This window comes from Tidjanibacter massiliensis, from assembly GCF_900104605.1.
GTDB lineage: Bacteria > Bacteroidota > Bacteroidia > Bacteroidales > Rikenellaceae > Tidjanibacter > Tidjanibacter inops.
Genome location: NZ_LT629960.1, coordinates 1,727,726 through 1,785,396, shown reverse-complemented (window position 1 = coordinate 1,785,396; position 57,671 = coordinate 1,727,726). Strand labels below are relative to the sequence as shown.

Sequence of the window (57,671 nt, the reverse complement as noted above, 5' to 3'; positions counted from 1 at the left end):
TGGGTTTGGCGAACGCATCTGTCAGCAGCGAACGCCGACCGGTCATCGAGAGATTAGTTCTTTAGACGATAAAAACGGGAGTTGCCGTCCCGTCGGTGAATCTGTCGGCGTTCGGTTGCGTATGCTACGGTCCGGATAAGAAAATTGCAGACTTCCTATGGTGGTATCGCCGTTCCCGCCGGTTTCGGCGAAGGTCGCAGGGAATACATGCAGAAGTAGTTTTTTCATTTTCATGTTTTTCGGGCAATGCCCGAAGAGTTAATGGGTTAGTTGAAGGGAAGGGGATGGTCGTGATGACCGTCCCCTTTTGGTATGACGTTGCCTCTTTATCTGTCGAATGCACGGCGGTCGTATGTCGTTTCGTATGTATTGTTTGCATAATTATTGGCAAAATACCCCTTTTCGGGGGAAGATTTGGTCGGGAAAATGGAAAATTACTCCATAAAAGAGTCAGGAATGTTTGCAATATATGGTTTTATATATTACATTTGTTGTTGCAGGCGTAGGTAGGGAGAGCTGTTTGTTTTTTTATATACTTATAGACGTGTTTTTATTGCTAATCTAAAACCTATGGAAATGAAAAAAAATTTATTCTTTTCGACACTCTTGCTGGTGACGGCGGTCCTCATGGGAGGATGCCGGCAAGAGGAGCCAAAGACGGCTCCTCCGACCCTCTCCATCGAGCCTGCCGAAGCGCTCGTCTTCGAGGCGACCGGAGGGACGCGGGTGATTGCCGTCACGACGAATCAGGATACGTGGCGTGTGCTTTCCGACCAGACGTGGTGTGTCGCGCAGGCAGCGGATGATGCGAGCTTCACGGTGACTGCGGGTATCAACGAGAGTCCGGACGATATGCCGCGGGCGAAAGTGACGGTTACTGCGGGGACGGGAAATAATGCCAGGACCGTCGTTCTGGAGGTGTACCAGCGGGGTGCGGAAGAGGTGGTGCCTGAGGAGCCGCCTTTCGGGATAACCCTCTCCAACATTACGGCTACCGGGGTTGATATGCGGGTCGTTCCGCTCGATGCGGCGGGCAGCTATTACTTCGACGTAATCGCCAAGGCCACCCTCGACGAACACCACGGCGGAGATATAGGCCGGATGATGGAGCGTATGATGGCGGAGGCCGAGCAGATGTACGGGAGCATGGAGGAGGCGCTCGCCAACCTTGCTTCACGGGGGGAGCAGGAGCATTCCTTCACGAGGCTCTCGCCGGCCAGCGAACATGTGGCTTTCGCCGTGGGGCTCGGAGCCGACGGTGCGGTGAATACGGAGGTGGTCAGCGAACCGTTCCGGACGGAGGAGCTCTCCGATGCGGTGACTTTCGAGGTGGAGTTCACGAACCGTTATTACGACGGCGCGGACTTTACCGTGACGCCTTCCGACGATGAATTTCCGTACTATTGTACGATACGTCCCGCCTTCCAGTACGACGAGCTCTCCGACCAGGAGCTGCTCGAAAAGGTGGTCGCCGAGGACGGTTTCATGATAGATTTCTATGCGACGACAGGTGTTTACGAATATGAGAACGAAAACGTATGGCTGACCGATACGGGTTATCTCGTGTTGGTGTTCGGATGGGCCGACGGCGCAGCGACCACCAACATCCACCGTTTCCCGTTCCGTACGCTCGAACCGAATATCCCGCCATCGGAGTGCCGTTTCGACGTGGAGGTAACCGGACTTACTTCGCGCAGCGCGACCGTTGCGATAACCCCTTCGGACGAAACGTCGGTCTATATGTGGGACCTGATAGCGGATGCCGATTACCAACAGTTCAAAGGGAACATGAAACAGTATGTGACGGATTATGTGGCAGCTGATATCGAATCGCTCGACTACAACCGCGAACGGGGTGTGGGAGGCAACATCTTCTCCAAGATGCTTGAGCCCGGAACCACCTATTACGTCTGGGCCGCCTGCATCGACGAGTTCGGGAAGCCTGCGGCGGACGTCGTCGTCAGCGCCCCCTTCGAGACGCTGCCCAATCAGGTGAGCGATGCCGGGGTGAGCGCCGTTATCGGCAAATATTTCAACGGCGACGACCTTTATGCCCTCGATTCCGAAAAGTATGCCTCCGGTCGGGGAATGGCCTATGTGGAGGTGACGTTCAGCGCCAATGACGAGGCTGTGGTATGGTACGGCACGATGGTGAAGGAGGACCCCTCCGACCCGACAGGGGCCATTTCCGATGCTGAGATAGCCGAAACCCTCGTGGCGTCCGGTACCTGGTGCCCGACGGGCAAACTCTATTGGTGCGAATGGGATGCGGAGTACACCGTGCTCGGCGTGGCCATTGGCAGCGACGACAACAGCGGGCCCGTACTGCGGCTCAGCAAAACTTTCACGAAGGAGGGGGCTTCGCCCGTTTCCGAATTCGTGGAACCCGCATCCGCGGCGGCTCAGTATATTTACAACGCTCCGTTCGTGCGTTACGATGCTTCGGTGAAAGTCTACCGGGAACGCGCGCAGAGATAGTTTTTTCATGCGTCCGGGCAGTGCCCGGGACAGGTTGGGTTAAGAGGGGGGCGGTCTCAGCAGGCCGCCCCTGTTTTGTTTGTAGGGGGCGCCCGGCTGTTTTGGTTATCTTCGGGCGTTGTGGTATATTTGTGCGGCAGGGGTTCCGGATGCACCGGGAACTGCCGCAGGCATTGAAAAGGATTTCCGGATATATTCTGAAAACGGCGGTACGGGCCCTTCTGTGCGGTGCCGTCTTCTCGGTGGGCGGATGTATGAAGTACGGCCCCGTACCCGAGGAGCACTTCTCGTATCCGATGCCTCCGGGGGAGGAGCCCGAAGGGGTCTTCATCGTCTGCGAGGGTAACTTCATGTACGGGAACGCGTCGCTCTCTTTCTATCTTCCTTCCTCCGGCGAGTTGCAGAACGAGGTCTTCGCCCGGGCCAACGGGATGAAACTCGGCGACGTGGCGCAGTCGATGACGATACACGACGGGACGGCCTACATCGTGGTGAATAATTCGGGCATCGTTTTCGGAATCGACCCGGAGACGTTCCGGATAGAGCGGGTGATACGGGGTATCGGCTCGCCGCGCTATATCTGTTTCAACGACAGCGTGGCTTATGTGACTTCGTTGTATGAGCCCCGGATTGCGGTGGTGGATGTTGCAACGGCTGCCGTGGCGGATTATATCGAGACGCCCGACCACACCTCTACCGAGCAGATGGCCATATGGGGCGATACGCTCTATGTGTCGTGCTGGTCGTACGACGATGCCGTTTTGATGGTGGATTTGACCTCCGGTGAGGTGGTGGGAGAGATAGGGGTGCGGAGCCAGCCGCGCCAGATTGCGCTCGACGGCGATGGCCGGTTGTGGGTGCTTACCGACGGCGGATACGGCGAGGGCAGTTCCCCGAAGCCGCCCGCGCTTTACCGCATCGATGCGGCTTCGGGGAGCATAGAGCGGGAATTCGTCTTCCGTATGGGCGATACGCCGCGGGGACTCGCTGTCGGAGCTGGGGGAGATACGGTCTACTTCCTCAACGGGGATGTATGGCGCATGGATACGGATGCGGAGGAGTTGCCCCGGGAGCCTTTCATCCCGGCGTCGAATACCATTTACTATGCGCTGGGAGTGGACCCGCGCCGCGGCGACATCTATGTCGGCGACGCCATAGACTATCAGCAACAGGGGGTGGTTTACCGCTTTTCGGCCGACGGGCGTGGATTGGATACGCTGCGGGTCGGGATTATTCCGACGGATTTTTGTTTCAGATGACTATGGAAAAGATACGTTGCGCATATTGGATGTTGTTGGCCGGAATGCTGCTCGGATGCAACCGTTCCGGCGTGGTAATGCCCGAAACTTACGGGCCGCGGCCACCCCATGAAGGCAGTTCGCCTTACAGCGACCGGGTAATCGCCTATGTTCCCGCTCCGGGACAGTTCATCAACGATGCGATGGTCGGGTTCGACGGAAACGAGACGGGCCCGCAGTCTGCATTGGAGTATGCCGACCGGAGGCTGCATTCCGTCGATGCTTCCCTGCGGGGCATGGTTTCTCTCGGCGGATTCGGCGGTTATATCGTGGTCGGGTTCGACCACAGCATCCAGGCGTCGGGTGGGTATGGCGGGTACGATTTCTCGATAACCGGCAACCAGTTCTCCGGGAGTTCCGAACCGGGCGTGGTGTGGGTGATGCCCGATGAAAACGGCAACGGAGAGCCCGACGACGGGCCGTGGTACGAGCTCCGCGGAGCGTATTCCGACGGCTCCGTCCGCGGCTATTCGGTGACCTATTACCGTCCCGACCGGGAGGATGCAGCAGTCAGGTGGCGCGACAGTGAGGGGCACGAAGGGGAGATAGCGCGGGTATCGTCCCATCCGCAGTCCTATTATCCGAAATGGATGACGGAAGAGTCTTATACGCTCTCCGGCACGCTGCTTCCCGACCGGAGCGGTACGCTGGAGAACGGTCGTTTTACGACGGGCGATTACGGATGGGGCTATGCCGACAATTGGGGAGAGGATATGCTGGAGGCCCCGAAACAGAAGAATTTTTTCCGTATCTCCGATGCCGTGGATGCTGCGGGCGAAGCGGCCGGATTGGATTATATCGATTTCGTCAAGGTACAGACCGGCGTGAACATACAGGGCGGTGCGGGTATCGGAGAGCTCTCCACGGAAGTGTCGAGGTTCCGGGACGAAAACCTTTGAAACGGAGATTCGCCGGGCCGGCGGCCTGCCGGTAATATGGGCTTGAGGGAGAATGAAAAGGGGAAGATGGATTGCATGCCTGCTGCCGTTGCTGGCGGTTTGTCGGCCGGAAGCGGCCGGTGCGGAATATGCCGCCTTCGCCGCAGCCGTCGTCTGCGGAGTTGCCGTCCCCCCCGGCGGAACGACAGGCGAGACGGAGGAGCGCAGCGGAGCCATCGATTCGGTGACGGTGACGGCCCGTCGGCCGCTCTCCGACATCGGTATTCAGAAGACGGTGTTCGATGAGACGCTCCTGCATGAAGACGTTACCTTCTCCCTCGCCGATATGCTGGCCCACAGCACGCCGGTATTCATCAAGTCGTACGGCCGGGGAACGATGGCTACCGTGTCGCTTCGCGGCACGGGTGCTTCGCATACGCGCGTGACATGGAACGGCATGCGGATGAACTCTCCCCTGTTCGGCATGATGGACCTTTCCTACATCCCCTCCTACTTCATAGACGGTGCGGCGCTCTATAACGGGGCCAGTTCGGTGGGGGTGGCGGGCGGCGGACTCGGCGGCGCGATAGCGCTCGATACGAGACCCTCCGATTCCGACGGCTTCGGAATGAAATACATCCAGGGTGTCGCGTCGTACTCCACCTTCGACGAGTATCTTCGTCTCTCCTACGGCGGAGGGCGCATGCGCAGCGAGACGAGCGTGCTGCTGACCACCTCCGAGAACGATTTCACCTACCGCAACTACGCCAAGAAGGATTTCGTGCTGGATGGCAACGGGAATGTGACGGGCTGGAGCTATCCGCTGGAGCGTAACCGCAACTGCAGTTACCGGGATTTCCACATTCTGCAGGAGCTCTATTACGATGCCGGCCGAGGCGGCGATTTCGGATTGTCGGCCTGGTATATGGACTCCTCCCGCGGACTGCCGCTGCTCAATACAGACTATACGGAGAGCAATACCTCCTTTTCTCGGCAGACGGAGAAGACCTTCCGGGGCGTCCTGCGGTGGGACAAATACGCCGGTCGGGGGAGAGTATCGGCCAAGGCGGGTTACCATTACAGCGACATGCGCTATCTGGAGCAGTCGCGGCGCAGTTACGGCGGCGCGGCTGCGCCGGAGGTGCAGACGCGGTCGGACTGGAGGAGTTACATTCATACCCTGTTCGGCGATGCGGGGTGGGAGATGGGGCTCGGAGAACGGTTCTATCTGGTAGCCGACCTCTCGCTGCTCCAGCACTTCGTCTATACTGTGAATGACAAGCCGGTGCGGAACACCTCCGAGCCGAGCGCATACGACGATGCCCGTACGGAGCTTTCGGCGCTCGTGTCGGCCCGGTACCGTCCCGCAGAGCGTTTCGGCATCGCTCTGAATCTGAGGCAGGAGGTCATCGGCAACGAGGGCGCTCCTTTCATTCCGGCGCTTCTGCTCGACTGGAACCCCTTCGGACGGGTGGTCTTCAAGGCGTCGGTGGCCCGCAATTACCGGTTTCCTACGTTGAACGACCGCCATTTCGCCAAGAATACGCTGTTGCCGGAGGAGGGTTTCACCTACGATGGAGGTGTCGAGGCCGAGGGTTCCGCAGAAGGCGCTTCCTACGGGGTATCGCTGACGTTTTACGACAGTTATATCCGTAACTGGATATTCTGGTACCCGGACAAGGGGGCGACGCAGTGGTTGCCGACGAATATCCGGCTCGTGCATGCTTTCGGTGCGGAGGCATCGGCCCGTGCAGCCGTGGAGTGGGGGCGGGGCTGGTCGGCCCGGGTCGATGCGCTGCTGGCGTGGACGCGTTCGCTCAACATGCGCGAACCTCTGAACGAAGCCGACAATGCCGTCGGAAAACAGCTGCCTTATGTGCCCGTGTGGTCGGGCGCCGTGACGGTGCGGCTGCAGTGGCGGTCGTGGACGGTGGATTACAAGTGGAACTATTACAGCGAACGCTTCACCACGACCGATAATTCCGCCATGATAACGGGCCGTATCGTCCCCTATTTCATGAACGACCTGTCGTTCGGGAAAGCGTTCCGGTTCCGATGGGCCGACCTTTCGGTCGGCTTCAAGGTGAACAACCTGTTCGACGAGGAGTATGAAACGGAGCTTTCGCGTCCTATGCCGGGACGCAACTACGGATTCTCTCTGGAGATAACGCCGAGATTCCGGCATCCCTGAATGTCGTATGCGGAACGTTTCCGGCCCCCTCGGTCGAAACGGGCCGGTACCGGAGCCGTTCTTCCGGAAGCCTATGCAGCGGGGATGCCGTCTGTGGGGTTACGGATTGCAATATCCTCCTTTTTGGTTAATTTTGTCCGTGCACGGGGAAAGGTTCTTGCAATGGTATTGACGGTACAGGGGAGGAAGAAATAGGTCCCACAATCTCACGACTGCAGGACCCCCCAACTTAAAATACTGATTATGAAAGAATCACTAAAACAACCATCAGCGTCAATAATGATTGCGGTTCATTAAGATAACGCCCGGCAGCTTCAGTTATTGTGTGCACTGCAAAAATAGAAAAAAAATATTAACCGCAACCTATAAGACTGCAAAATATTTGTCGAACTCACAGTTTGTAATGACAGAAAGGGTCGGTTATATAATATAAAACAAGGTAAGTCATGGACAGGAAGGATTTCGACCCGGACGGAGTGGGTGTAGATAACGGTAATTATTTCGGATTTCCGTTCACCGAGGAGGATGCGCGTCTTGTGCTGCTCTCCGTACCGTGGGATGTGACGGCCTCCTATGGCGGAGGGGCCGCTTTCGGGCCCGATGCCATCATCGAGGCCTCCACGCAGCTCGATTTTTACGACCCTATGTCGCCCGGAGCCTGGAAGAAGGGGGTTGCTACGGTGCCTATCGACTACTCCGTGCAGGACCGCAGCGCCCGCCTGCGGCCCGATGCGAAGAAAATCATGGAGAGTCTGCAGGAGGGCGGCATTGCGTTCGAGGATTACCTGATGCCGCGCAGGCTGGAGCGTATCAACACTGCTTCGGCGGAGCTGAACCGGACAGTTTACGAGGCTGCTGCGGAACGGCTCGACGCCGGACATGTGGTGGGGCTCGTGGGAGGAGACCACAGTACGTCGCTGGGGCTCATCAGGGCGCTTGCCGAACGGGAACCGGGCATGGGTGTGCTCCATCTGGATGCGCACTGCGACCTGCGCAGGGCATACGAGGGGTTCGATTATTCGCATGCTTCCATCATGTATAATGTCCTGCAAGAGGCGCCCGGAGTGGCGAAAATCGTGCAGGTAGGGCAGCGCGACTATTCGGAAGAGGAGTATCGTCTGGCCCTCTCCTCGCCGCGGATTGAACTGTTCGACGATTTTTCCCTGTGCGGCCGCCGCTTTGCGGGCGAAACGTGGAACGCCATTTGCGACTCCATCGTCGTCCGGTTGCCGGAGAAGGTCTATGTCAGTTTCGACATAGACGTGCTTTCGGTCGAGTATTGTCCCTCTACCGGTACGCCGGTTGCCGGAGGGCTCACCTTCAACGAGGCGCTTTGGCTGGTAGACCGCATTGCGGCCGCCGGCCGCCGTATCGTGGGATTCGACCTGTGCGAGGTTGCTCCCGCACGCGAAGGTACCACGGATGCCAACGTCGGGGCGAGGGTGCTGTTCCGGCTCTGCGGAATGGCGTTGAAGACGAACTGACGGATTTTTTAACTGTTTGGAACGGAGACTGCCATGGGCTTTTCATTCGGTTACGGCTTCAAGCGCCGTTCGTATATTTTTTATCAGAAAGGGCGCAACTTTTTCAGTACCCAATGGGCGGGCGGCGTCGTGCTGCTGTTTTTCGTGGTGGTCGCCATGCTCCTTGCCAATATTCCTGCGACAGCCGAATTTTACCATGCGCTGCTGGAGGCACCGGTAGGCATTACGGTCGGCAGCTTCCGGTTCGGTTTCGACCTCGAACGTTTCGTCAATGACGGCCTGATGATGGTGTTCTTTTTCACCGTCGGCCTGGAGATAAAGAGAGAGGTCGTTTCGGGACACCTTTCGACGTTCCGCCAGGCGATACTGCCGGTGGCGGGCGCGCTCGGCGGGATGGTCGTTCCGGCGGTCATCTACCTGCTGTTCAACCACGGGACGCAGTATGCGGCCGGATGGGGCATCCCGATGGCCACCGATATCGCCTTCGCCATCGCCATCATGTCCACGGTGGGCAACAGGGTTCCGGTCTCCCTGAAAGTGTTCCTGACTGCGCTGGCGGTCGTGGACGACCTGGGGGCCATCGTCGTGATAGCCGTCTTCTACGGGGCCTCCGTCAATTTCAAACTGCTGCTCGCGGCTGCCGTTTTCCTGTTCTTCGCATGGCTTCTGAATAAGTTGAAGGTGAGTTCGTTCCTGCCTTATGTGCTGATTAGTGTGGCCCTGTGGCTGCTCTTTTACCATTCGGGCGTACATGCGACAATCGCCGGTGTACTGCTCGCCATGTTCATCCCTTCTCAGCCCAAATACAACAAGAAGTATTTCCTGAACAAGGTACGGTTTTTCATGGACGACTTTGTCAGCAAGGACCGGGATGTGCCCGTTACCGAGAACGAAGCACAGATGCTCGACCTGCACAGGATAGGCGTCATCGCCGCCGATTCGGCCAGCCTGTCGCAGCGCTTCGAACACCTGCTGGCACCGTGGGTGAACTACTTCATCCTGCCGCTTTTCGCTCTGGTCAATGCGGGGGTGCAGATAACCTCCGCCGCTGACCTGAACCTGTTCGGCACGACGCAGGGAATGGGCATCCTGTTCGGTTTGTGGATAGGAAAACCGCTCGGGATAACCCTCCTGAGCCTGCTGTTCGTCAAGACCGGTCTGGCGGTGATGCCTGCCGGCGCCTCGTGGAAGATGTTCGCCGCGGTGGCGTGCATGGGCGGTATCGGGTTTACAATGTCCATATTCATGGATACCCTGGCGTTCGCTTCCCAACCGCAGTTCATCTCGACCGGCAAGATTGCTGTACTGGCCGCTTCGGTGGTGGCGTCGGTTACGGGCCTTGCGGCGGTCTGGGCGGTGCACCGGGCGGAGAGGGGCAAATCGAGCCCCGCTGCGAATGCGGAATCACCGGCAGATGGCGCAGGCCGATAAATTTCGGGATGGTGCTGCCTGTTTCTGGACAAAAATCATTAAGTTTGCATTTCGCGGGTGTAATCCTGCCGGATTGCAATTTCGGAACTTAACCAAATAAAAACAGACACAAAAGATGAAAAGATTATTTATCGTCCTTTCGGTTTTCGCGCTGGGGCTTACCGCCTGCGATTCGAAGACCGCCGCCACGGGCGAAAGCGACGCCCAGGCTGCCGATAATGCGAAACGCAAAACGGGCATGAAGCTCAAAAACGAGTCCGATTCGATTTCCTATGCGATAGGGGCGGATTACGGCCGCTACCTCAGGAATGCGAAGGAGACGATGGGTGCCGACCTGAACGACAAGGTGGTCATTAAGGCCATCCGCGAAGCGGTGGAAGACAGAAGTACGCTTACCCCGGAGGAGGGATTTGCCTTCATGCAGGAGTATTTCGCCGTGCGTATACCCGAACGCAACCGCAAGGCGGGCGAAGCCTACCTTGCAGAGGTCGCCAAACAGCCCAACGTGCAGAAGACCGAAAGCGGCCTGCTTTACGAGATAATCACTCCGGGCAGCGACAAGAAGGCCACCAGCCTGAAAGACGAGGTGAGGGTCAAGTACCGCGGTTACCTTAGGGACGGCCGTGACTTCGACAACAACTACGAGAAGCCCGATACTGCCCGTTTCGCGCTCAACCGTGTCGTGAAGGGCTGGGGCGAAGGTCTGCAGCTCGTGGGCGAAGGCGGTAAGATAAAACTTTACATTCCGTCCGACCTCGGTTACGGCGCAATGGGCCGTCGCGGTACCATCATCGGTCCTAACGAGCCGCTCGTGTTCGAGGTGGATGTGATAGAGGTTATTCCCGCTGCTCCGGCCGAACCCGCAGCGGATGCTGCCGCAAAAAAGTAATCCCGCCGGAATGAAAATCGGAAAGGTAATATTTGCAGTCTGTGCGGCAGCCGTCGGGGTTGCCGCACTTTCTCTCTCGGCCTGCCGTTCGTGCAGTTCCCGGACGCTGGAGGGGGCGGCTGAGGTTCAGGCCGCGCCGTCCGCCGGAGAGGTTCCGGTTGCGGCCGGCGGAGAGCGGAACGACATGCGGAAAGATAAGGAGAATATAATGACATACGCTGTTATCAGTACGGAGAAGGGCGATATGAAAGCCGAACTCTATACGAAAGAGACGCCCGGTACGGCGCAGAATTTCATCAAACTTGCCGAGAGCGGATTTTATGACGGATTGACGTTCCACCGCGTGATACCGGGGTTCGTGATACAGGGGGGATGTCCTGTGGGCGACGGTACGGGCGGCCCGGGATATACCATCAAGTGCGAAACCGATGCGCCGCGGCAATATCATGACCGGGGCGTACTCTCGATGGCGCACCGCGGCAAGGATACCGGCGGCTCGCAGTTCTTCATCTGCTATAACCGGGAGAATACGAAACACCTCGACGGAGTGCATACCTGTTTCGGAAAAGTGGTCGAGGGACTTGATGTGATAGATGCGATACGTCCCGGTGACAGGATACGTTCCATTCGTATCGTGGAGGAGTAGGCGTTGTTTTTGGCACGGAATGGAGGGTCCGCCCGGTTGTGAAAGACCGGGCGGGCCTTCGTCCGTAAAGACGGTTCTTTTTCCTGTCGGGGCTGTTGTCGTTTTGCGACCCCTCCCCAGGGGAGTTCCTTTGCGGAACGGTTCCCCGATACGGGAATAAATTCGTATCTTGCGGTAAATTTTCAAGACGTATGGAATTTGAAGGTACAGTTTATAAGGTGCTTCCCGTGGTAAAGGGAACGAGCCAGAGGGGGGAATGGATGAAGCAGGAGGTGGTGTTTGAGCTGCCGGGCGAATTCAACAGGAAGATATGCGTGGGCTTCTGGGGCGACAAGGCCCATGATGCCGGTACGCTTCGCGAAGGCGATAAGGTGGCGGTGTCCATCAATGTCGAATCGCGGGAGTACAACGGCCGTTGGTTCACCGAAGCGCGCGGATGGAAGATGACGCGGATGACTACGCAGCCCCCTGTTCCCGGAGTTGCCGACATGCCGCCTTTTGCGGAGGAAGGCACGCCCTACTCCGGCGAGCCGGCCGATGACCTGCCTTTCTGAGACAGCGTTCCGGGAGCTGTCCGTCGGACATTCGCAGCAGGACCGGTAAATTGGTATCCTTTTTGCGTCTTCGCTGTGAAAACCGTGTGTTATGAGTACAAGGGCAGAACTGGAAAAGGATGTCCAGGCGGCGAAGGAACGCCTCGACCATGCTCCGGCGGATACTCCGTCGGAGTTGTTGAAAGCGTGGCGGAAAGAGTATGACGACCTCGTCTTCCGTCTCGATAATCTCTACGACGATGAGGTGAACGAGTTCACCGATTAGGACCGGAATCGAAATGTGCTGCGGGCGGGAAACCTGGTTTCCCGCCCGCAGCACATTTCTGTTTTGGACTGTTCTGTCTTTTGCCACCGTAGATGCGGACGTCTTGTTTGCGTGCGCGTTCGCAGAGGAGTTGCCGTTTCCCGGTTACGGACGGGGCTGTGCAGGCCTGCCGTGCAGGGGACGTCGGGGATACCGATGTCCCGGCGTTTCGTGCGGGCCGGTGCCGCATCCGTTTTATTTGTCCGGTATCCCGGCGGGCATGTCGTGCTCCGTCCGGCTGCCGCGCAGCGCATAGAACAGCAGGTAGGCGAAACCGACCGCAACGAGCGCATAGCTTATCGGATAGGAACTTTGGTCGGCTATCCATGCCTGGAGTGCAGGCATGATGCCCCCGCCGCAGACCATCGTCATGAAAATGCCGGAGGCCGCTGCCGTATATACGCCGAGCCCCGATGTGGCGAGGCTGAAGATGGCGCCCCACATGACGGATGTCGCCAGTCCGCAGAGTATCAGGAAGAGCAGGCTGATGCGGACGGGTTCCGCTCCGAACGAAAGGTCGGAGCGGAAAACGGGCAGCGGCACGGTGGCGGCCACCCCCTGCAGGGCGATGAAAAGGCCGATGAAGAGCAGCCCCAGGGCTGACGCGAACGTCAGCATCGCCCTGCCCGATACCCGGCCGCCTATGGCCCCGCCTGTCAGCCTTCCGGCCAGCATGAGCAGCCAGTAGGTGCCTACTATCGTTCCGGCTGCGGAGGAGTCCATGGCGAGGGCGTCGGTCATGTAGAGGTTGGCGATATTGGGTATTCCCACTTCGATTCCCACATAGAGGAAGATGGCCGCCACGCCGAGGCTGAAGTGGCGGAAGCGGAGAGGGGTGTAGAACCTGCCGGAACCCCTGCCGCCCGCTGCCGTTCCGTAGGGTTCCGGTATGCGGGTGAAGGCGATGACCGCGAATGCGAGGACGAATATGCCCATGGCCGTGTACAAGGCCGGGTTGGCGCTGGCGATGGAGCGTGCCGACGCTTCGTTTCCCATGAGGTAGCCTACGAGTATGGGTGTCAGCGTCGCGCCGAGCGAGTTGAAGGTCGTGCCGAACTGAATGAGCTGGTTGCCCCTTTTTTCGTTGCTGCCGAGCGATTTCAGCATGGGATTCACCACGGTGTTGAGCATGCACATCGAGAAGCCCGAAACGAAGGCTCCGGCGAGGTAGATGCCGTAGCTTCCCGCACGCCCTGCGAACCACATGACGCATACGCCTGCGAAGCCTACTGCGATGGCCGTCAGAGCGGTCTTTTTGTACCCCATCCGCTGGAGCATCATGCCCGCCGGAATGCCCATGAACGCATAGGCGATGAAGTTGGCCAGGTTGCCGAGCTGGGACTGGAGGTTCGAGGCGGCGAACTGCGATTTGATGATGACGCCCATCGGATTTTGCAGGCCCGTGACGAAAGCTATGATGAAGAACAGGGCGAACATCACAGCGATGGGCAGTGCACGGTTGTTGTCTCTTTTTGCCATGTCGGAATGGGTTTACGCGTCCGGCCGCTTGCTCCGGCCGGTGTGTCGGTTCTGTATCGGGACGCTGCTCCGAGGGCAGGTTTTTTCTCCGCTTCCGGAACGGGCCCGAAAGGAACGGCGGCTTCTCCGGCCGGCGGAAGGAGGCCTTCCGTTTTCCGCCTTCGCGGCGGTCGGGCCTGTCCGTCCGGTTCGTACCGTTCCGGAGAACGGGCGGCATATTTTGTGCCGTACCCGCCCGTCGTCGGCATTATTTGCGGTTTTCCCGCCGGGTCCGTTCTCCGGAGAGGGTTTCCTGCCCCGAAAGTTGCAATATCGGGGATATTGTCTAACTTTGTTTACCTCTCCGGCGGTGCCTGCACGATGGTACTGTTTTCGCTCCGTGGGGAGAAACGGCATGCAAAAGCATGGTTTACACGGCGGTTTATAATTATAAATTATATTTTATAATTATAAGAATGATATATTGTGTATTTTTGCCTCCCGTAACCGACCGGATGCGGGAGGTGTCCGTCCGGGATTGCCGGGGACGGAGCGATACGCGGGTCTCTCCCGTGACGTGTGCGGAAAGGTACGGTTATTGATTGTTGCCTTGTGCAGCTCTCTTAAGATACCGGATTTTTGAAAAAGGAAAGTGTGTCGGAAAGTATGATAAGCCAGTTTCGGGAACGGATAGTCGGGATGCATTACCTGAACCAATGGATTGTGTTGATATTGGATACGGTCGCATCGGTACTCTGTACGTTCCTTGCCTGTATTTTGGCAGGACATCTCGTGCCCGGTACAATGGGGATGTCCGCCGTGCTGAAGATAACGCTGTTGGCGGTTCCTGCCAGCGGTCTCTCTTTCTATCTGTTCCGAATATACCGCAACATCATCCGCCACTCCACGCTCAGGGAGTTGTGGCGTCTGGTCGCCGCCTCCGCCGTGAAACTGCTCCTGATGGCTGTCGTGGTGTTCGGCATGATGCTGACCGACCGGCAGCTCCTGATAGGGGGCCTGCTGGACATGTTGATGACCACGGTGGTGCTGATATGTATGCGTGTGGGCATGGTGCTGGGATACGATGTCATCGTTTCCAAAATCTCGAAGAGCAACAGCCGGCTGCTGATTTACGGCGTGGACGACCGGAGCGTTTCGCTCGAGACCCGGATGCGCAACAGCAAACAGTACCAGATAGCCGGATTCTACAATTACGGGAAAGCCTACAAATCCTACCGTCTGGCCGACCTGCCCGTCTATTATTTCAACGACGAACAGGATTTCGTCCACATCGTTACCCGTTACAATATCGAGGGAATCCTTTTCCCCGACTACGAGAGCATACGTACCGAAAAGGAGCGGCTCATACGTTACTGCGAAATGCATCATGTCCGGATGCTGATTGCTCCTCCCGTAGACGAGGTGAGCGGCGACAAGCTCGTGCCCGGTATTCGGGAAATCAAGATAGAGGACCTGCTCGGCCGCGACGAAATAAACATGGAAGAGGAGGAGGTGGCAGCCGGTTTCCGCGACAGAACCGTATTGGTTACCGGCGCTGCGGGCAGCATAGGGAGCGAATTGTGTCGGCAGCTCGCTTCGTTCGGAGTGGGGCGTCTCATTCTGTTCGATTCCGCGGAGACACCCATGCACAACATCCGGCTCGAGCTGGAGGAGCGTTTCCCGCACCTGTCGTTCGTCCCGGTCATAGGCGATGTGAGGCTGAAGGCGAGGGTAAGGATGATATTCGAACGCCACAGGCCCGATGTGGTGTTCCATGCGGCCGCCTACAAACATGTCCCCCTCATGGAGGAAAACCCGTGTGAAGCGGTGTTCGTCAATGCGATAGGGACGCAGCATGTGGCCGACCTGTGCGTGGAGTACGGGGTCGAGAAGATGGTCATGATATCTACGGACAAGGCGGTGAATCCGACGAATGTGATGGGTGCGTCGAAAAGGCTCGCTGAGATATATGTGCAGAGCCTCGGCGTGTCGATAGCGGAAGGGCGTACGGCGGGTCGTACCCGCTTCGTCACCACCCGTTTCGGCAACGTGCTGGGCAGCAACGGCAGCGTTATACCGCGATTCATGGAGCAGATAAGGCACGGCGGCCCGGTCACGGTGACGCATCCGGAGATAACGCGTTTCTTCATGACCATACCCGAGGCGTGCCGTCTGGTGATGGAAGCGGCCACCATAAGCGACGGCAACGAGATAATGGTGTTCGAAATGGGCGAGTCCACCAGGATAGCCGACCTTGCCAAGCGCATGATAGAACTGGCCGGTTATGTACCGGGAGTGGATATCGAAATACGCTATACCGGGTTGCGGCCGGGCGAGAAACTCTACGAGGAGGTTCTGAGCAATATGGAGAATACCATCCCCACTTCCCACAAGAAGATTAAGATTGCCAAGGTGCGGAAATACGGATACGAGGAGGTGTGCCGTGCGTTCGGGGAGTTGGAACGTCTTTCCGTATCGGTGGATATCTACGGAACGGTGAAGCTCATGAAGGAGGTCATTCCCGAATTCGTGTCGAAGAATTCGCAGTTCGAGGCGATAGATGCAGAACTCGGCGAACGGAGGAACGAAAAAGAGGATGCACCGGGAGTACCTGCTGACGGGACCGTTGTCGGAATTGTCAAGAAATAGATTTTTGCGAGGGGAACGCTTTTGCCGTAGCGGTGCTATTCAACCCATGGTGGGACTCTTTCGCTCGACGAAAAAGCCGTTTATCATTATCTGAACGGCTTTTGTCGGTTTCATAGGGGAGTTTTTTCAACGGGAGTGCAGATTTGTTCGGAATCTTTTGTGCTGCAGGTAGCTTGTGCGCGCGAAAGCAAATGTGTCGATGTCGTGGGAGGAAGGGGTGCGATGGCCGATGGTGTCGTAGGGAGAACATGAGCTGTTGCGGAAGAAATGTATGTTTGAATCGCCGTCAATGGGCGGATAGACAATTGTGAGGACAGTGCATTCGGCCGTATTACTGAACCTGCTCTGAATGCGGGTATAGTTTTGTTTGGCCTAACACTTCTGTAAATGTCGGGGAAATAATGTATCTTTGACTTATACGTATAATAGGGAGATTCATCTTGCGAAAACATCGCGGATAGTGCAACTGTTATTCGTGTAGAGTCGGAACGGTGGTCAAAGGGTACTCCGATATGATGTATCCGGTCATCCTGAAATATAAAGAAAAACAGTTGAACATGTACAAGATACCGATGTTGCCTTTGCCCATTGAATTGGAGACAGTTAAGGTTTTGCGGCAATTGAATTCGGCCAATAAGAGATTGGCGGAGTTGAAAGGAGTGGCATTGACTATTCCCAATGAGAGCATATTGATTAATACGTTGAGTTTGCAAGAAGCGAAAGAAAGTTCGGCTGTTGAGAATATCATTACCACTCACGACGATATGTATAAAGCGGATGCGGAATTGAGATCGTTCGCTGCATCTGCCTCAACTAAAGAAGTGATTTCTTATGCTTCGGCTCTTAAACAAGGTTTCAGTTTGATTCGTCATAATAAAGTCCTGACTCTAAATAATATTAAATGTATTCAGGAAGTTCTGGAAAAGAATAAGGCGGGTTTTCGCAAGGTTCCTGGAACCAGTTTGCAGAACAGCCAGAAACAAGTTGTCTATACTCCTCCGCAGCAATACGATGATATACAAGAGTATATGGGTAACCTTGAGAAGTATATCAATGACGATACGTTGGAAGATATTGATCCGTTGATTAAAATGGCAATAATTCATCACCAATTTGAAAGTATTCATCCTTTTTATGATGGGAACGGCCGGACCGGAAGGATTATCAACTCCCTTTATCTCGTATTGAAAGGGTTGCTGGATTTGCCGATTCTCTATTTGAGTCGTTATATAATTAAGAACAAAGGAGCGTATTATCGGTTGATTCAGTCTGTCCGAGATTACGGTAATTGGGAAGATTGGATTTTATTTATGTTGAAAGGCATAGAGGAGACTGCATCTGAAACCATCGTTTTGGTCAAGGCCATTAAAGTATTGATGCAGGATTACAAAATGCAGATGAGGGCATTGTTAGGAAGGCAGTATAGTCATGAGTTGCTGAATAATTTATTCAGCCATCCTTATACGAAAATAGAATTTGTCATGCAGGAACTTCAGGTCTCCAGAGTTACGGCCAGTAAATATCTTAATAGCCTTGCCGAGCATAAGTTGTTGGATAAGGTAAAGGTGGGACATTCTAACTTTTATCTGAATCCTCAGTTAACCCAGTTGTTGATCAATCATAGTGAGTATGACAATACGGATTCATTTGAAAGAATAGATTCCATAAGTCGCGTAATTTAAATTCAGGGCGACCACAACCTTTACATAAGTTTTGGGGAATGTAAAGAAAAGCCGGAGAACCTTTACATAAGTTTTGGGGAATGTAAAGAAAAGCCGGAGAACCTTTACATAAGTTTTGGGGAATGTAAAGGAGGTTTGTAGCGAGCAGACCTGATAGCGAATCGTATAGTGCACTTGATTGTGATGGAAGGAGAAGGAGATGTTGGAATCTGGAAAAGGCGTTGCTGTTGCGGGGCGTCTTCTAAATTGCTTCTGAAATAAGATTGTTTCGTAACGTATTGAAAAACAAAAGGACACTCTCGAGCCTATGCGAGTGTCCTTTTTAATTTCCAACCGTCTACAGCGATGGGTTCTTCATAAATAGCTTGAGCTGTTGACGAGGATTGAACTCGTGACCTCTTCCTTACCAAGGAAGTGCTCTACCACTGAGCTACAACAGCGATTGCTGCGTCGGACGATTTCCGAAAGCGGGACAAAAATAGGCATCATTTTCCAAATTTCCAACAGCTGTGGCGGATATCGTATCATTTTGTTGTCATGAAGCCGGAGCTTTCGACAGTTTGTCCGGTTTATCGGCGGGTAGGGAATCGGCAACCGGATGGGGTGCGGGTATGTGCGGTTCCGTTTCGGATGTTCCGTTCGGTTGCCGGAAGAAGACCGGGAGGGGTGATGGTCTGGCGGCGGAAGGGAGTGCCCGCCGAACCCGAGGGTTCGGCGGTTATCGTTTTTCGGCGGGCTGCGGTAATAAAACGTAAGAATTATTACTAATTTTGGGCCAAAATTGTAACGATGGACAGATTCAAGGGATTACGTCGCGTGGTTGCGGTGCTGGCGGTGCTTTTCGTGTCGGGTTTGGCGTTGCTCGTATGGATGATACCCGTGCGCTCTTTCCTGACTTGGGCCGTGGTGGTAGCGCAGGCAGTGGTCGTCATCTATTATACGGTCTTGTCCGTGGGACTTATCCGGGAAGCCGAGGAGCGCGAGAAGACCGGAAAGTGAGGGCGGCCGGTGCAAGCCCGGTTCCCTTGTGTACAGGCATTGTTTAAATTATAAATAGGACATGAAAAAGATTCTTATCATCGGGGCCGGCGGTCAAATCGGTTCCGAACTCACAATGAGGCTGCGGAGCGTCTACGGGAACGAAAATGTCGTGGCTACGGATATGCGCGACTGCCCCATGCTGGCGGCGAACGGGCCGTTCGTGCAGCTTAATGCGCTCGATGGCGAAGCCTATGCCGAGGTGGTCAAAAAATACAAGATAGACGCCATCTACAACCTGGTGGCGCTGCTGTCGGCCGTAGGCGAAGCGAACCCGCAGAAGGCATGGCAGATAAATATGGGTGCCCTGATGAATTCGCTGGAGATAGCGCGTGAATACAACTGCGCCCTCTTCACGCCGAGTTCCATCGGCGCTTTCGGCCCCAACTCCCCGAAAGTGAAGACACCGCAGGATACCGTCATGAGGCCGACGACCATTTACGGCGTGTGCAAGGTGACGGGCGAGCTGCTCGGCGACTATTACCACAAGCGTTTCGGTGTCGATACGCGCAGCGTGCGCTTCCCCGGACTCATCTCCAACGTGACGCTTCCGGGCGGAGGAACGACCGATTATGCCGTAGAGATTTATTACGATGCCGTGAAAAAGGGTTCGTATGTATGTCCGATACCGAGCGATGTCTATATGGACATGATGTACATGCCCGATGCACTCGACGCCTGCATCCAGATTATGGAGGCCGACCCGTCGAAACTCGTACACCGCAACAGCTTCAATGTGACCTCCATGAGCTTTACGCCGGAGATGCTGTATGCCGAGCTCCGCAAGGCGATGCCCGGTTTCACGATGACCTATGACGTGGACCCTGTCAAGGAGTCCATTGCACGTAGCTGGCCGGACAGCCTCGACGATACCTGTGCCCGTGAGGAGTGGGGCTGGAAGCCGAAATGGGATATGAAGTCCATGACGGAAGATATGCTCCGCGCCGTTCGGGAAAAGAAGGAGAAGGGACTTATCTGATGCCGGGCGACCGGATGTCCGTGCCTGTCGTTGTGAGGGCGGCCGGGCCGAAATTTGAAACAGATACGGCGGAGCACTTGCTCCGCCGTATCTGTCTTCCGGACGGCGTACCGTCTGTATCTGGACGGCCGCGGCGATGCTGTCCGGATAGCGGTTGCGGAGAGAGGAGGCCGGCGCGTTTTCCGTATCGCTGCCGCGGGTAGCATCGTCCGGTATGCTCTCCTCGTTTCGTTTGCGGCAGTGCCGATGGCAGGGACGCATTTTCGTGTCGCAGGGAGGAAAGTGTGGAATAATGGGTAATTTTGTGGAAACGATTTCCTTTTGCATGCGGTTGTTATGATTGACAGGATAAAGATACGGGGTGCGAGGGTTCATAACCTGAAAGGGGTGGACGTGGATATTCCGCTCAACAAGATAGTGGGAGTGGCGGGCGTCTCCGGTTCCGGCAAATCGTCGCTCGCACTTGGCGTCGTCTATGCAGAGGGTTCCCGGCGTTATCTGGAGGCCCTCTCTACCTATACGCGGCGCAGGATGACGCAGGCGGCCAAGGCGCAGGTAGACGAGGTGACGTATGTTCCGGCGGCTCTCGCGCTGCACCAGCGTCCCGGAGTTCCCGGTATCCGCAGCACGTTCGGTACGGCTACGGAGCTACTGAACAGCCTGCGGTTGATGTATTCGAGATTGGCCAGCCACCGCTGTCCGAACGGTCACTATGCGCCTCCCTCCCTTGCCGTTGCCGCAGGGCGCGAACTCGTCTGTCCCGAGTGCGGAGAGCATTTCTATGCACCGGGGGCGGAGGAACTCTCTTTCAACAGTCAGGGGGCCTGTCCCGAGTGCGGCGGTACCGGGAGTATCCGGATTGTGGATGAATCGACCCTCGTGCCCGATGAATCCCTTACCATAGACGAGGGGGCTGTGCTGCCCTGGCAGACACTGATGTGGTCGTTGATGAAGGATATCGCCCGGGATTTGGGTGTGCGTACCGACGTACCGTTTCGCCTGCTGACACCGGAAGAGCGGGAAATCGTGTTCCACGGGCCGGCCGTCAAGCACCACATGATTTACCAGAATAGGACCAGCGGTGCTGCGGGTGAGATGGACTTTACCTATTTCAATGCGATTTATACCGTAGAGAATGCGCTGGCGAAAGTCAAGGATGAGAAGGGAATGAAGCGTGTCGCCCGGTTTCTGAAGGAGGAGGTGTGTCCGTCGTGCGGCGGAACGCGCCTGTCCGAAGCGGCGCGGGCGCCCAGACTGCGGGGTATCTCCCTCGATGAGGCCTGCCGGATGACGCTGGCCGAACTCATGGAATGGGTGGACGGTGTACCGGCTTCCCTGCCCGAAGAGATGGAGCCGATGGTCCGGAGCATCTGCGAATCTTTCCGGTCTGCGGCCATGCGGTTGATGGACCTGGGACTCGGCTACCTGACGCTCGACCGGGCTTCGTCCACCCTCTCGACCGGAGAGCGGCAGCGGATGCAGCTTGCCCGGGCGGTACGCAACAGGACGACCGGTGTGCTGTATGTGCTTGACGAGCCCTCCATCGGGCTGCATCCTTCCAACATCATGGGATTGAACGGCGTGATACGCGACCTGGTGGCGGATGGGAATTCGGTGCTGCTGGTCGACCATGATACGCAGATTCTGAAAGAGGCGGATTGGCTCATCGAGATGGGACCGGGTGCGGGTGCGGCCGGCGGTCGGGTGATTGCCGAAGGGAGCGTGGCGGATGTCGGAAACAATCCGGAGTCCCGAATAGGGGGCTTCCTCTCCGGGCGGGCGGATACCCGCATCCGGAGACCGGCAGGAGCCGAGGAGATGTTTTCGGAGGGGCGCATTCGGCTCTCCACCTCCGGCATCCATACGGTAAAGCCTCTGGAGGTCGAAATTCCCAAAGGAAGGCTGACCGTGGTGACGGGCGTTTCCGGTTCCGGCAAGACGACGCTGGTACTCGAAAGCCTTGTCCCCGCCCTGAAGGCCCTTGCAGGCGGGACGCGGCTGCCGGCTCATGTGCGGGCTGTGGAGGCGGAGGGTATCGGACATGTCAAGCTGATTGATGCCACGCCAATCGGAGTGAATGTCCGTTCCACCGTGGCCACCTATGCGAATGTACACGACGAACTGCGGAAAATCTATGCCAAGACGCCGGATGCGAAGAGTCGCGGGTATAAGGCCGAAGATTTTTCCTATAATACCGGTCGTCTGCGCTGTCCCGCGTGCGACGGGACGGGTTCCATCAGCCTCGACGTGCAGTTTTTGCCCGATGTGGTACTGACCTGTCCGGAGTGCCGCGGCTCCCGTTACGGAAAGGATGCCTGGCTCATCAAACATACGGACCGGCAGGGAAGAGCTTATTCGTTGCCGGAACTGATGGACATGGGTATAGATGCTGCATTGGAGGCCTGTGCCGACATGAAGGTCGTGTCGCAGCGTATGCAGGTGTTGCAGCGGCTCGGTTTGGGCTATCTGACGCTGGGGGAGGAGACGCCCGGTCTCTCCGGCGGCGAGGCGCAGCGGTTGAAGCTGGCCAGCGAAATGGGGAGAATGCAGGCGGATTCCGTGTTCGTTTTCGACGAACCGACCATCGGGCTGCATCCGCTGGATGTGCAGGTATTGCTGGGCGTTTTCCAGGCCTTGATTGACAGGGGGGCTACCGTAGTGGTCATCGAACACGACCTGGATGTGATACGCAATGCGGATTATATCATCGATATGGGTCCGGGGGGCGGTGAGGAGGGTGGCCGGATTGTCGCTGCCGGAACGCTCGAAACGGTTCGACAGGCACCGGAAAGCCGGACAGGACGGTATTTGTAATTGCACGGCTTGGTACGGAACCAATGTCAGGCCGGATACGGAGTATACGTCACCATAAAGGTGAAGGGGTAAAGACCAAATCGTCTTTACCCCTTCGGCTCTGTCTGACGGGACTTTCATCCGCTGCTGTCCCTCCGTCGCTACGCCGGGCGCTTCTGCTTTCGGGAAAGGCGTCGCCTCTTCCCGTTCATCCCGGCACGGGAAGTCTTACCAAACCAGGTGGATGCGGAAGGTCATATCCTCGGGGCGGTACCCCTCGTTCATGAAGTCGTTCTCCTGATAGTAAACCGCTACCGAACCCACTGCGAAGTCGCAGGAGATCTTCTTCTCCCATAATGCGTTGTCCGTCTCGTTGTAGACAATCAGGGGCAGCGGTACCTGTATGTTGCCATCCCACAGGTAGACGTTGTACATGCCGTATTCGTAGACATAGGTGCTGAGTTCGGGCATCTGTATCTCATGCCACCAGCCGATGAAATTGCCCGCTGCATCGGTATTCTTCTCCCAGTCGGCGGAGGCCAGTTTGTATGTCAGGGTGAACGTCTGCGAACCTTCTCCCTGCGGACCTTGAGGCCCCTGCGGTCCCATCGGGCCGGTGCATCCGAACAGGAGTACCGCAGCCCCAATCAGAATAAGCAGTTTTTTCATTGCTATGGAGTTTTGTGTTTTGTCGATTCCGTTCCGTCAGGCGGCAAATACCGTACCTTTCGCCCTCTGCCGTCTCTGCAAAGGTAATGTTTCCGGCCTTTGCGGAGTAACCGCCGCAGGTGAAACGTCAATATTTATACCTGACCCACTTGAACAGCTCTCTGAACGAGGGTTTCTTCCCGTACATGAAGATTCCGACGCGGTATATCTTGCCGGCGAGCCATACCGTGCCCACGAAGGTCAGGTAGAGCAGTCCCACCGATACCAGCAGCTCCCACATGGGAACTCCGTAAGGCAGGCGGGCCATCATGATGACGGGCGAGGTAAAGGGTATCATGCTGAACCAAAAGGCTATCTGGCTGTTCGGGTCCTGCATGGCGCTTACCATGACCACGATGGCGAGTATGAGGGGCACCGTGATGGGAAGCTGCAGGTTCTGGGTATCCTTCTCGTTGTCCACGGCGCTGCCTACCGCGGCGAACATGGCTGCGTAAAGGAGGTATCCGCCGATGAAATAAACGATGAAGCCTATGACGGTCGTGAGGATGTAGCGCATGTCCGTCAGGCGGCTGAGTATCGCCATCTCGTCGGCGCCGATGTCGCCCATGGCGGCCGGCATCCCTGCGGTTCCCGCATTCATGGCGGCCGCGGCGGCCATCGCATCCCCCGCGAAATAGTTTATCGCCGCGCCTCCCGCGACTGCGATGAATACCACCCAAATCAACAGTTGCGTGAGGGCTACGGAGGCGATGCCGAGTATTTTGCCCATCATGAGCTGGAAAGGTTTGACGGACGATACCATCAGCTCGAGCACCTTGTTGCTCTTCTCCTCGATGACTCCCTGCATGACCATGGTGCCGTACATGAATACGAACATGTATATGAGCAGGCCGAAGATGTAGGCGGCTGCCATGTTCAGTGCGCTGGAGGAGTCCCGCGTCTCTCCGGAGTCGGTAATCTCCTTGGTCTGGAGCTTGATGGGAGTCTGTACCTCCGCGAGTATCTCGTCCAGATTGTCTATATCGTATGTTTTCAGCTTCGCGTCTTCCACTATCTTGCGTATCTGTCCCGATATGGACTCCTCAATCATCAGTGTGGAGGATTCGTACGTGAAGAGCTGGGCGGCTTTTGGGTTGCTCATGATGTCATGTCCTATGACCAGAATGCCGAAGGCCCCTTCCGGTGCCTGTTCCTGCATCTGTTCGAGGGTGCGGTCCGCCATCCGGTAGCGGATGGAACTTTCGTTCACGAGATGCGGCGCCACCATGCCGCTGTCGTCTATCACGATTATCTCCCGCTCCTTGTCGCTTTCGCGCGTCATCAGCCAGGCCATGAGTACGATGATGCCGACCATGCACAGAGGCATCAGTATGGTGGTGATGATGAAGCTTTTCTTGCGTACGCGTTCGTTGAACTCCCTGCGTGCTATCAATCCGATTTTTCCCATTGTCCTTCCTCCTTCCGGTTTAAAGCTGGCCTGCGACGGCCTTGATGAATATGTCGTTCATGCTGGGGATAATCTCCCTGAAGGAACGTATCTCGACGGCGGAGTTGATTGCGGAAACCAGCTCGCGTATCTGTTCGTGTTCGGTCAGATGTATTTTGAGCGCATTCCGCAGCGCATCTTCCCCTTCCGTCTCCAATATCGTGTAGCGGTTGGAAAGCTGCGCCTTCAACCGTTCCCGGTCGCCCCGGAACTCCACTTCGAAAATGTTGGTTCCGTGTTCGTGGCGGATATCGTCGAGTTTTCCGGTAAGGATGTTGTGCGATTTGTTGATGAGCGTGATGTGGTCGCATATCTCCTCCACCGACGACATGTTGTGGGTGGAGAAGATGACCGTCGCCCCTTTATCGCGCAGGGCGAGTATCTCCTCTTTCAGCATGTTGGCGTTGATGGGGTCGAATCCGCTGAACGGTTCGTCGAAGATGAGCAGCTGGGGTTCGTGCAGGACGGTGACGATGAACTGGAGCTTCTGCGCCATGCCCTTGCTCAGTTCGCTCACTTTCTTGTCCCACCAATATTCTATGCCGAATTTCTTGAACCACACCTTCAGCCGGGCGGTCGCTTCTCTGCGGGAGAGACCTTTGAGCTGTGCGAAATAGACGGCCTGTTCGCCCACCTTCATCTGTTTGTAGAGTCCGCGTTCCTCCGGCAGATAGCCTATCTTGTAGACGTCCTCCGGAGCGAGTTCGCGGCCGTCGAGGTACACCTTGCCGCTGTCGGGGGCGGTGATGCGGTTGATTATCCTGATAAGCGTGGTCTTTCCCGCTCCGTTCGGGCCGAGCAGGCCATAGACCGAGCCGCGCGGTATCTCAAGCGATACGTCGTCGAGGGCCGTATGGTTGGCAAAACGTTTTGTAACGTTTTCAACTCTCAATATAGCCATTTGATAACTGTTTTGGGTTTTGGATAGCAACGGAACAAAAGTAATATTTTTTTCCGATGACCGGCTGCATTGCTGCGCTTATGTTGAGGCCGGACAATCGGTTCGGTTCGCCGTGCGGCGGAAAGTGCCGCAGCGGACGCCTGCCGGTATGCGGCATTTTGCCGTCACGGAAGGCGGGCGGATTCCCCCTTTCGGCCGTCCGTACAGGGCTGCAAAGGGGCATGAAGGAGGTTCGGGAGGCAACGATTCTGTCCTGCGGAGGATTCGGAGAGGCGTTTATCCGCCGTAATATTTGTTGTTATCGAAAAATAGCGTATATTTGTTACGCGACTTCTCATATTACCCCCCGTACAGTTTTTAAGAAGGACAATATAAAGCCCTTCGGTTGGGGGTTACGGGGGCTTGAGAAGTCGCCTTTTCTACAATGCCCGCTCTGGTGAGCACCCCATGACCGGAGGGCGTTTTTGTGATAACAATTATTCTGCCATTATGGTCGGCAGCCTTTAAAATAGCAGGGCGGTGGTTCCACCGCCCTGCTTTGCGTATCTTCGTTTCCGTTATTCGTCCTTGTCGGTATCCGCATACGCCTTGAGCAGTTTCTCCTGAATATCGGAGGGAACCTGTTCGTACGAAGCGAACTTCATGGTATAGGTCGCACGGCCATTGGTGAGCGAACTGAGCGTAGTCGAGTAGCGGTAGAGTTCCGAGAGCGGTACCCGTGCCGAGAGGCGGTCGAGACCTCCTTCAGACGACATGCCTTCGATAATGGCGCGGCGGTTCTGCATGTCGCTCATGACATCCCCCATCTTGTCCGAAGGCACGAGCACCTCCACATTGTAGATAGGCTCCATAATTTTCGGACCGGCATTGCGGAACGCCTCCTTGAATGCGTTGCGGCCGGCGAGCTTGAAGGAGATTTCATTCGAGTCGACCGGATGCATCTTGCCGTCGTACACGATGACGCGTATGTCGCGGGCATAGGAACCCGTCAGCGGTCCCTCTTCCATCTTCTCCATGATACCCTTGAGGATGGCCGGCATGAAGCGGGCGTCTATCGCACCGCCCACGACGGCACTGTAGAACTGCAGTTTGCCGCCCCAGTCGAGGTCGTACTCTTCCTTGTTCTTCACGTTGAGCGTGAGCTCCTTCCCGTCCACCTTGTACTTCGAGGGTTCGGGCATGCCTTCGTAATAGGGTTCGATGACCAGGTGCACCTCCCCGAACTGTCCTGCACCGCCGGACTGTTTCTTGTGGCGGTAATCGGCTGCCGCGGTCTTGGTGATGGTCTCGCGGTAGGGTATTCTGGGTGCGAAATATTCGATGTCTATCTTACTGCCGCCCATTATCTGGTCGCGCAGTATCTTGAGATGCAGCTCGCCCTGTCCCTGTACGATGGTCTGTTTGAGCTCCTTGGAGTACTCGACCAGCAGGGTGGGGTCTTCGTACCGGGCCTTGTTGAGCAGTTCGCCGAGCTTCTCTTCGTCGGCCTGGTTCACGGCCCGGACTGCGGCGCGGTAACGCGGTTCGGGGAAGACCATCGGGGAGATGACCGTATGCGAACCTGCGGGGGCGAGGGTGTCGCCCGTGCGGGTGGATTTCAGTTTCACCGTACATCCGATGTCTCCGGCACTCATTTCGCTGACCTTCACGCGGTTCTTTCCGGCAACGGCGAAGAGCTGGGACAGTTTCTCCTTATTCTCCGTGCGCATGTTCAGCAGCTCCATACCCTCGGTGACCTTGCCGCTGACTACGCGGAAATAGCTGATTTCACCTACATGCTGTTCTATCGAGCTCTTGAAGACGAAGAGTATCGTCGGACCTGCCGGGTCTGCCGGTATGTCGTTCCCCTCGGTATCCGTCATGGGAGGACGCTGGTCGGGGTTCGGTGCGACCTTGATGATGAACTCCATGATGCGCTTCGTGCCGATGTCCTTTTTCGCCGAGGCGCAGAAGATGGGCATCCAGTCGCGGTTGGCGATACCCATGCCGAGTCCCTTGCGGATTTCGTCGGGTTCAAGGTCGCCCTTTTCGAAATAGGTGTCCATCAGAGTTTCGTCGTTTTCCGCTGCAGCTTCCAGCAGTGCCTGATGCAGTTCTGCGGCCCTTTCGGCATGTTCGGCCGGTATGGGCAGCTCTTCGCGCGTGCCGTTGTCGTCCTTGAAGCGGAACATCTTCATGAGCAGTACGTCGATGAAGGCATCGAAGCCGAGGCCCGGGTTGACCGGATACTGTACGACAATCGGTTTCACTTTCGAGAAAGAGGCGATGCTCTCCAGGGTTCCCTCCCAGTTGGCCTTCTCGCTGTCGAGCTGGTTTATCACGCCGACCAGCGGGACGTTGTATGTCTTCGCATAACGCGACTGTATCTCGCTCCCCACTTCGAAACCGTTCTGCGCATTGAACAGCATCAGTCCGACATCGGCCACCTTGAACGCCGCGAAAAGGCCGCCGCTGAAGTCGTCGGAACCGGGAGCGTCTATGATGTTCAGCTTGTGGTTCATGAACTCCGTGTAGAGTATCGTGGAGTAGATGCTTCGCCGGTTGGAGTGTTCGAGGTCCGTGTTGTCGGAGAGGGTGTTTTCGTTCTCTATGCTGCCCCTGCGGTCGATGACTTTTCCTTCGAAAGCCATCGCCTCAGCAAAGGTAGTCTTCCCCGAGCCAGGGGCGCCGAGCAGGACCACGTTTTTAATCTCTGAAGTTTGATAGTTTTTCATGCGCCGTTTATTATTAGGTTAATGATTCGCAACGGACATATCCCTTCCTCCGGCAGGCTGGCCTGCCGTTTCCGCGTGCGCCGCCCGGCGGCCCGTAACGGCCTTCATTCCGGCGGCGGAGATATATCGACCCTAAATATAGGAAAACGCCGGAAGAAAACAAAGCGACGGTTGCCTAAATCATCAATAATTGTCATGTGCTCCGGCTGCGGAGGATGTCCTCCGTGTGGTTGTCCGCTTTCGGTCCGTGCGGCCGGTCTCCTCGCAGCGGGCCTGAAACATCGGGTATCCGCTGTGATACTTCGACGAATATTTCCTATTTTTGCCCCGGTTACTGAAGGTCACTTTACACGGGAAAATCATGGTAAGGGCGGTATTTTTCGATATAGACGGTACGTTGGTGAGTTTCAAGACGCACAGGATGCCCGAGAGCACCCGAAAGGCGCTGGAGGCGCTCCGCGGGCAGGGGATGAAGCTATTCATCTCCACGGGTCGGCACGAACTGCTCATCGACAACGTGGACAAATCCCTGTTCGATGGTATCGTGTCGCTCAACGGACAGTGCGTGCGGATAGGAGATGAGGTCATACATACCAATGCCATGCCTGTCGAAGATGTCCGTGCCGCGGTAGCCTTCGTCCGGAAGCACGGGGTGGCCACCATATTCGAGGGGGTGGATTTCATACGGATGAATGCGGTGACGGATATGGCTCGCGAAGGGGCGGCCCTCATCAACCTGGACCTGCCCGAACCGACCGATATTTCCGACATTCCGAACCATCCCATCCTGCAGCTCATCTTTTTCGGGAATATCGAGCAGGAAGAGGCCGTGCTGCGCGGTATGCCCGCGTGCGAGGCTACGCGCTGGACGCATCTGCTCTGCGACATTATTCCCCGCGGAGGCGGCAAACATATCGGTATCCAAAAGGTTCTCGACCATTACGGGTTTGCCAGGGAGGAGTGTATGGCGTTCGGCGACGGCGACAACGACATTACCATGCTCCGCTATGCCGGAATCGGTGTCGCCATGGGAAATGCCGATGCGGCGGTAAAGGCCGCGGCGGATTATGTGACTACCGGTACGGATGCTTCGGGCATTGCCAAAGCCCTCCGTCATTTCGGGATGCTGTAATTATTATTAATAAGGTATGCCCCGTGTCGGCCGTTGTGGTTTTCGGCTGCATTCGGGGGCATCTCCTGCGGGCGGTGTGTGCGGTCGCTCTCGGTTCATTTTATCAGTCCGTATTGCCGGAAGCTGTATGAAGAACCGTCGGCGATGATGATATGGTCAACGAGGCCGATATCGAAGAGTGCTGCCGCGTCGCCGATGCGTTTGGTGATGGATATGTCTTCGGGACTCGGTGCGGCCACGCCCGAAGGGTGGTTGTGGACGATGATGAGGGAGGAGGCGAGTACCTCCACCGCGCGTTTCACGATGAGTTTGTAATCCACTACCAGGGCCGTGACTCCGCCCTGGCTCACGCGCATCTTTTCGATTACGCCGTTCGCGGAAGAGAGGTAGAGTGCCCACATCTCTTCGTGCGGCAGCCGGGCGAGGAGCGGGGCGAAAAGCGCCGTTACGTCGTCCTTGGTGCGGATGGAAGCCGGAGCGGCGGCCTCCTGTCTGTGCAGGCGCCCGGCGAGTTCGAAAACCGCTGTCAAGACCGCGGCCCGTTTAACGCCGATGCCTTCGGTCATGCGCAAGCGCGTCATGTCGGCCCGGGCCATGGCCGGCAGCGAACCGTCGTAGGCATCGAGAATGCGGCCGGCGGTCTCCACGGCGCTGTATCCCGCGCTGCCTTCGCCCAATATGATGCTCAGCAGCTCCCGGTCGGAGAGCGACTGCACTCCGCGGGAGACGAGTTTCTCACGTACCTCCCTGTCAGTTAACTTTTCCATCTCCGGAGGTGTATCGTTCGAAACTCATGTCGATGGTGTCCATGAAGAAGTCGCCGATGTCGTCGTTGCCCACTATCTGGGTGACGGCCCATGCGGCTTTCTGTTCCGCCTCCTTTTTGGAGCTGCCCGTTCCGTGGCCCAGTTCGATGCCGTCGATGATGATTTTCGAGAGGAACCGGGGGTTCCGCATGGTAGACTCTTCGTCCGAGGCGGTGTTGAAGTGGATGGAGCGTTTACTTTTCTGGCACCACTCTATCAGACGGCTCTTGAAATCGACTTCGGTGGTGGTGATGTCGCTCAAGTCGACATACCGGCGCAATACCCCGTTGATGACGAAACGGTTGGCGAAATCGTACCCCTTGTCAAGATAGACCGCTCCGACAAGGGCTTCGAAAGCGTTGCCGTTGAGGTGTTTGTGACTGTACGTCCCGTTAAAGTTGGCGACGATGTACTTGTCTATTCCCATTCTGGACGAGATGTCGTCCAGGGAGGCGCGGCTGACGATGCGCGAGCGCATCTGTGTCAGGAACCCTTCCGTCTGTTCCGGATATTCGATAAAGAGGAAGTCGGAGACGATGGTTTCCAGAACCGCATCGCCGAGGAATTCGAGCCTTTCATTGTTGGCGGGGTTCCCGTCCGGCAGCATGACCGATGCGGAGCGGTGTATCAGTGCGAGTTTGTAGAGGTCGATGTTGTCGGGAGTGATGCCCAGCAGGTTGTGTACGACGACGTAGAACTCCCGGTCTTTGCCGAAGTGTTTCCTGCATGTCCTTTTCAGATAGTCGAACATAAAGCGGTTGAAGATGAGATGCGCCGCGGTTTTCCATCCCTTCCGGACGGGGAGGGGGAAAACTTTCCGGCTGCGTGTGTAAAAAATCCCCATAAGAACCGTCGGCGGGCCCTTATGGGGAGATTGTCTGTCAGTTGTCCCGCGCCTGTCAAATCCGTTTCAGCAGGACGGTGGCGTTGTGGCCGCCGAAGCCGAACGTGTTGCTCATTGCAACCCGCACGTCGCGTTCCTGTGCCGTGTTCAGCGTGAGGTTGATACGTGCGTCGATATTGGGGTCGCGGTTGAAATTGTTGATGGTGGGCGGAATCACCCCTTCGGTAATCGCCATGATGCAGGCGAGGGCCTCTATTGCACCGGCGGCACCCAGCAGGTGGCCCGTCATGGATTTCGTCGAACTGAGGTTCGCCTCGTATATCCTGTCGCCTATGGCGCCCTGTATGCCTATCAGTTCCGGTATGTCACCCGCGGGGGTGGAGGTACCGTGCGTATTGATGTAGTCCACCTGGTCGGGCGATATCCCGGCCTCCTTCATCGCATCCTCCATTGCGTGTTTTGCGCCCAGTCCTTCCGGGTGGGGGGCGGTGAAGTGGTAGGCGTCGGCGCTCATGCCGCTGCCGCCTACTTCGGCGTATATCTTCGCGCCGCGTGCCTTGGCGTGTTCGTACTCTTCCAGAATGAGACCGCCGGCGCCTTCGCCTATGACGAAGCCGTCGCGGTCGGCATCGTAGGGACGCGATGCCGTGGCCGGGTCGTCATTACGTGTGGAGAGCGCCTGCATGGAGTTGAAACCACCCACGCCGGGCTGATTGACCGCCGATTCCGAACCGCCGGTTATCATGATGTCGGCACGCCCCATGCGTATCTGGTCGGTCGCCAGGATGATGGCATGGTTGGACGACGCGCAGGCCGAAACCGTACAGAAGTTGGGACCCATAAACCCGTATTTCATGGAGATGTATCCGGCCGCTATGTCGGATATCATCTTCGGGATGAAGAAGGGGCTGAAACGCGGTATCTGTCCGCCTTCCAGAAAACCCGCTATCTCGTCGAACATGGACCTGAGACCGCCGATGCCCGAAGCCCAAATCACTCCGGAACGCAGTTTGTCCACCTTCTCGAGGTCGATGCCCGAATCGGTCATCGCCTGGTCGGCGGCTATCATGGCGTATTGCGAGAAAAGGTCGTATTTACGTACCTCCTTGCGGTCGAAGAAATCCTCCCAGTTGTATCCCTTCACTTCACAGGCAAATCTCGTCTTGAATTTTTCGGCATCGAAATGCGTAATGGGCGCAGCGCCGCTGACGCCCGCCTTCAGGTTGGCGAAGTATTCCTGTATGTTGTTGCCAAGCGGATTAATCGTGCCGATACCGGTCACAACAACTCTCCTTTTCTGCATAGCGAAATCTTTTATTGGTTAATGGCGGAACCGGCAGCCGAAGCGCCCGTACCGCCGCGGAGGGTTTTTGCATCCCCTCCTCTCCGTACATAATAAAGTAATAAGGTAAAATAAGTTAATATTTTACCTTATTAAACTTTTCATCGTGTCGGAGTTATGCTTTGTGGGCTTCGATGTAGTTGATGGCGTCGCCGACGGTGGTTATCTTTTCGGCGTCCTCGTCCGGTATGGAGATACCGAATTCCTTCTCGAATTCCATGATAAGCTCTACGGTGTCGAGGGAGTCTGCGCCAAGGTCGTTGGCAAAGCTCGACGTGAGCTCGATATCCTTTTCGGCAACGTTCAACCTGTCCTTTATAATCTCAACTACTTTTGATGAAATCTCAGACATAACTTTTAATTTTAGTTCAACAATATTTTGCAAGTAAATTTGGCTTCCGTTCAAAGAAAACTCCGTGGCAAAAATAACACTTTTTCCGTTAAAACTAAAAAAGCGCTCCCTTTTTTGCCTTGCGTGCGCGCAATGCGTTGATTTGTATGCGTTTTAGTAAGACGTCGCGCCGGTCGCGGAAAGGGTTCCCGTCTGGCATTCCATCCTGCGGCAAATACTTGTTTTGGTATGTATTCGTTTTGATTATGAGTGCCTTGGCCTGTAGAAACATTGCGCTGCTGAAAATCGTGTCCTCCCGGACGGGATGCGGCATGCTTTTGGCACCGTCCGGGTAATTCCTTATCTTTAGATGCGTTTTGTATCGCATGAGCCAATTATTTTATATATGTATAAACGACTGTAATTATGAGACTTTTACTTATCAGCAACTCGACCAATGCCGGCGAGGAGTATCTCAAGTATCCGATAGGCGATATTGCGGAGTTCCTCAGTTGCGCCAACGAGGTGTTGTTCATCCCTTATGCCGCCGTTACCTTCTCCTATGACGAATATGCCGCGAAGGTGCAGCGGCGTTTCGACGAGATAGATATTCGGGTGAGGCCCATACACCGCGAGGCAGACCCCGTGAGGGCGGTCATGGAGGCCGAAGCGGTCGTCGTGGGCGGCGGCAATACGTTCGCCCTGATAAAGAAGATGCAGGAGCAACGTCTTCTCGGACCGCTTCATGAAAGAATAATGGACGGACTCCCCTATGTGGGGTGGAGCGCGGGCAGCAACGTGGCGTGTCCTACCATTCGGACTACCAACGATATGCCCATCGTGGAGCCCGAGTCGTTTCGTGCGATAGGGGCTGTCGGATTTCAGATAAATCCGCATTATCTCGACGCCAATCCGGTCGGTCATGCGGGCGAGACGCGCGAACAGCGCATCGAAGAGTTCATCGCCGCGAATCCCGGTGTGTACGTGGCCGGCCTGCGCGAGGGCTGTATGCTGCATGTGGAGGGGAACGGGATGACGCTGAAGGGGCCGAGGCCTATGCGCGTGTTCCGATTCGGCGAGGCACCGCGCGAAATAGAGCCCGGCGCTGACCTCTCGTTCCTGATGGAGAAGGCATAACTCTTCTCTTCCGGAACCTCTTTTCGCCTCTTCCCGACGGTTGCCGGCCGGGAAGGGGCTGTCTGTTTTCCCCTGTGGCAGTGCCCGGTGGCGGCGGAAGCATCGGGAAGGATGCGGGGCGGTCCGGGATGACAGGGGAGATACGGCATGGCTGTCGGTTATTATCGGATACGGATATGTCGAGAACCGGAGAACTCGGAGCCGCAGGGGAGGAACTTGCGGTGGCATGGCTCAGGGCGCACGGATTCATCATCATGGACCGTAACTGGCGCATGGGCCGTTATGAACTGGATATTGTAGCCGCACGCGGGGATCGGGTGCATTTCGTGGAGGTGAAGCTGCGCCGCGAAGGGGGACTGACCCGGCCGGAAGAGGCGATGACCCCGGCCAAGGGCAGGGCACTGCTCCGGGCGGCCAACTGTTACATAGAGACCTGCGGGGTGATGCTCGACTGTCAGATAGACCTGATAGCCGTGGAGTATGCTCCGGACGGAAGTACGGAGGTACGTTATGTGCCGGATGCCGTAACGCTCAGGTGGTAGGTTTGTCCGTCCGGCCAAAATTTTATACTTTCGCGCCGTGCGGCCGCGCCGGCATACCGGCCGCGGTGTACGACACGATAAGAGATGCTTGCAGATGTGGTGGTATAATTTGGGTATCGGTGTCTATTCCGGTGCCGTGAAGATGGTCTCCCCGTTCATGCGGAAAGCCGCGTTGTGGTATCAGGGACGCAGGGACATTTTCCGTAAGCTGGAGCAGGCCGTGGGCAGTAGCGAAAGGATAATTTGGTTCCACGCTGCGTCGCTCGGCGAGTTCGAACAGGGCCGGCCCGTAATGGAGGCCGTCAGGGAGTATTATCCCTCTTATAAGATACTCCTCACTTTCTTTTCGCCCTCCGGGTACGAGATACGCAGGAACTACTCCGGGGCCGACTGGGTTTTCTACCTGCCGGCCGATACACCGCGCAATGCGGCCCGTTTTCTCGACACGGTGAAACCGGAGATGGCTGTCTTCATCAAGTACGAGTTTTGGCTGAACTACCTTGCGGAGCTCTCCCGTAGGGAGGTACCTACCTATATAATATCGGCTGTATTCCGGCCCGATTCCATATTTTTCCGGCCGTGGGGGGGAGCTTTCCGTCGGGCGCTCCGTTCTTTCCGTCGGTTGTTCGTACAGGATGCCGATTCGCAGGCGCTGCTCGCCGGGATAGGCGTCACGAATGTCACCGTCGCGGGGGATACCCGGTTCGACCGTGTCGGGCGAATAGCCGACGGGGCCCGCAGGCTGCCTGCTGTGGAGGATTTCGCTGCCGGCGGTACGGTTTTCGTGGCGGGCAGTACGTGGCCTCCCGACGAAGAGATACTCGTCCGGCTCATCAATGCCAATCCGGGGATGAAATTCATCGTTGCGCCCCACGAGATGGACGAGAAACGGATAAAAGAGATGGCGGGAGCCGTCAGGGGCGGTGCGGTCCGCTATACCGAATACGGCGAAGCCGACGACGGAGGGGAGAAACAGCTCCTTATCATCGATACCATAGGAATATTGTCATCGGTCTATGGATACGGTTCGTATGCTTATATAGGCGGCGGGTTCGGCGTCGGGATTCACAATACGCTTGAGGCGGCTGCATTCGGGATTCCCGTGGCTTTCGGCCCGAATTATGCGAAGTTCCGGGAAGCCCGCGACCTGATAAGCCTCGGCGCCGCCCGCAGTATCTCTTCGTACGAAGAGCTTGCCGTCTGGCTCGCCTCGCTGCAGAGTGACCGGCAGGCATACGGCCGGGCGGCAGCCGAGGCCGGTGCGTATGTGCGTTCCCACCGCGGTGCGACGGAAATAATCCTGCGGGGACTTTTCGAGGGGCAGGAACGGGAGTGACCCATGCCGGCTGCGGACAGCGGAAGGAACCGTCCGGTTGGTCTGTCGTGCAGCCGCAGTTTTGCAAATACATGTCGGATATCCGGCAGGGAGATTCATAAAAACAGTATGACCCATGTTGAAGGAAGGGGACAAGGCGCCTGATTTTACGGGCATCGACCAGGACGGTAAGGCCGTTTCGCTGGAACAGTTCAGGGGAAAGAAACTGATACTCTATTTCTATCCGAAAGACAATACGACCGGCTGTATGGCGGAAGCATGCAGTCTGCGGGACGGTTATGCGGAGTTGAAGCGGAACGGTTTCGAAATCGTCGGCGTGAGTCCCGACGGCGAAAAGTCGCACCGCGGGTTTGCCGACAAACACGGGCTGCAGTTCACGCTGATAGCCGATACCGACAAATCCATCGCTTCCGCCTACGGCGTATGGGGGCAGAAGAAGTTCATGGGTCGTGAATACATGGGTATTCTGCGCACCACGTTCGTCATAGACGGCGAGGGATATATCGAAAAGGTATTTCCGAAAGTCAATACGAAAGACCATTTCCGTCAGATAGCGGATTCCTATGGCATGAAGTAGTCTTCCGGCAGTCTGGTACCGGCCCGGGTCTCTGTTGCGGTGCTTCGTTTTCCGTACTTCGTCGGCCGGATAAAAGCTGGCGCGGAATCCGTGGGAACGGGCCGCCCTTTCCGCATCCGAAAGGCAGGCGCCGACTTTCCCCATTTCGGCGAACAGTATCGGGAATCCACCGGTGTCTGCCGTTCGGATAAAATACAGGGGTATTCGGCGATATGGTTTTCGAATGGTTGTATAGCTATGCTGTAACCACAAGCACTTGAATAAGTTTTAAAACAGGAGAGGCTATGCGTCGTTTCCCGTTCATCGGTTCCGCATAATATATAAAAGATAAGGATAATTCGGATTCGCCGATGTGTCGTATGCCCCAAACGCTCTTCTTTTTCCTTGATATATTTTTAAATTTGGCTGCTTAATGAATAGTCATTAAATTGCAGATAATCGAGCATGCATCTCCATTACGTATTTTCCATATATGACGCGATGAAACAAAATATTTACACAATATCATCCATTGTCAAATTGGCATTGTTGGTCACGTTCGTACTGGTAGCCGTAATTTTCACGGGGTGTACCAAAGGGCCGGAAGTAGAAGCCGAGGAGCCTTATTTGAACATTCGGTCGGAACTCTATCCGTTCGATGCTTCGGGCGGAAAAGATCTGCTCGTCTTCTCCACGAACACACCGTGGGAGGCGAAGATAGAAACGCCGGAGACCGCTGCGCCCGCCGACGCATGGTGCGGCGTAACCCCCTCTTCGGGAGAAGCGGGCGAGAACCTGCGGCTGCAGGTGACCGTCGGAGAGAACGACACCTATTCCGAACGGGGAGTGTTCCTCGTGCTGCGTGCCGGGACGCGCGAGGAGCGCATCGCAGTCCGTCAGCGTCAGAAGAATACGATTCTGTCCGGACAAAACGATTATGCAGTCTCCTGCGAGGAGCAGACGCTGACCGTGGAGGTGCAGGCCAACGTCGCATACGAAACGGTCGTAGAGAGCGGACAGCAATGGATAAAAGAGGCGGAAGCGTCGGCCGATACGAAAGCGCTCGAAACGACGGCACACGTCTTCCGCATTGCCGCCAATGCCGAGGAGCGGGAACGCAGGGGCGTGGTGCTGTTCCGCAGCACGGAGACGAAGCTCTGCGATACGCTGACTGTCATACAGGAAGCGTGGGTGGATCCCGCGCCGGAGCTGACCGCGCTCACGGCACTGTACGAATCTACGGGCGGCGACGGCTGGACGCACAACGACAACTGGTGCAGCGACAAGCCTCTGAACGAGTGGTATGGGGTGGAAACCGATGAGGAGGGATACGTCATCTCCCTAAAGCTCGCGGATAACAATCTGTCGGGAACTCTGCCGGAGCAAGTGGCCGACCTGTCGCGCCTTTCACATATCGACTTTAGCCGTAATGCGTTGGGAGGAAATCTTCCCGAATGGAAGACAATGGGCAAAGTACGGTACATGAATCTGTCTTACAACCATTTCGAAGGTTACATACCGGATTGGTCGGCTCTGTTCGAAAACGGTCGTTCGGTGGAGATTGTTCTCAACAATAATAAACTATACGGTTGGCCCGAATCTTTTATGCAATATCATGAACCGGGACGCCTATGTATGGCTGGCATAAGACAATACTATGATGGGAAACATACATTTTTTCTGGATGGATTGAGTGTGCCGGACTTTACGATATGCGATTTGGTTTCGGGCGGGGAGGTCAGTGTCCGCGACATTTACAGCCGGAACAAACTGACCATGCTGCTCGCATGGAACCCTCTGCAGGAGGAGTCCGTCCGATTCATGGAGACGACGGTAAAACGTCTCTATACACTGTTCCATACGCAGGGCTTCGACGTCATTGCCGTCACGCCTGAAGGCGATGCATACCGGACGGCGGCGCAGGCCTACGTGCAGGAACACGCTGTGCCGTGGTACGTTTGTACGGACTATCACGATGCGGATGGCGAACGGTTCGTATTGCCTTCAGACCCCTATCCCAGCTATTTGCTCTGCAAGCAAGACGGGGCGCTTGTGGCCGACATGTTTGTGGGCGGTCGGGCTCCTCACTTTTTCGAATCGCTCGGCGAACGGGAAACGTTCGAGGATATGTTGTCTTTTCAGCATGCGAGTGAGTTGAACACGATTGTCTGCGATATTTTCGGACAGAGCGAGTATGAAAGCACGGACTTCTCGATGGACAAACAGTACGAGGTACTCCAGCGTGCTACACGCGGAAACGGTATCGGCATCGCGTTGATAGGCGAAGCCTTCACAGATGTCGATATTGCTACGGGCTGGTACCGGCAAATGATGGAGTTTGCCATGGAGTCGTTCTTCGCAATAGAGCCTACCAAATCCTACAGGGAATATTTCGATGTGTATATGGTGTATGCTGTATCAAAGAAGGATCATATTGCTACATCCATAATGGCCGGAGATACCGAAACGGCATTAGGACTGACAGGGAGCAATAATGACGATCTTGACATAATTCATTCATCAAGGATTTATATTCCCCAAAAATACGGTAGTATAAGCCCGGAACTCAGTAGTGTCGATGTATGGTCTGCAATGGTAAACAACATATATGCAGGCATGACTCATACGTATATTTCTAATACGGGATATGTGGAACGCCCCTCTTGTGCTTTTACAGGGTGTATCCAGGATCGTTTATACATGCGTGGAATTTTTATCCACGAGACTGTCGGGCATGCTTTCGGGTGGTTGGCCGAGGAATACGGTAATTCGGCATTGCTTCCCAGTCAAGAGATACCGGAATATAAGAAACTTAGCTTGATAGAAAATCAGCAAAAATCAAGATTCTCTTTGAATGTTTCTGTATCGAACGATCCCGCAACCGTTTCTTGGGCGCATTTGATAAACCATCCACAATTCCCATATGTCAGCGTTTACGAAGGTGGTGCTGGATATAACCTTGGTGTATGGAGGTCTGAAAATCAAAGCATTATGCGAACATCAACGACGCTGTATTTCGCGGCGATTTGCCGAGAGTTGATTGTAAAACGGATATTGGAACTATCCGGTGAAGGTTATACGTTCGAAAAATTTCTCGAAAAAGACAGCGACGAAGGGAGAATGTTTTAAACCCTTAAATGATTTTGGGATGTGAAATTGATTTTCAGCTTCCAAGCTCAGAGTGTAACAGACTGTACAATTGATTGTTGTCAAATTCAGTGGCTCTTTGGGCACTGAGAAAGACCCGCGAACAGGATACTTGTCAGGTGTTTTTTAGTCTTCTTTTATATCACTGAGGAAATTAAGTCACTGTAAATAATGTCCTGTGCGCGTTGTCTGTGGAAAGAAGAGGTTGCTTTCGCTTCGCTCGTTTTGCTTTGTAGGGGGAATATTGCAAAGACGAACTTCTGGCAGGAAGTCCCTGAAAAAATGGAAGGCAACTTCAAGATAACTTGCAAGTTGCCTTTGTTAGATACCGTACCCTGCGGTGCGGTTCGTTTTTGGCGGAAAGAGAGGGATTCGAACCCCCGGTACAGTTACCCGTACACCGCATTTCGAGTGCGGCCCGTTCGACCACTCCGGCATCTTTCCCTTGTTTCGCAGACGAACGAGTGTCTGCTTACGGGCTACAAAAGTAATAATAATTTGCAAATTAACCACCCGGTCAAAAAAATTGCGTCTTTAAATTTGCCGGATTGTCCGGTGGGAGCGAACCTGCGGATGCCGTCGTGCGGTTTACCGTGCGGCGGTATCCGTTGCAGACCGGTCAATATTTTCGTATCTTGCAACGCTTTACGATTCAGTGTTGCAGCAATGGGAAAATTTCTCGATAAATTCCGGCCGGGGGATTACCTGCGGGAACTTTCGGTCGTAATACTCGGTGTCGCCGTGACTTTTGCGGGGTCGGCCATGATTACGAACCATACCGTCAGAAAAAACATCAAGGAGAATATGCGGCTTATCAAGATAGAGCTGGAGAAGAATGTCATGAAGCTGCACGAGGCCATGGATTATATCGCCGCTGACGTACACATAGGCCGTGAGATGCTTTCGAGGGATTACAGGAGCATTCCGCCGGATACGCTGCGGATGTACGCCCATGCGATATCGTATTTGCAGCCCTATTCCTATACGGATGATGCGCTGGAGATGTTGGAGGCTTCGGCGCTCATGCCGGACGTTCGGAACAAACATCTGTTGCTGTATATCATCCGGTGCTACGAGGCGTTCGGCAATTTCGGCAGCGTGATGGATTTTTATAACAGCAAGAAGCGCGGCGCCCTGACATACAATGACGATAAGGACTACCTTGTATTCCGCGACGGGAGCGTGTACGACCGGTGGGGGCTTTGGCTGGAAAGCGATTATATGTGCGAGTTTCTGTCCGTGAACGGTACGATAGTCGACGAGGAAGCTATCGAAGCAGTGCTCGGCGAGATACAGAAGGTCATAGACGGCATCGAGGAGGAGTATGGTGTGACCGACAGCGGTTATGACGGGATGGAGGAAAAACCGGACGGTCTCTTGACGGAGGCCGGTCCCGCGTCGTAGGAGATTCCTGGAGAGATACATGTATAGGGTCTGCCTTTTCGCAGTGGTGGGTGTCGCTGTGTATCGGAGCCGGTGCGGCGATAGGGTGCAGGGGGGCGGTCAGCAGAAGGAGACGGTGCCGGTTATGCCTTGCAGTGCCCGGGGACGGAGCTCGGCGGCCATTACGAATTGCGGTGGAATGTCGCCTGTGGGCCGGATACCGTAACGGGCTGTGGAACGGAAGCCGAAGCGGTGGTAGTAGGCGGGATTGCCGCATAGGAATGCTGCGCCGAATCCCATGACGCGGGCCCGCCGCATGCCCTCTTCGAGCAGTGCCGCGCCCAGGCCGATGCCGCGGTGGGCGGCGAGTACGGAGAGCGGTGCGACGAGCAGCCCCTCGAAGAGCCGGCCGTCGGGGCGTTCCACCCGTGTCCGGGTGAACATGACGTGTGCGACGGGCCTCTCCTTGCAGGTCGCCACAAGGGCGAGTTCCGGAATGTAGTCCCGGCTGTTGCGCAGCCGGGCGGCGAAATCCTGTTCCGTCCCGTCGCTGACCGTCGCTGTTTCGAAAGCCGTCCGGACGAGGCGGCAGAGTTCCTCCTCCTCGCCGGGCCGTTCGGGCCGGACGACGTATCCGCCTGAGGCGAGCAGGGCGGAGGCACGTATGTCGAAACGATAGATTGGTATCGCCCCTCCGTCCGGGCCGTATCCTTCGCCTATGTAATCGTAACCGTGTTTCTCGTAATAGCCCTCCAGTTCGGTCGAGAGATAGAGGGCCCGGTATCCCGAACGTTCCGCATCCCTGCGGCACCGTTCCAGCAACAGGCCGGCATAGCCGCGTCCGCGGAAAGTCTCTTCCACATACAGTGCGCACACCCACGGCCACAAGTCGCCACGGCTGATGAAGTCGTTGGAGATGAGTCCCGCACAGCCGACAATCCTCTCCGAATCCAAAAGGAGATACCATTGGGGCAGGGGGCCAACAGCATACAGCGATTCCGAAATACAATCATCGTAGAGCGCCTGCGGCACCTCCCGCCAGCGGGAGGAGATATATTCTATGGCCTGCCGTGCGTATTCGGGATGTTCCCTGACGGAGAGAATGCGGGGTTCGTGTTCCATGTTCGGTTCGAGTCGAAAATTGCGTGTCCGTTCGTATGCGGCCCCTGGCCGGAGATGGCCGGTGCGGTATCCGGCGGTTTCCCGAAGCCGGACAATGGAGGCCGGTGCATATCGCCTCTGCAGCCTGCATTCGCGGGCCGTGAAGAGATAGGCCGCATTGCAGGATGCTGTCGGCATAGAAACGCAAGCCCGGTCGGTAAAGATAGTCGGACGCGGCTCCGCGGATGCCTCGGCGTTCCGCAGGCGGGATTTATCTGCGTTCGAGTTTCCGCAGCTCTTTCCATACCAGTGCCGATGCGCCGAGTATGGCCGCATTGGCCCGGTCGATGCCCGAGGGGAGCAGTTTGACCATTCCCTTGTAGTTGCGGAGCATGTTGGTCTCCATGTGCCGTTTGGTCGGTTCCCACAGCAGGTTGCCCGATTTGGCCAGCCCTCCGAAAAGAAATATCGCTTCGGGGAAAGAAAAGGCTACGAAATTGGCCAGCGACTCGCCGAGTATCCGGCCTGTCTCCTCGAAGGCGGCCCGTGCGAGTTCGTCGCCGTCCAGGGCGGCTTCGGCTATCATTTTGGAGTCTATCTTCTCCACAGGAACGCTCCGGAGCCTGCTTGGTCGCGTATCGTCCGCGAGAATCTCCAGCATGGTACGCACGATGCCGGTGGCGGAGACATAGGTCTCGAGGCATCCCCGGCGTCCACAGCCGCACAGTCTCCCGCCGGGCCTGACCGTGATGTGGCCGAGTTCGCCGGCCGTCCCACCGTAGCCGTACACCATTTCGCCGTTGGCAACGATGCCGCCGCCCAGTCCCGTGCCGAGCGTTATTTCGATAAAGTCTCGCATACCCCGCGCTCCGCCGTATATCATTTCGCCGATGGCGGCGGCATTGGCGTCGTTGTCGATGACGACCGGCAGCGACGGGTAGTGTTTCTTGACCGTCTCCACGAACGGGATGGTCAGTATCTGCGCTCCCTGCGAGCCGTCCCGGTTCCGTTCATACCACCGGATGTTGATTGGGTTCTCGGCCACGCCGCTGAAATAGTTGCCGTTCGGAGCCCCGATGCCTATGCCCGCGAGTTCCGTACCGGGGGCGATGCGCCTGAGCGACTCGATGTCCTGCACCAGGCGTTCCACGTAATCCTCGAAATAGGGGTACTCCCTGGTCTTGAAGCTGCGTTCCCCGTGCGTCTTTCCCTCCGTATCTACGAGTCCCGTCACGGTATTCGTACCGCCGACGTCGACTCCTATGGCCAGTTTTTCCGTCATGTCTCCGTTATCCCTTGATGTTCTGCCGGTTCGTCTCCCGTGGTTCAGCCGTACCCGTACCGGCTGCGGGCACCTGTCCGCGGAATCCCGCGAACCGGGATGTAAATTTATCCAAATGCAAGGATTGTGCAAAATAATTGTCCGGGCTTTACCTATCTTTGCATCGAAAACGAGAGCGGGGCTGCGGAGTCCCGACAATATGCAACTTACCGAACCAACCCGGAAAACATGTACAGCAAAGAAGAACTTTCAGCCATCATAGAGGAGTACATCCATGCACTTCCCTTTCCCGAAGAGCCGGATACGCTTTACGAGCCCATTGTCTATTCGCTCAGCAAGGGCGGCAAACGGCTCCGGCCGCTGCTGGCCATGATGGCATGCAACATATTCAGCGACGACGTGGCGTGTGCGCTGCCGTGTGCTGCGGCGGTGGAGGTTTTCCACAACTTCACGCTGCTGCACGACGACATCATGGACAATGCTGCCGTCCGCCGCGGCAAACCTGCCGTACACCGCAAATGGGGTGTCAACAGCGCCATCCTTTCGGGCGATGCCATGATGATTTACTCCTACCGTCTGCTCGAACAGGCCGACCCGGCCATCCTGCCCCGTATTTTCCGCATCTTCAACGATACCTCGCTGAAGGTGTGCGAGGGACAGCAGTACGACATGGATTTCGAAGCGCTCGAAAGGGTTCCCATGGAGGATTACCTGCACATGATATCGCTCAAGACGGCCGTCTTGCTCGCCGGTGCCGCCGTCATAGGTGCGGTTTGCGGCGGGGCCTCGCAGGAGGACTGCGACCGAATATACACCTTCGCTACGGAACTGGGCATGGCATTCCAGATACGTGACGATATTCTCGACAGTTACGGTACACAGGATTCGCTCGGGAAGAAGATAGGGGGCGACATTACCGAGGGGAAAAAGACGTTCCTGACCACCGCAGCGATGGAGATTGCCGACGAGGATACGCGCAGAAAGTTGGGAGGCCTGATGCACAACCGGGAGATGATAGCCGACGAGAAGGTGGCGCGGGTGCTGGCCATTTACGACTCGCTCGGTGTGCGCGAACAGGCAGAAACGGCCGTGGAGCGTTATACGGCCCGTGCGACGGAGGCGCTCGCCGCTCTGTCGGTATCGGGCGGGAGGCGGGAGCCGATGGAGCGGCTCGCGCTCGAACTGACCAAACGGCTGAGCTGATGCGGCGGGTTCCGCCGGCGGAGAGGGGTTCTGCCGCTTCGGCCCATTAACGATTACGATATCATGGCGATAAAACGCAGCGACATAGAGATAATGGCCCCGGTCGGTTCCTACGAATCGCTCATGGCGGCCGTGGCGGCCGGTGCCGATTCCGTCTATTTCGGCGTGGGACAGTTGAACATGCGTTCCCGGTCGGCGGCCAATTTTACCCTCGACGACCTCGCGCGCATCGTGGCGACAGCCCGGCAGTACGGTGTCAAGACCTACCTGACAGTCAATACGATACTTTACGATGACGAGGTGGAGGAGATGCGTCGGGTCGTGGACTGTGCCCTGCGCGAGGGAGTGGATGCAGTGATAGCTTCCGACCAGTCCGCTATCCTCTATGCGCGGAGTGTCGGCATGGAGGTGCATATCTCCACGCAGCTCAACGTGTCGAACACCGAGACACTGCGTTTCTACTCCCGGTGGGCGGACGTGGTGGTGCTCGCCCGCGAACTGAACCTCGGACAGATACGGCAGATATACGACAATATCCTCGCGCAGCGCATATGCGGTCCCTCCGGGCGGCCGGTCAAGATAGAGATGTTCGCCCACGGTGCCCTTTGCATGGGTATATCGGGTAAATGCTATCTGAGCCTGCACGAGTGCGGGGAGTCGGCCAACCGCGGAGCGTGCCGGCAGATATGCCGTCGTTCCTACGAACTGCGCGACCGGGATACCGGTGAAACCATCGCCGTGGAAGGACGTTACCTGCTCTCTCCGAAAGACCTGTGCACGATACCTTTCCTCGACCGGTTCATAGAGGCCGGCGTGCGTGTGCTGAAGATAGAGGGACGTGCCCGTTCGGCGGAGTATGTGAAGCGGGTGGTCGAGACGTACGACGAGGCACTGCGGGCCATCGAGGAGGGAACCTACTCTCCGGAACGGGCGGCCGTCTGGACGGAACGTCTTGCGGAGGTGTTCAACCGCGGTTTCTGGGGCGGCTATTATCAGGGTGCGCCTGTCGTCGAACTCAGTGCCAATTACGGGTCGTCGGCGACGGTACGGAAGGTGTATGTGGGTAAAATCACCAATTTCTTCAAGAAGATAGGCGTTGCGGAGATACAGGTGGAGGCTTCACCGCTCGAACGGGGTGCCCGTTATGTGGTTCTCGGTGAAACGACCGGTGCCCTCGAAGGGAGTGCCGACGAGGTTTATGTGGCCGACCGTCCGGCAGAAACAGCGCCGCAGGGGGTGTTCTGTTCGGTGAAGACGCCGGGGCCTGTCCGCCGCGGCGACAAACTCTATAAAATCGTCCCCGCATCGGAGGTGGTCACGCAGTAGGATATCGCGTGGGATATTTTAAATATTTATACTTTAATATTATGATGCGGAGCAAACTTTTTTATGTGTTTGTACTATGCCTTGTTCCCATTAAAGCTACGGCACAGGAGATAGATCCGGACACCGTTATTTACAACGGAATATCAGGTACATACACGTTGAGTGAACGTTGGAAGCTGTTCGACCAAGTGGTCAAACAGAGAAAGAATATTTATCAGGATGAAATTAAATTCACTCCGACTTCTGCACAATTCGACCAAGCAAAAAAGGACTTATTGAAACTGAATGACGAGTATAATGTTTTTGAGGATAGCGAAGCTGTTTATTACATCTCGAGCAAAGCTGGAAATGGACTCATGTTGTCAGGCTCCTTGATGTCGGGAGCGCAGGATATGAACGATGTATATTCTGCCTCGATGATGATATTGGTTCCCGACTATATATTGCCTGGCCTGAAACTACTCCCCGGTTCTACGATCGTGTATGCAGTCAGTAGGAATGGGACTGTCGCATGGGCTCCATTGAAATTCTTTCTGCCGAGTGAATTGTATGATAATGCTTTTGAAGCAGGAGGCTATTATGCATTCTGTCAAAGACCCTCATCCCGGGATATCCAACAATATGGTATTCTCGCCTATTATAGGGATAAAGATAAACTTTCCGGTATTTATGGAGCACCAACAGAAATTCACGCATCTGATATAATAATTTCTACTGTTAATCTGCCCGACAATATTGCGCGTTTGGTGGAGCAGGGTAAATCCTCTTTTATCGAGTATTTGAATCATTTTGCCAAAGAGGATACAAAATATCTGAATAGGAGCTATGAGATTACAGTCACATATATGGGAGAGAAAAAGGGGCATTTCAATGTCAGAACATATGTAAAAGGAGAATACGAGGAAAGTCCTTATGGTCTTATATATCGACCCAGCGTGGAGATATTGAACGCATTGGGAGCGTTGAAAGATTATGTGGTATATTCTTTAGCGTCCACTAATTATGAATATGCAAATATAGTAGCCGGATTTACGCAATCCATAACCCAATGGAACGGTGATGGAGAATTGACCGTCGAAGCAAATAACAGGTATGAAGATGGTGTCAGAGGATATTATTTCAAACAGCATTGCTATTTCGCTAAAGACGATAAGCAATACCTTATTCGCAGTATAGACGCAAATACAATCTTGTCAGGGACGTATGTCTTTCCGTCTGAAATAATAGGTTTGAACGGAGAAGCGGATACTGGAATCCAGTGGTTAAAAGAATTTTTAGAGGAATAGGAACAGAAGATATTTTATGTGGACAGCCTTTGTTTTTACAAAGGCTGTCCGCTTTTTCCCAACATTAGTGTAAACTCGTTTTAAATTGCTTTTATATGTAATTGCAATTATATTTTTTATTTGATATCTATATCATTAGAATATAAAATCGTTCTGTCTCGGAAGTAGTTACGCAATAGGGTATGCGTCCGCTGGTGCCAGAGTCGGAGTCTTTTCCGTGTTCCATGTAATGGTGTCGGTTGCATCCACCGATAAATAGTCCGGCCTTCGTCCTTTCGGGACGAAGGCCGGACGAGCGTATGCCGGGCTGTGCGTGTCAGCTACAGCGCGACCAGCCGCACGAGGTGCAGTGCGGGCACTTCTCTTGAAAGACGAGCGACTCTTCGCCGCAGTTGGGGCATTTCTGTTTGCGTATCTTCGTGCCGTCCTTGATGTATTGCTTCAGGGCGCGTGCCACGCCGCTCTGCCAGTTGCTTATCGTTTCGCTGTCGAAGCTGAGGCCGTCCACGAGATTGACGACATCCACGATGGGCATTCCGTTGCGCAGCACACCGGAGATGAGTTTCGCATAGTTCCAGAACTCCTTGTCGAACAGACGCGATATGCCGCCGATGACGTGCGGGTAGCCGTACTTGTCCTGATAGCGGAAATCGTACCGTTTTTGTCCGTCCTCCTCCTTTACCTTGATGATGAATCCCTTGTTGATGGATTTGGGAATGTAGAGAGAGTCCTCCTCTATCTTACCGGTGAATATTTCGTAGGGGTGTCCGTTATAGATGCCCACGAAGGCTATCCAGTCCTCGGTACCGTTCTTGAAACGCACCACGTCGGCCTCGAGCTCAATCGGGCGTGCCAACGGCGGTTTGTATTCGTCGCAGTCGCACTCCTCCTTCTCCTTCTTTTTGGGTTTCGTGTCCACGAGCACGCCTGCCCGCGAACCGTCGCGGTAGACCGTCACGCCCTTGCAGCCGCTCTCCCAGGCCGCCTGATAGACCTTGCTGACAAGCTCTTCGGTGACGCTCTCCGGCAGATTCACGGTGACCGAGATGGAGTGGTCCACCCATTTCTGGATGGCACCCTGCATCTTTACCTTGGCTACCCAGTCGATGTCGTTGGCAGTCGCCTTGTTGTAGGGCGACTGTTCGACGAGCCTGTCGAGTTCGGCATCGCTGATGCCGTCGAGTTTCGACAGGTCGTAGCCGGTGACCTGCAGCCATGTGAGGAACTTGTGATGGAAGACATTGTACTCCTCCCACGAGTCGCCCACCTCGTCGGTGAAGGTGATTTTCACGTTCTTGTCGGTCGGATTGACCTTGCGGCGACGTTTATAGACGGGACGGAAGACCGGTTCGATGCCCGAAGTGGTCTGCGACATGAGCGATGTCGTTCCCGTGGGTGCGATGGTGAGCATGGCGATGTTGCGGCGGCCTACCTGCGTCATCTCCTCGTACAGGGCCGGGTCGGCTTCGCGGATGCGTTCTATCATCGGATTGCCCTCCTCCTTGAGGTTGTCGTACATCGGGAAGGCGCCCCTTTCGCGGGCCATCTTTACCGAGGCGCGATAGGCTTCCACGGCCAGCGTCTTCTGTACCTCCACCGCGAAGGCTATCGCTTCGTCGGTGCCGTAAGTGAGCCCCAGTGCGGCGAGCATGTCGCCCTCGGCGGTGATGCCGAGTCCCGTGCGGCGGCCCTTGAGTGCCTTCTCGCGTATCTTCTCCCACAGGGAGAGCTCTACGCGGCGGATGTCGAGGTCTTCCGGGTCGTGTTTTATCTTGTTGTAGATGATGTCTATCTTTTCGAGTTCGAGGTCGATGATGTCGTCCATCAGTCGCATGGCCGCCTCCACATGGCTGCGGAACTTGTCGAAGTCGAACTTTGCCTGCGGGGTGAAGGGGTCGTCCACATAGCTGTACAGGTTTATCGCCAGCAGGCGGCAACTGTCGTAGGGACAGAGCGGAATCTCGCCGCAGGGGTTGGTGGATACCGTGCGGAAGCCTTCGTCGGCATAGCAGTCGGGTACCGATTCACGGATGATGGTATCCCAGAAGAGCACGCCGGGTTCGGCGCTCTTCCAGGCGTTGTGGATGATTTTGTTCCACAGCGTGCGGGCATCTATCTCCTTGACGTACATCGGGTCGTCCGAATCTATCGGGAATTTCTGCACGTACTTCTCGTTGTTGAGGACGGCACGCATGAATTCGTCGTCTATCTTGATGGAGACGTTGGCGCCCGTTACCTTGCCCGTCTCCACTTTGGCGTCGATGAAATTCTCCGCATCCGGGTGCTTGATGGAGAGCGAGAGCATCAGGGCGCCGCGCCGGCCGTCCTGCGCCACTTCGCGGGTGGAGTTGGAGTAGCGTTCCATGAAGGGAACGATACCGGTCGAGGTGAGCGCGCTGTTGAGTACGGGGCTTCCGGTCGGCCTGATATGCGAGAGGTCGTGTCCGACTCCGCCCCTGCGCTTCATGAGCTGTACCTGTTCCTCGTCGATGCGTATGATGCCGCCGTAGGAGTCGGCGGGATTCCTGTGGCCGATAACGAAGCAGTTGGAGAGCGACGCTATCTGGAGGTTGTTTCCGATGCCCGTCATGGGACCTCCCTGCGGGATGATGTAGCGGAACTCCTTCAGCAGGTCGTATATCTCCTGCGCCTTCATCGGATTGGGGTAAGTGTTCTCGATGCGGGCAAGCTCGTTGGCGATGCGCCAGTGCATCTGTTCGGGCGATTTCTCGAAGATGTGGCCGAAAGAGTCTTTCAGCGCGTATTTGCTGACCCACACCATGGCGGCCAGGTCGTCGCCCTTGAAGTACTCCTTGGCGCCCTCTATCGCCTCGTTGTACTGGTATTCGGTAAGGGTGCGCCCGTCAGCACCCACGTTTTTCTTAACGTCGGACATAAGTCAAAATATATGATATTGGTTCTTAGATAATTCTATTGCGATGGTCGGTCCGTGGCCGCCAAGTGCAAGTTTAAGTCCAATTTTCCGGACCGTCCGGCCTCCTGTCGCTTAGTTATCAACAGCCGATTAACAATTTGCAAAGTCCTTATCGGCAGAGTGTTACGGAAACCTTGCGTATTTTGCCCCCGAGAGGGGGAGCGAGCTTGGATACCGTCGCGCGGACATGGCGGAGCAGGGGAAATTCCGCATACAGTGCCTCTATGATGCGCAGGGTCACGTTCTCCAGGATGTCCGATTTCTGTTTCATGCACTCCGCGACGATGGCATATACCCGAAGATAGTTGATGGTCTTCGTTACGTCGTCGGCATGTGCCGCTTCGTCAAGTTCGGCGTCGAGGGAGATGCTTACCAGAAAACGGTTGCCGACCAGTTTTTCGAGGTCGTAACAGCCGTGGTAGGCTTTGAACTCCATTTCGTCCAGCGTGATGGTGTATATCATGGCGTATCGTTTTTCGTGCTGCGGGCGCCGGGCCCGTACCCTGCCTGTGCCGGGAGAACAAAGGTACGATTATTTTCCGGCATTGCACCGGTTTTTTTGTCCGGCGCAGGGCGGTGTTTTCTCTGTCCCGGGCCTTGCGTTCCGGCGGCAGCGGAAGGCAGGGCGCTCTCCGAAGAGGGCGGAAGGCCCTTTCCGGGTCTTTGGTTGATAAAAAACGGAGGTTCGCTGAATATTCCGTCTGTTTTTGTTTTCGTATGTTTATCTTTGACATCGGAACGCTCGGGGAGCCTTGCCCTGCCGGATTTTGCCTTGGCCGCGTTCGTCGCGGTCGAGGAAGCAGAGAACGGTTGATGGAGTTAAGGACGGCTCGGGATATTCCGGTTTGGAATCCGACACGGCCGGATGTACGGAGCCTCAGGGCTTTTTTCGTCCGTCCCGTGTAAACGGGAGGAGACGGGGCGGACGGAGGGCCGTCACGGCAGGAAGAATGCTTTTCCGGAGTTCCTCATAGGTTGATTTCCCGGAACAGGTTCCGGTACCGGAAGAGTCGGGTACCGGAATTTCATAGGGAAAGGGTTAATAGGTTGGTGCCGCCGTTATGCTGTCTTTGCATGACGGCGGCGTATGTAATGCCGGACGGCTTCCGGAACGATTGACAGCACGATGAAACGACAGATGAACCAGACCATTCTCGAAAACGGCGTCTATGGGTTGCTGTGGGCGGTGGTACTCGTCGTGCCGCTCTTCGGGTACCACGACGGCAGCGGGATACGTTGGTGCGGCGTTTTCCATTTCTGGCTCGGCGTACTGCCCTTTGCGCTGCTTTTCGCGCTTCATAATTACCTTCTGGTGCCGTTGCTGCTGATGCGGCGGAGGTACGGCGTTTACGTATTGTGCGTCGTTGCACTTATCGGTTTGATTTTCACGGCTGTCCCTATGCTCGTGATACGGCCCGAGCCGCCTGCCTTTTACGGCCGGGAGGTGCGGGCGTATCCGAAGGAACCGGCGGCTGTGGCGGAGGTGCCGACCGCGCAGGTATTCCTGCCGCCGGCCGGTATCAGACCGCCCGGCATTCCCATGCCCATCAGGTGGGGCCGGATGTTCAACGACTGGCTGCTTGCCGTGCTGGTCATCGGATGCAACCTCGCGATAAGGTTCCTGTTCAAGTCGATACAGGACGACCGCCACCTGAAAGAGCTGGAGAGCCAGCGGCTGAAGACAGAACTGAACTATCTGAAGGCACAGGTCAATCCGCACTTCTTCATGAATACGCTGAACAATATCCACGCCCTTATAGACATAGACGGGGAGAGGGCCAAGGAGACGGTCATCGAACTGTCGCGCATCATGCGGTATGTGCTGTACGATGCCGACCGGCCGACGGTACCGCTGCGGAAAGAGATGGAATTCATCGACAACTACATCCGTCTGATGAGGATACGTTATGCCGGAGAGGTGGAGATACGGACCCTCTGTCCGGCCGACCCGCCCGACGTGCAGGTGCCTCCGCTTATGTTGATAACCTTGACGGAGAATGCCTTCAAGCACGGAATGAGTTACCGGGAGGGGTCGTTTATCGACATCCGGCTGACCGTGGAGGAGGGTGTTCTCTCCTATACGGTGGAGAACAGCGTCGCTCCGGATGCGGAGAGGGGAAGCGGCGTGGGACTCGAGAATCTCCGGAAGAGGCTCGGTCTGCTGTACGGCAGCGCCGGTTCGCTCGAAACAAGAAATGCCGGAGGGCGTTACACCGCGAAATTGAAGATACCTGTAAAGCGATGATGCGTTGTATTGCGATAGATGACGAGCCGTTGGCGCTCAGACAGATATGCTCCTATATAGAGCGGACGCCGTTTCTGCGGCTCGCCGCTTCGTGCCGCAGCGCGGTGGAGGCTGCAGCCGCGATGTCCGATGCCGGTGCCGACCTGCTCTTCGTGGATATCAACATGCCCGGACTCAGCGGGCTCGATTTCGTGCGGGCACTTCCTTCCAGGCCGCTCGTTATCTTCACTACCGCCTATTCGGAATATGCATTGGAGGGATTCCGTGTCGATGCTACGGATTATCTCCTGAAGCCTATAGGATATGCCGATTTTCTGCGTTCGGCCGAGAGGGCCTATGCCCGGTTCGGCCTGTTGAAGGCGTCGTCGGGCCGTCGGGGTGACGACGGACGCAGCCTGTTCGTTCGGTCGGAGTACCGTACGCTTCGGATAGACATTGCGGATATCGTGTACGTGGAGAGCATGAGCGAATATGTCCGAATCTTTCCTGTGTCGGGGCGTCCCGTCACGACACTCGGAAGCCTGAAATCCTATGAGGGCCGGCTGCCTGCCGATACCTTCATGCGTGTGCACCGGTCGTATATCGTGAATCTGGACCGGATAGTGGCTGTCGAACGCAAACATATCGTGCTTACCGGAGACAAGTGCATTCCGGTCGGCGACGTATACGAGGATAATTTCCGCCGTTACCTGGCTGAACGTTCCCTCGGGTGAAAAGATGAAAATGCAGGAGCGGCACGGTCAATCCGTGCCGCTCCTGCATCGGTGACGGGAAAACCTGCGCTGCGGGCTCCCGTAGCGGTTATCCTATTTCCTGGTCATTTTCGCGCCGACCTCTATCTTGTTGAAGCCCTCCAGCATCGTGTCTACCTGGGGAATGACGGCTGTCAGGATGGCGGCTATCTCCGGATTGTCCTCTCCGACGAGAGCGAGTATGCCGTTCATGATTGCTTTGCCGGCGCTCCATGTCTCGGATATCATCCCCTTGTCGATATAGAGGGTGAGTTCGTTCTCCGTGAGTTTGTATTTGAAGGTGACCTTGGCGGTATTGTCGGCTGCCGAATAGGTGAAGATACCCTTGTTGAATCCGGCGAGCAGCTGCTTGATGGCGGCAGCCTCCTGCGGGTCGGTGGCGGCATCCAGCATGTTGTCGATAGTCTCGGAGGAGAGGGTGAATATCACATTGCTGCCGTTGAGAGCGTAGGTGATGGCATCGGCCGGTATCCCCTCCGCTTCGTTCGGCAGCAATGTTACGGTGCCGTCCTCCGGGTCGTCGAATACGATGACCATGGAGCCGTCCGGCTGGAAGGTGATGTCCGATGTGCCGCCCAGGTCGGCGGACTGGGTCAGCGAGAAGAGGGCTGCGATTATCTGCGCATAGGTCATGTTCATGCCCTCCATCTCGATGGCCGTCGCGTTGGGGTCTTTCGCCTCCATTTCGGAGTAGAGGGGTTTGGCCTCCATGCGGTACTCTCCGGCGAAAGTCGTGTCGCCGCCCGTTGTCGTTCCGTTCTTCTTGTCGCATCCCGTCAGGGCCAGTGCTGCGGCCATTGCCGATACGGCGAGGATGCCTCTAATCAACTTTTTCATTTCTTTTGGATTTAATGGTTGATATGGGTATTGTCAGTCTATGATTTTCAGGTTGGCGTAGCGGCTGAGAAGGCTCTTTCTGCCCGCCGTACCGTCGTCAAAGATAACGGTAATTTTCATGTCCGACGCTAATTCTTCGATATTCGTAATCTCGCCGCGGCCGAACTTGGCGTGTTCCACCCGCATTCCGACGGCATAACGGGAGGCTGAGACGGTATGTTTCGGCGTCGTCTCTCCCTCCTGGGCCGGTCGTCGGCTGCCCATACTCTTCATGTTGCGCGTGTCGGGCGGTGCGGCGGCGATGTGCGGCGTGCGGGGAGCCGGCGATGTGCGGCGTGCGGGGAGCCGGGGAGGCCGGCCGCTCCGGGTGTCCGGAACCGCCGGCGCCCGAAACCGCGCGGTTTCCGTATGCGGGTCGTTCGGGCCGGTATCTTTCCTGGCGCTGCTTCGGCAAGGAAGCGGGACTGTTCTCCGCGGACTCCTCGTCCATATCGGCGGGAAGGTCCACGTACCGTTCGTCCATCTCCGTGATGAAACGGCTCGGCGAGCAGAATTCTGTATTGCCCCATTTGAACCGCTGTCGGGCGAACGATACGAAAGCTTTCTTCCGCGCCCGTGTGACCGCCACGTAGAAGAGGCGGCGCTCCTCTTCGAGTTTCTCCTGCGAGGTGGCACTCATCAGGCTGGGGAAGAGGTTCTCCTCGACGCCGACGATGAATACCGTATCGAACTCCAGCCCCTTGGCCGAGTGGACGGTCATCAGCACTACGCGGTTCTTGGAGTCCTCCCCCTCCTTGTCCATGTCGGTCATCAGGGAGATGTTCTGCAGCCACTCTTCCACGGTGGGTTCGGCGTCCGCTTCCCTGTCGTCCTCCTCGTAAGCGAGTACGATGCGCTCCTCCTTGAAGTTCTGCATGGAGGAGAGCAGTTCGTTGATGTTCTCCAGGGCATTTTCCGATTCGGGCGAAGGGTTCATGCGGTAGCTCCCGATGAGTCCCGACCGCGTGGCCACTTCGAGCCCGAATTCATGGAGCGGCTTCGTGCTCCGTTCGAGCGAGAGGGAGCGTATCAGGCCGGTGAAGTCGGCGAGTTTCTTCGCCGCCGTCTTCAGTTCGGGTACCTGCTCGCTGCCGGTTCCCTCCAGCACCTCCCACATGCTCACGCCGCGCTCTGCGGCGACAGCGGCCACGCGGGCCACCGTGACCGCGCCGATGCCCCTGGCCGGCGTATTGATGATGCGGCGCAGCGCTTCGTTGTCGCGCGGATTGACTATCAGCCGGAAATAGGCCACGAGGTCTTTGATTTCCTTGCGGTCGTAGAACGAATGGCCGCTGTAGATGCGGTACGGCACGTCGCGCCGCCGCAGGGCGTCTTCGATGGCGCGCGACTGGGAATTGTTGCGGTAGAGTACAGCTATTTCGTTCCACCGGCCGCCGTTCTCCCGGCCCTCCCGTTTGGCCAGGTCGGCGACGAGATAGGCCTCTTCCTGGTCCGTATAGGCCTTCAGCACCTTTACCCGGTCACCCTCGTCGTTCTCCGAAAAGACGTGCTTGGGTATCTGGCGGTCGTTCTTGGCGATGATGCTGTTGGCGGCGTTCACGATATTCTGTGTCGAACGGTAGTTCTGTTCCAGTTTAAACACCTTCGCCTCCGGAAAGTCGTTTTGGAACCGGAGGATGTTCTCTATCTTGGCTCCGCGGAAGGAGTAGATGCTCTGCGCGTCGTCGCCCACCACGCAGACGTTGGAGTGGGTTTGTGCCAGGCGGCGTACGATGAGATACTGCGCGTAGTTGGTATCCTGGTACTCATCTACGAGGATGTACCGGAACCGGTTCCGGTATTGTTCCAGCGCGTCGGGAAAGTCCCGGAAAAGGATGTTGGCGTATATCAGCAGGTCGTCGAAATCCATGGCGTTGTTGGCCTTGCACCTCCGGGCGTATTCGAGGAAGATGGCGGAGAATTCGGGACGCTTCCGCTGCCGGTCTTCGGCGACGAACGAGGTGTTGGCCGCATAGGCCTCGGCAGTCACGAGATTGTTTTTCGCCAGCGAGATGCGGGAGTGGATGTCGCGCGGCTTGTATTCGTCGGTATTGAGGTTTCGCTCCTTGATGATGGTCGAGAGCAGGCTTTCGCTGTTTGCCGTGTCGTATATCGTGAAGTTGGCGTCGAAACCGAGTCTCCCGGCCTCCTGCCGCAGGATGCGGTAGAAGACGGAGTGGAACGTTCCCATCCAGATGTAGCGTGCCCGGCCGTCGGGAACGAGCTGCTCGATGCGTTCGCGCATTTCCCGTGCTGCCTTGTTGGTGAAGGTGAGCGCGAGTATCGAGCCGGGATGGACGCCCTGTTCTATCATGTAGGCGATGCGGCTGGTGAGTACGCGCGTCTTGCCCGAACCTGCTCCGGCCACGATGAGCGAGGGTTTGTCGTAGTTGAGGACCGCCTCCTTCTGGGCGGGGTTGAGGGTATCTGTAAAATGGGACATCGTTGCTGTATGGGTATCGGGAGCCTCACTGCGGGACCCCCGTCGGTGCGGCAAAGTTAGCTAAAATCGCCGGATTTCTACCTGCTCCTTCCCTGCCTCCCCTCCGCCGGTTTCCCGGTCCTGTGTCGGAGCCCGGGCCGAGCCGGAGAAAAATTTCCGTTTTTTATACTAACTTTGTGTACCTTTCGTTATTACTCCGCAAGTAATGAACGCGATAGGCCCGCGGCTGCGGTGCGCCGGGGGATATACGGTAAAATATTAGCTCGGAAATGAACGAAGTAGTAAACATCAATGAACTGAACGAGCGCATCGAGCGCGAAAGCCTGTTCGTGGATACGCTGAGCAGGGAGGTAGGGAAAGTCATCGTGGGACAGCGGCACCTCATCGACACCCTGCTGATAGGCCTCCTTTCCAACGGGCACATCCTGCTGGAGGGGGTACCTGGACTTGCCAAGACGCTTGCCATAACGACGCTCGCCAAAGCGGTGGACGCGCGTTTCAGCCGCATTCAGTTCACGCCCGACCTGCTGCCGGCCGACATCGTCGGGACGCTGATATACTCCCAGAAGAGGGAGGAGTTTTATGTCAAGCGCGGTCCCATTTTCGCCAATTTCGTGCTTGCCGACGAGATTAACCGTTCGCCCGCCAAGGTACAGAGTGCCCTGCTCGAGGCCATGCAGGAGCGGCAGGTGACTATCGGCGACGAGACCTGGCCGCTGCCGGAGCCTTTCCTCGTGCTGGCCACCCAGAACCCGCTCGAACAGGAGGGCACCTATCCGCTGCCCGAGGCGCAGGTGGACCGTTTCATGCTCAAGGCGCGGATAACCTATCCCAAGAAGCAGGAGGAGCGCGATATCATCCGCATGAACCTGCTGGAGGGCGGCTGTCCCGAACCGGCGAAAGTCATCGAGCCGGAAGACATCGTCAAGGCCCGTCGGGTGGTCTCCGACGTCTATATGGACGAGAAAATCGAGCAGTACATCATCGACATCATCTTCGCCACGCGCGAACCGCAGGAGTATAAACTCCAAAAACTCGCTCCGATGATAGCCTACGGCGGTTCGCCCCGTGCGAGCATTTCGCTGGCGAAGGCGGCCAAGAGTTACGCCTTCATCCGCCGTCGGGGGTATGTCATTCCGGAGGA

General features: G+C 56.2%; 44 protein-coding genes and 2 tRNA genes (1 of these 46 cut by a window edge). 28 read left to right on the top strand and 18 right to left on the bottom strand.

What is annotated here, in order from left to right; translation table 11 throughout:
* Positions 1-576 precede the first annotated feature (576 nt).
* The 10 genes from BQ5361_RS08580 to BQ5361_RS10890 all read left to right on the top strand — a co-directional run bounded on the left by BQ5361_RS08580 (position 577) and on the right by BQ5361_RS10890 (position 12,114).
* Positions 577-2,478, top strand: a complete 1,902-nt coding sequence (locus tag BQ5361_RS08580; RefSeq protein ID WP_071425017.1) for a BACON domain-containing protein — start codon at positions 577-579, stop codon at positions 2,476-2,478.
* A gap of 173 nt (positions 2,479-2,651) precedes the next feature.
* Entirely contained in the window at positions 2,652-3,737 is a 1,086-nt protein-coding gene (locus BQ5361_RS08575; protein WP_257527092.1) for a YncE family protein, read from the top strand.
* Between the two features lie 2 nt (positions 3,738-3,739).
* On the top strand, positions 3,740-4,675 hold the full coding sequence (locus tag BQ5361_RS08570; protein ID WP_052131106.1) for a hypothetical protein: 936 nt from the start codon (positions 3,740-3,742) through the stop codon (positions 4,673-4,675).
* 52 nt (positions 4,676-4,727) lie between these two features.
* The gene (locus BQ5361_RS08565; RefSeq protein ID WP_022063338.1) at positions 4,728-6,845 is read left to right on the top strand and encodes a TonB-dependent receptor; all 2,118 of its coding nucleotides are present in this window, start codon (positions 4,728-4,730) and stop codon (positions 6,843-6,845) included.
* A 446-nt stretch (positions 6,846-7,291) separates the two neighbouring features.
* A complete protein-coding gene (locus tag BQ5361_RS08560; protein ID WP_035473975.1) occupies positions 7,292-8,329 on the top strand; it encodes an agmatinase family protein in 1,038 nt (345 codons plus the stop codon).
* A gap of 33 nt (positions 8,330-8,362) precedes the next feature.
* Positions 8,363-9,760: a Na+/H+ antiporter NhaA gene (gene nhaA, locus BQ5361_RS08555; protein WP_071425016.1), complete on the top strand. Its 1,398-nt coding sequence runs from the start codon at positions 8,363-8,365 to the stop codon at positions 9,758-9,760.
* A gap of 115 nt (positions 9,761-9,875) precedes the next feature.
* Positions 9,876-10,649: an FKBP-type peptidyl-prolyl cis-trans isomerase gene (locus BQ5361_RS08550; RefSeq protein WP_022063335.1), complete on the top strand. Its 774-nt coding sequence runs from the start codon at positions 9,876-9,878 to the stop codon at positions 10,647-10,649.
* Positions 10,650-10,854: 205 nt separating this feature from the next.
* Positions 10,855-11,295, top strand: coding sequence for a peptidylprolyl isomerase (locus BQ5361_RS08545; protein ID WP_143047570.1), 441 nt, complete (start codon positions 10,855-10,857; stop codon positions 11,293-11,295).
* Between the two features lie 191 nt (positions 11,296-11,486).
* Complete coding sequence (locus BQ5361_RS08540; protein ID WP_035473973.1) at positions 11,487-11,849, top strand: DUF3127 domain-containing protein; 363 nt, start codon at positions 11,487-11,489, stop codon at positions 11,847-11,849.
* Between the two features lie 91 nt (positions 11,850-11,940).
* Positions 11,941-12,114: a hypothetical protein gene (locus BQ5361_RS10890; protein WP_022063332.1), complete on the top strand. Its 174-nt coding sequence runs from the start codon at positions 11,941-11,943 to the stop codon at positions 12,112-12,114.
* A gap of 234 nt (positions 12,115-12,348) precedes the next feature.
* On the opposite strand, the gene BQ5361_RS08535 is transcribed toward BQ5361_RS10890, so the two are convergent.
* A complete protein-coding gene (locus BQ5361_RS08535) occupies positions 12,349-13,632 on the bottom strand; it encodes an MFS transporter (RefSeq protein WP_022063331.1) in 1,284 nt (427 codons plus the stop codon).
* 645 nt (positions 13,633-14,277) lie between these two features.
* Here BQ5361_RS08535 and BQ5361_RS08530 point away from each other — a divergent pair.
* Both BQ5361_RS08530 and BQ5361_RS08525 read left to right on the top strand, forming a co-directional pair.
* Positions 14,278-16,260, top strand: coding sequence for a polysaccharide biosynthesis protein (locus tag BQ5361_RS08530; protein ID WP_022063329.1), 1,983 nt, complete (start codon positions 14,278-14,280; stop codon positions 16,258-16,260).
* Between the two features lie 557 nt (positions 16,261-16,817).
* A complete protein-coding gene (locus BQ5361_RS08525) occupies positions 16,818-17,942 on the top strand; it encodes a Fic family protein (RefSeq protein ID WP_035473993.1) in 1,125 nt (374 codons plus the stop codon).
* A gap of 368 nt (positions 17,943-18,310) precedes the next feature.
* Here the strand turns inward: BQ5361_RS08525 and BQ5361_RS08520 are convergent.
* Positions 18,311-18,382: transfer RNA gene (locus tag BQ5361_RS08520), tRNA-Thr, on the bottom strand.
* Positions 18,383-18,731: 349 nt separating this feature from the next.
* Here BQ5361_RS08520 and BQ5361_RS08515 point away from each other — a divergent pair.
* The 3 genes from BQ5361_RS08515 (at position 18,732) to BQ5361_RS08505 (ending at position 22,773) form a co-directional block, all read left to right on the top strand.
* Positions 18,732-18,941, top strand: coding sequence for a hypothetical protein (locus tag BQ5361_RS08515; RefSeq protein WP_035473970.1), 210 nt, complete (start codon positions 18,732-18,734; stop codon positions 18,939-18,941).
* A gap of 61 nt (positions 18,942-19,002) precedes the next feature.
* Entirely contained in the window at positions 19,003-19,959 is a 957-nt protein-coding gene (locus tag BQ5361_RS08510; RefSeq protein ID WP_035473968.1) for an NAD-dependent epimerase/dehydratase family protein, read from the top strand.
* A 336-nt stretch (positions 19,960-20,295) separates the two neighbouring features.
* Entirely contained in the window at positions 20,296-22,773 is a 2,478-nt protein-coding gene (locus BQ5361_RS08505; RefSeq protein WP_035473967.1) for an excinuclease ABC subunit UvrA, read from the top strand.
* 207 nt (positions 22,774-22,980) lie between these two features.
* Here BQ5361_RS08505 and BQ5361_RS08500 read toward each other — a convergent pair whose 3' ends face one another.
* The 4 genes from BQ5361_RS08500 to BQ5361_RS08485 form a co-directional block, all read right to left on the bottom strand.
* The gene (locus BQ5361_RS08500) at positions 22,981-23,421 is read right to left on the bottom strand and encodes a hypothetical protein (RefSeq protein ID WP_035473965.1); all 441 of its coding nucleotides are present in this window, start codon (positions 23,419-23,421) and stop codon (positions 22,981-22,983) included.
* A gap of 127 nt (positions 23,422-23,548) precedes the next feature.
* Positions 23,549-24,868: an ABC transporter permease gene (locus BQ5361_RS08495; protein WP_071425015.1), complete on the bottom strand. Its 1,320-nt coding sequence runs from the start codon at positions 24,866-24,868 to the stop codon at positions 23,549-23,551.
* Positions 24,869-24,887: 19 nt separating this feature from the next.
* Positions 24,888-25,808, bottom strand: a complete 921-nt coding sequence (locus BQ5361_RS08490; protein WP_035473961.1) for an ABC transporter ATP-binding protein — start codon at positions 25,806-25,808, stop codon at positions 24,888-24,890.
* A 557-nt stretch (positions 25,809-26,365) separates the two neighbouring features.
* Positions 26,366-28,522 carry an elongation factor G gene (locus BQ5361_RS08485; protein WP_035473959.1) on the bottom strand — a complete coding sequence of 719 codons (2,157 nt, stop codon included), beginning with the start codon at positions 28,520-28,522 and terminating at the stop codon, positions 26,366-26,368.
* A 361-nt stretch (positions 28,523-28,883) separates the two neighbouring features.
* Here BQ5361_RS08485 and BQ5361_RS08480 point away from each other — a divergent pair, with 361 nt between their 5' ends.
* A complete protein-coding gene (locus BQ5361_RS08480) occupies positions 28,884-29,654 on the top strand; it encodes a Cof-type HAD-IIB family hydrolase (protein ID WP_046445421.1) in 771 nt (256 codons plus the stop codon).
* A 95-nt stretch (positions 29,655-29,749) separates the two neighbouring features.
* Here the strand turns inward: BQ5361_RS08480 and radC are convergent, their stop codons facing one another.
* From radC to BQ5361_RS08460, 4 genes are all read right to left on the bottom strand, one after another.
* Entirely contained in the window at positions 29,750-30,421 is a 672-nt protein-coding gene (gene radC, locus BQ5361_RS08475) for a RadC family protein (RefSeq protein WP_022063317.1), read from the bottom strand.
* Positions 30,405-31,211, bottom strand: coding sequence for a ribonuclease III (gene rnc / locus BQ5361_RS08470; protein WP_035473988.1), 807 nt, complete (start codon positions 31,209-31,211; stop codon positions 30,405-30,407). Before rnc ends, radC begins: the two co-directional genes overlap by 17 nt.
* A 148-nt stretch (positions 31,212-31,359) precedes the next feature.
* Positions 31,360-32,607, bottom strand: a complete 1,248-nt coding sequence (gene fabF, locus BQ5361_RS08465; RefSeq protein WP_022063315.1) for a beta-ketoacyl-ACP synthase II — start codon at positions 32,605-32,607, stop codon at positions 31,360-31,362.
* Between the two features lie 154 nt (positions 32,608-32,761).
* On the bottom strand, positions 32,762-32,998 hold the full coding sequence (locus tag BQ5361_RS08460; protein WP_022063314.1) for an acyl carrier protein: 237 nt from the start codon (positions 32,996-32,998) through the stop codon (positions 32,762-32,764).
* 405 nt (positions 32,999-33,403) lie between these two features.
* On the opposite strand from BQ5361_RS08460, the gene pepE reads away from it, so the two are divergent.
* From pepE to BQ5361_RS08425, 5 genes are all read left to right on the top strand, one after another.
* Positions 33,404-34,114: a dipeptidase PepE gene (pepE, locus tag BQ5361_RS08450; RefSeq protein ID WP_035473953.1), complete on the top strand. Its 711-nt coding sequence runs from the start codon at positions 33,404-33,406 to the stop codon at positions 34,112-34,114.
* Positions 34,115-34,290: 176 nt separating this feature from the next.
* Positions 34,291-34,656 (top strand): YraN family protein, encoded by a 366-nt coding sequence (locus tag BQ5361_RS08445; RefSeq protein ID WP_022063311.1) that lies wholly within the window; start codon positions 34,291-34,293, stop codon positions 34,654-34,656.
* A gap of 94 nt (positions 34,657-34,750) precedes the next feature.
* On the top strand, positions 34,751-35,992 hold the full coding sequence (locus BQ5361_RS08440) for a 3-deoxy-D-manno-octulosonic acid transferase (protein ID WP_035473952.1): 1,242 nt from the start codon (positions 34,751-34,753) through the stop codon (positions 35,990-35,992).
* A gap of 115 nt (positions 35,993-36,107) precedes the next feature.
* Positions 36,108-36,569 carry a thioredoxin-dependent thiol peroxidase gene (gene bcp, locus BQ5361_RS08435; protein ID WP_022063309.1) on the top strand — a complete coding sequence of 154 codons (462 nt, stop codon included), beginning with the start codon at positions 36,108-36,110 and terminating at the stop codon, positions 36,567-36,569.
* A gap of 480 nt (positions 36,570-37,049) precedes the next feature.
* A complete protein-coding gene (locus BQ5361_RS08425; protein ID WP_161940445.1) occupies positions 37,050-39,677 on the top strand; it encodes a M64 family metallopeptidase in 2,628 nt (875 codons plus the stop codon).
* A 372-nt stretch (positions 39,678-40,049) separates the two neighbouring features.
* On the opposite strand, the gene BQ5361_RS08420 is transcribed toward BQ5361_RS08425, so the two are convergent.
* Positions 40,050-40,139 (bottom strand) — tRNA-Ser (locus BQ5361_RS08420).
* A 222-nt stretch (positions 40,140-40,361) separates the two neighbouring features.
* Here BQ5361_RS08420 and BQ5361_RS08415 point away from each other — a divergent pair.
* A complete protein-coding gene (locus tag BQ5361_RS08415; RefSeq protein WP_035474133.1) occupies positions 40,362-41,099 on the top strand; it encodes a hypothetical protein in 738 nt (245 codons plus the stop codon).
* Between the two features lie 99 nt (positions 41,100-41,198).
* On the opposite strand, the gene BQ5361_RS10885 is transcribed toward BQ5361_RS08415, so the two are convergent.
* Together BQ5361_RS10885 and BQ5361_RS08405 are read right to left on the bottom strand one after the other, a co-directional pair.
* Positions 41,199-42,200: a GNAT family N-acetyltransferase gene (locus BQ5361_RS10885; protein WP_046445437.1), complete on the bottom strand. Its 1,002-nt coding sequence runs from the start codon at positions 42,198-42,200 to the stop codon at positions 41,199-41,201.
* A gap of 250 nt (positions 42,201-42,450) precedes the next feature.
* Positions 42,451-43,461, bottom strand: coding sequence for an ROK family protein (locus BQ5361_RS08405; RefSeq protein WP_022063305.1), 1,011 nt, complete (start codon positions 43,459-43,461; stop codon positions 42,451-42,453).
* 228 nt (positions 43,462-43,689) lie between these two features.
* Between BQ5361_RS08405 and BQ5361_RS08400 the strand changes: the two genes are divergently transcribed.
* The 3 genes from BQ5361_RS08400 to BQ5361_RS08390 all read left to right on the top strand — a co-directional run bounded on the left by BQ5361_RS08400 (position 43,690) and on the right by BQ5361_RS08390 (position 47,276).
* The gene (locus BQ5361_RS08400) at positions 43,690-44,664 is read left to right on the top strand and encodes a polyprenyl synthetase family protein (protein WP_035474131.1); all 975 of its coding nucleotides are present in this window, start codon (positions 43,690-43,692) and stop codon (positions 44,662-44,664) included.
* Positions 44,665-44,733: 69 nt separating this feature from the next.
* Positions 44,734-45,990 carry a peptidase U32 family protein gene (locus BQ5361_RS08395; RefSeq protein ID WP_035474152.1) on the top strand — a complete coding sequence of 419 codons (1,257 nt, stop codon included), beginning with the start codon at positions 44,734-44,736 and terminating at the stop codon, positions 45,988-45,990.
* A gap of 41 nt (positions 45,991-46,031) precedes the next feature.
* Complete coding sequence (locus tag BQ5361_RS08390; RefSeq protein WP_143047545.1) at positions 46,032-47,276, top strand: hypothetical protein; 1,245 nt, start codon at positions 46,032-46,034, stop codon at positions 47,274-47,276.
* Between the two features lie 316 nt (positions 47,277-47,592).
* Here BQ5361_RS08390 and BQ5361_RS08385 read toward each other — a convergent pair whose 3' ends face one another.
* On the bottom strand, positions 47,593-50,172 hold the full coding sequence (locus BQ5361_RS08385) for an adenosylcobalamin-dependent ribonucleoside-diphosphate reductase (protein WP_052131124.1): 2,580 nt from the start codon (positions 50,170-50,172) through the stop codon (positions 47,593-47,595).
* A 148-nt stretch (positions 50,173-50,320) separates the two neighbouring features.
* The gene (folB, locus tag BQ5361_RS08380) at positions 50,321-50,674 is read right to left on the bottom strand and encodes a dihydroneopterin aldolase (RefSeq protein ID WP_022063300.1); all 354 of its coding nucleotides are present in this window, start codon (positions 50,672-50,674) and stop codon (positions 50,321-50,323) included.
* Between the two features lie 663 nt (positions 50,675-51,337).
* Here folB and BQ5361_RS08375 point away from each other — a divergent pair.
* Both BQ5361_RS08375 and BQ5361_RS08370 read left to right on the top strand, forming a co-directional pair.
* Positions 51,338-52,456, top strand: coding sequence for a sensor histidine kinase (locus BQ5361_RS08375; protein ID WP_052131123.1), 1,119 nt, complete (start codon positions 51,338-51,340; stop codon positions 52,454-52,456).
* Positions 52,453-53,169, top strand: coding sequence for a LytR/AlgR family response regulator transcription factor (locus tag BQ5361_RS08370; protein WP_022063298.1), 717 nt, complete (start codon positions 52,453-52,455; stop codon positions 53,167-53,169). The genes BQ5361_RS08375 and BQ5361_RS08370 overlap by 4 nt, the downstream gene beginning before the upstream one ends.
* A gap of 93 nt (positions 53,170-53,262) precedes the next feature.
* Here the strand turns inward: BQ5361_RS08370 and BQ5361_RS08365 are convergent, their stop codons facing one another.
* Genes BQ5361_RS08365 through BQ5361_RS08360 form a run of 3 tightly spaced genes read right to left on the bottom strand, consistent with a single transcriptional unit; the run spans position 53,263 to position 56,527 of the window.
* The gene (locus tag BQ5361_RS08365) at positions 53,263-54,045 is read right to left on the bottom strand and encodes a hypothetical protein (protein ID WP_022063297.1); all 783 of its coding nucleotides are present in this window, start codon (positions 54,043-54,045) and stop codon (positions 53,263-53,265) included.
* Between the two features lie 33 nt (positions 54,046-54,078).
* A complete protein-coding gene (locus tag BQ5361_RS10955; protein WP_399270642.1) occupies positions 54,079-54,186 on the bottom strand; it encodes a hypothetical protein in 108 nt (35 codons plus the stop codon).
* On the bottom strand, positions 54,143-56,527 hold the full coding sequence (locus tag BQ5361_RS08360; RefSeq protein WP_257587963.1) for an ATP-dependent helicase: 2,385 nt from the start codon (positions 56,525-56,527) through the stop codon (positions 54,143-54,145). Before BQ5361_RS08360 ends, BQ5361_RS10955 begins: the two co-directional genes overlap by 44 nt.
* A gap of 269 nt (positions 56,528-56,796) precedes the next feature.
* On the opposite strand from BQ5361_RS08360, the gene BQ5361_RS08355 reads away from it, so the two are divergent.
* A protein-coding gene (locus tag BQ5361_RS08355) for an AAA family ATPase (RefSeq protein ID WP_022063295.1) crosses the window boundary here: on the top strand, positions 56,797-57,671 show its 5' portion. It continues 124 nt past the right edge of the window; only the first 875 of its 999 coding nucleotides appear in the window; the start codon lies at positions 56,797-56,799; its stop codon lies beyond the right edge, outside the window.

Excerpts from the sequence above, each read along its gene's own strand:
- BQ5361_RS08580 (WP_071425017.1), top strand. The coding sequence starts at position 577 with ATGAAAAAAAATTTATTCTTTTCGACACTCTTGCTGGTGACGGCGGTC.
- BQ5361_RS08570 (WP_052131106.1), top strand. The coding sequence starts at position 3,740 with ATGGAAAAGATACGTTGCGCATATTGGATGTTGTTGGCCGGAATGCTG.
- BQ5361_RS08565 (WP_022063338.1), top strand. The coding sequence starts at position 4,728 with ATGAAAAGGGGAAGATGGATTGCATGCCTGCTGCCGTTGCTGGCGGTT.
- BQ5361_RS08560 (WP_035473975.1), top strand. The coding sequence starts at position 7,292 with ATGGACAGGAAGGATTTCGACCCGGACGGAGTGGGTGTAGATAACGGT.
- nhaA (WP_071425016.1), top strand. The coding sequence starts at position 8,363 with ATGGGCTTTTCATTCGGTTACGGCTTCAAGCGCCGTTCGTATATTTTT.
- BQ5361_RS08550 (WP_022063335.1), top strand. The coding sequence starts at position 9,876 with ATGAAAAGATTATTTATCGTCCTTTCGGTTTTCGCGCTGGGGCTTACC.
- BQ5361_RS08540 (WP_035473973.1), top strand. The coding sequence starts at position 11,487 with ATGGAATTTGAAGGTACAGTTTATAAGGTGCTTCCCGTGGTAAAGGGA.
- BQ5361_RS10890 (WP_022063332.1), top strand. The coding sequence starts at position 11,941 with ATGAGTACAAGGGCAGAACTGGAAAAGGATGTCCAGGCGGCGAAGGAA.
- BQ5361_RS08535 (WP_022063331.1), bottom strand. The coding sequence starts at position 13,632 with ATGGCAAAAAGAGACAACAACCGTGCACTGCCCATCGCTGTGATGTTC.
- BQ5361_RS08530 (WP_022063329.1), top strand. The coding sequence starts at position 14,278 with ATGATAAGCCAGTTTCGGGAACGGATAGTCGGGATGCATTACCTGAAC.
- BQ5361_RS08525 (WP_035473993.1), top strand. The coding sequence starts at position 16,818 with ATGTACAAGATACCGATGTTGCCTTTGCCCATTGAATTGGAGACAGTT.
- BQ5361_RS08515 (WP_035473970.1), top strand. The coding sequence starts at position 18,732 with ATGGACAGATTCAAGGGATTACGTCGCGTGGTTGCGGTGCTGGCGGTG.
- BQ5361_RS08510 (WP_035473968.1), top strand. The coding sequence starts at position 19,003 with ATGAAAAAGATTCTTATCATCGGGGCCGGCGGTCAAATCGGTTCCGAA.
- BQ5361_RS08505 (WP_035473967.1), top strand. The coding sequence starts at position 20,296 with ATGATTGACAGGATAAAGATACGGGGTGCGAGGGTTCATAACCTGAAA.
- BQ5361_RS08500 (WP_035473965.1), bottom strand. The coding sequence starts at position 23,421 with ATGAAAAAACTGCTTATTCTGATTGGGGCTGCGGTACTCCTGTTCGGA.
- BQ5361_RS08495 (WP_071425015.1), bottom strand. The coding sequence starts at position 24,868 with ATGGGAAAAATCGGATTGATAGCACGCAGGGAGTTCAACGAACGCGTA.
- BQ5361_RS08490 (WP_035473961.1), bottom strand. The coding sequence starts at position 25,808 with ATGGCTATATTGAGAGTTGAAAACGTTACAAAACGTTTTGCCAACCAT.
- BQ5361_RS08485 (WP_035473959.1), bottom strand. The coding sequence starts at position 28,522 with ATGAAAAACTATCAAACTTCAGAGATTAAAAACGTGGTCCTGCTCGGC.
- BQ5361_RS08480 (WP_046445421.1), top strand. The coding sequence starts at position 28,884 with ATGGTAAGGGCGGTATTTTTCGATATAGACGGTACGTTGGTGAGTTTC.
- radC (WP_022063317.1), bottom strand. The coding sequence starts at position 30,421 with ATGGAAAAGTTAACTGACAGGGAGGTACGTGAGAAACTCGTCTCCCGC.
- rnc (WP_035473988.1), bottom strand. The coding sequence starts at position 31,211 with ATGTTCGACTATCTGAAAAGGACATGCAGGAAACACTTCGGCAAAGAC.
- fabF (WP_022063315.1), bottom strand. The coding sequence starts at position 32,607 with ATGCAGAAAAGGAGAGTTGTTGTGACCGGTATCGGCACGATTAATCCG.
- BQ5361_RS08460 (WP_022063314.1), bottom strand. The coding sequence starts at position 32,998 with ATGTCTGAGATTTCATCAAAAGTAGTTGAGATTATAAAGGACAGGTTG.
- pepE (WP_035473953.1), top strand. The coding sequence starts at position 33,404 with ATGAGACTTTTACTTATCAGCAACTCGACCAATGCCGGCGAGGAGTAT.
- BQ5361_RS08445 (WP_022063311.1), top strand. The coding sequence starts at position 34,291 with ATGTCGAGAACCGGAGAACTCGGAGCCGCAGGGGAGGAACTTGCGGTG.
- BQ5361_RS08440 (WP_035473952.1), top strand. The coding sequence starts at position 34,751 with ATGTGGTGGTATAATTTGGGTATCGGTGTCTATTCCGGTGCCGTGAAG.
- bcp (WP_022063309.1), top strand. The coding sequence starts at position 36,108 with ATGTTGAAGGAAGGGGACAAGGCGCCTGATTTTACGGGCATCGACCAG.
- BQ5361_RS08425 (WP_161940445.1), top strand. The coding sequence starts at position 37,050 with ATGAAACAAAATATTTACACAATATCATCCATTGTCAAATTGGCATTG.
- BQ5361_RS08415 (WP_035474133.1), top strand. The coding sequence starts at position 40,362 with ATGGGAAAATTTCTCGATAAATTCCGGCCGGGGGATTACCTGCGGGAA.
- BQ5361_RS10885 (WP_046445437.1), bottom strand. The coding sequence starts at position 42,200 with ATGGAACACGAACCCCGCATTCTCTCCGTCAGGGAACATCCCGAATAC.
- BQ5361_RS08405 (WP_022063305.1), bottom strand. The coding sequence starts at position 43,461 with ATGACGGAAAAACTGGCCATAGGAGTCGACGTCGGCGGTACGAATACC.
- BQ5361_RS08400 (WP_035474131.1), top strand. The coding sequence starts at position 43,690 with ATGTACAGCAAAGAAGAACTTTCAGCCATCATAGAGGAGTACATCCAT.
- BQ5361_RS08390 (WP_143047545.1), top strand. The coding sequence starts at position 46,032 with ATGATGCGGAGCAAACTTTTTTATGTGTTTGTACTATGCCTTGTTCCC.
- BQ5361_RS08385 (WP_052131124.1), bottom strand. The coding sequence starts at position 50,172 with ATGTCCGACGTTAAGAAAAACGTGGGTGCTGACGGGCGCACCCTTACC.
- folB (WP_022063300.1), bottom strand. The coding sequence starts at position 50,674 with ATGATATACACCATCACGCTGGACGAAATGGAGTTCAAAGCCTACCAC.
- BQ5361_RS08375 (WP_052131123.1), top strand. The coding sequence starts at position 51,338 with ATGAAACGACAGATGAACCAGACCATTCTCGAAAACGGCGTCTATGGG.
- BQ5361_RS08370 (WP_022063298.1), top strand. The coding sequence starts at position 52,453 with ATGATGCGTTGTATTGCGATAGATGACGAGCCGTTGGCGCTCAGACAG.
- BQ5361_RS08365 (WP_022063297.1), bottom strand. The coding sequence starts at position 54,045 with ATGAAAAAGTTGATTAGAGGCATCCTCGCCGTATCGGCAATGGCCGCA.
- BQ5361_RS08360 (WP_257587963.1), bottom strand. The coding sequence starts at position 56,527 with ATGTCCCATTTTACAGATACCCTCAACCCCGCCCAGAAGGAGGCGGTC.